Origin of the sequence: Oceanisphaera sp., from assembly GCF_052084945.1 — a bacterium.
Classification (GTDB): Bacteria; Pseudomonadota; Gammaproteobacteria; order Enterobacterales; family Aeromonadaceae; genus Oceanimonas.
Genome location: NZ_JBQDEX010000001.1, coordinates 1 through 57,671, shown reverse-complemented (window position 1 = coordinate 57,671; position 57,671 = coordinate 1). Strand labels below are relative to the sequence as shown.

The 57,671-nt window shown below is 47.1% G+C and carries 46 protein-coding genes (1 of these 46 running past the window's edge); 20 read left to right on the top strand and 26 right to left on the bottom strand.

The window, feature by feature from the left end; all coding sequences use genetic code 11:
- The 11 genes from ACTHY5_RS00230 to leuS form a co-directional block, all read right to left on the bottom strand.
- Positions 1 to 441: the start of a serine hydrolase gene (locus ACTHY5_RS00230; RefSeq protein WP_441874792.1), read on the bottom strand. 732 nt of this gene lie to the left of the window's left edge; 441 of the gene's 1,173 nt are visible here — the first part of the coding sequence; it begins with the start codon at positions 439 to 441; its stop codon lies off the left edge, out of view.
- Positions 442 to 499: 58 nt separating this feature from the next.
- Positions 500 to 1,420 (bottom strand): septal ring lytic transglycosylase RlpA family protein, encoded by a 921-nt coding sequence (locus tag ACTHY5_RS00225; protein ID WP_441874790.1) that lies wholly within the window; start codon positions 1,418 to 1,420, stop codon positions 500 to 502.
- Complete coding sequence (gene mltB, locus ACTHY5_RS00220) at positions 1,401 to 2,375, bottom strand: lytic murein transglycosylase B (RefSeq protein ID WP_441874789.1); 975 nt, start codon at positions 2,373 to 2,375, stop codon at positions 1,401 to 1,403. The genes ACTHY5_RS00225 and mltB overlap by 20 nt, the downstream gene beginning before the upstream one ends.
- A gap of 12 nt (positions 2,376 to 2,387) precedes the next feature.
- Positions 2,388 to 3,494: a rod shape-determining protein RodA gene (gene rodA / locus ACTHY5_RS00215; RefSeq protein WP_441874787.1), complete on the bottom strand. Its 1,107-nt coding sequence runs from the start codon at positions 3,492 to 3,494 to the stop codon at positions 2,388 to 2,390.
- Complete coding sequence (gene mrdA, locus ACTHY5_RS00210; protein ID WP_441874785.1) at positions 3,487 to 5,379, bottom strand: penicillin-binding protein 2; 1,893 nt, start codon at positions 5,377 to 5,379, stop codon at positions 3,487 to 3,489. The genes rodA and mrdA overlap by 8 nt, the downstream gene beginning before the upstream one ends.
- A gap of 2 nt (positions 5,380 to 5,381) precedes the next feature.
- Positions 5,382 to 5,852, bottom strand: coding sequence for a 23S rRNA (pseudouridine(1915)-N(3))-methyltransferase RlmH (gene rlmH / locus ACTHY5_RS00205; protein WP_441874783.1), 471 nt, complete (start codon positions 5,850 to 5,852; stop codon positions 5,382 to 5,384).
- Positions 5,852 to 6,193 (bottom strand): ribosome silencing factor, encoded by a 342-nt coding sequence (gene rsfS, locus ACTHY5_RS00200; protein ID WP_441874781.1) that lies wholly within the window; start codon positions 6,191 to 6,193, stop codon positions 5,852 to 5,854. Before rsfS ends, rlmH begins: the two co-directional genes overlap by 1 nt.
- Positions 6,194 to 6,227: 34 nt before the next feature.
- Positions 6,228 to 6,875 (bottom strand): nicotinate-nucleotide adenylyltransferase, encoded by a 648-nt coding sequence (nadD, locus tag ACTHY5_RS00195; protein WP_441874780.1) that lies wholly within the window; start codon positions 6,873 to 6,875, stop codon positions 6,228 to 6,230.
- Positions 6,876 to 7,107: 232 nt separating this feature from the next.
- A complete protein-coding gene (gene holA, locus ACTHY5_RS00190; protein WP_441874778.1) occupies positions 7,108 to 8,130 on the bottom strand; it encodes a DNA polymerase III subunit delta in 1,023 nt (340 codons plus the stop codon).
- Complete coding sequence (locus tag ACTHY5_RS00185) at positions 8,130 to 8,615, bottom strand: LPS-assembly lipoprotein LptE (protein WP_441874776.1); 486 nt, start codon at positions 8,613 to 8,615, stop codon at positions 8,130 to 8,132. Before ACTHY5_RS00185 ends, holA begins: the two co-directional genes overlap by 1 nt.
- Before the next feature lie 130 nt (positions 8,616 to 8,745).
- On the bottom strand, positions 8,746 to 11,340 hold the full coding sequence (gene leuS, locus ACTHY5_RS00180; RefSeq protein WP_441874774.1) for a leucine--tRNA ligase: 2,595 nt from the start codon (positions 11,338 to 11,340) through the stop codon (positions 8,746 to 8,748).
- 125 nt (positions 11,341 to 11,465) lie between these two features.
- Between leuS and ACTHY5_RS00175 the strand changes: the two genes are divergently transcribed.
- On the top strand, positions 11,466 to 11,951 hold the full coding sequence (locus ACTHY5_RS00175) for a zinc ribbon-containing protein (protein WP_441874772.1): 486 nt from the start codon (positions 11,466 to 11,468) through the stop codon (positions 11,949 to 11,951).
- Positions 11,952 to 12,078: 127 nt separating this feature from the next.
- Here the strand turns inward: ACTHY5_RS00175 and lnt are convergent, their stop codons facing one another.
- The 5 genes from lnt to miaB all read right to left on the bottom strand — a co-directional run bounded on the left by lnt (position 12,079) and on the right by miaB (position 17,592).
- On the bottom strand, positions 12,079 to 13,635 hold the full coding sequence (gene lnt / locus ACTHY5_RS00170) for an apolipoprotein N-acyltransferase (protein ID WP_441874770.1): 1,557 nt from the start codon (positions 13,633 to 13,635) through the stop codon (positions 12,079 to 12,081).
- Between the two features lie 2 nt (positions 13,636 to 13,637).
- Entirely contained in the window at positions 13,638 to 14,519 is an 882-nt protein-coding gene (gene corC, locus ACTHY5_RS00165) for a CNNM family magnesium/cobalt transport protein CorC (protein ID WP_441874768.1), read from the bottom strand.
- Between the two features lie 9 nt (positions 14,520 to 14,528).
- Positions 14,529 to 14,993, bottom strand: coding sequence for an rRNA maturation RNase YbeY (gene ybeY, locus ACTHY5_RS00160; RefSeq protein WP_441874766.1), 465 nt, complete (start codon positions 14,991 to 14,993; stop codon positions 14,529 to 14,531).
- A complete protein-coding gene (locus tag ACTHY5_RS00155) occupies positions 14,990 to 16,027 on the bottom strand; it encodes a PhoH family protein (protein ID WP_441874764.1) in 1,038 nt (345 codons plus the stop codon). The genes ybeY and ACTHY5_RS00155 overlap by 4 nt, the downstream gene beginning before the upstream one ends.
- A 134-nt stretch (positions 16,028 to 16,161) precedes the next feature.
- On the bottom strand, positions 16,162 to 17,592 hold the full coding sequence (gene miaB / locus ACTHY5_RS00150) for a tRNA (N6-isopentenyl adenosine(37)-C2)-methylthiotransferase MiaB (protein ID WP_441874762.1): 1,431 nt from the start codon (positions 17,590 to 17,592) through the stop codon (positions 16,162 to 16,164).
- A 282-nt stretch (positions 17,593 to 17,874) separates the two neighbouring features.
- On the opposite strand from miaB, the gene ACTHY5_RS00145 reads away from it, so the two are divergent.
- The 9 genes from ACTHY5_RS00145 to ACTHY5_RS00105 all read left to right on the top strand — a co-directional run bounded on the left by ACTHY5_RS00145 (position 17,875) and on the right by ACTHY5_RS00105 (position 28,250).
- On the top strand, positions 17,875 to 19,056 hold the full coding sequence (locus ACTHY5_RS00145; protein WP_441874760.1) for an FAD-dependent monooxygenase: 1,182 nt from the start codon (positions 17,875 to 17,877) through the stop codon (positions 19,054 to 19,056).
- 145 nt (positions 19,057 to 19,201) lie between these two features.
- On the top strand, positions 19,202 to 20,320 hold the full coding sequence (locus ACTHY5_RS00140) for a bifunctional tRNA (adenosine(37)-C2)-methyltransferase TrmG/ribosomal RNA large subunit methyltransferase RlmN (protein ID WP_441874758.1): 1,119 nt from the start codon (positions 19,202 to 19,204) through the stop codon (positions 20,318 to 20,320).
- Between the two features lie 271 nt (positions 20,321 to 20,591).
- Positions 20,592 to 21,542, top strand: coding sequence for a RodZ domain-containing protein (locus ACTHY5_RS00135; protein WP_441874756.1), 951 nt, complete (start codon positions 20,592 to 20,594; stop codon positions 21,540 to 21,542).
- A gap of 19 nt (positions 21,543 to 21,561) precedes the next feature.
- Entirely contained in the window at positions 21,562 to 22,680 is a 1,119-nt protein-coding gene (gene ispG, locus ACTHY5_RS00130; RefSeq protein ID WP_441874754.1) for a flavodoxin-dependent (E)-4-hydroxy-3-methylbut-2-enyl-diphosphate synthase, read from the top strand.
- Positions 22,681 to 22,759: 79 nt separating this feature from the next.
- Positions 22,760 to 24,034, top strand: coding sequence for a histidine--tRNA ligase (gene hisS / locus ACTHY5_RS00125; RefSeq protein ID WP_441874752.1), 1,275 nt, complete (start codon positions 22,760 to 22,762; stop codon positions 24,032 to 24,034).
- Positions 24,035 to 24,679 (top strand): YfgM family protein, encoded by a 645-nt coding sequence (locus ACTHY5_RS00120; protein ID WP_441874750.1) that lies wholly within the window; start codon positions 24,035 to 24,037, stop codon positions 24,677 to 24,679.
- Between the two features lie 2 nt (positions 24,680 to 24,681).
- Positions 24,682 to 25,851, top strand: a complete 1,170-nt coding sequence (bamB, locus tag ACTHY5_RS00115) for an outer membrane protein assembly factor BamB (protein ID WP_441874748.1) — start codon at positions 24,682 to 24,684, stop codon at positions 25,849 to 25,851.
- A gap of 72 nt (positions 25,852 to 25,923) precedes the next feature.
- The gene (gene der, locus ACTHY5_RS00110; RefSeq protein WP_441874746.1) at positions 25,924 to 27,459 is read left to right on the top strand and encodes a ribosome biogenesis GTPase Der; all 1,536 of its coding nucleotides are present in this window, start codon (positions 25,924 to 25,926) and stop codon (positions 27,457 to 27,459) included.
- Between the two features lie 350 nt (positions 27,460 to 27,809).
- Positions 27,810 to 28,250 carry a universal stress protein gene (locus ACTHY5_RS00105; RefSeq protein ID WP_441874744.1) on the top strand — a complete coding sequence of 147 codons (441 nt, stop codon included), beginning with the start codon at positions 27,810 to 27,812 and terminating at the stop codon, positions 28,248 to 28,250.
- A 182-nt stretch (positions 28,251 to 28,432) separates the two neighbouring features.
- Here ACTHY5_RS00105 and ACTHY5_RS00100 read toward each other — a convergent pair whose 3' ends face one another.
- A complete protein-coding gene (locus tag ACTHY5_RS00100) occupies positions 28,433 to 28,594 on the bottom strand; it encodes a hypothetical protein (protein ID WP_441874743.1) in 162 nt (53 codons plus the stop codon).
- Between the two features lie 105 nt (positions 28,595 to 28,699).
- Positions 28,700 to 30,118 (bottom strand): membrane-bound lytic murein transglycosylase MltF, encoded by a 1,419-nt coding sequence (mltF, locus tag ACTHY5_RS00095; protein WP_441874741.1) that lies wholly within the window; start codon positions 30,116 to 30,118, stop codon positions 28,700 to 28,702.
- 365 nt (positions 30,119 to 30,483) lie between these two features.
- Between mltF and purL the strand changes: the two genes are divergently transcribed.
- Entirely contained in the window at positions 30,484 to 34,374 is a 3,891-nt protein-coding gene (gene purL / locus ACTHY5_RS00090; RefSeq protein ID WP_441874739.1) for a phosphoribosylformylglycinamidine synthase, read from the top strand.
- A gap of 172 nt (positions 34,375 to 34,546) precedes the next feature.
- Complete coding sequence (locus ACTHY5_RS00085; protein WP_441874737.1) at positions 34,547 to 36,280, top strand: putative bifunctional diguanylate cyclase/phosphodiesterase; 1,734 nt, start codon at positions 34,547 to 34,549, stop codon at positions 36,278 to 36,280.
- Between the two features lie 23 nt (positions 36,281 to 36,303).
- Here the strand turns inward: ACTHY5_RS00085 and ACTHY5_RS00080 are convergent, their stop codons facing one another.
- The 5 genes from ACTHY5_RS00080 to ACTHY5_RS00060 all read right to left on the bottom strand — a co-directional run bounded on the left by ACTHY5_RS00080 (position 36,304) and on the right by ACTHY5_RS00060 (position 41,855).
- Positions 36,304 to 36,849 (bottom strand): DUF1439 domain-containing protein, encoded by a 546-nt coding sequence (locus ACTHY5_RS00080; RefSeq protein ID WP_441874735.1) that lies wholly within the window; start codon positions 36,847 to 36,849, stop codon positions 36,304 to 36,306.
- Between the two features lie 26 nt (positions 36,850 to 36,875).
- The gene (locus ACTHY5_RS00075) at positions 36,876 to 38,090 is read right to left on the bottom strand and encodes a pyridoxal phosphate-dependent aminotransferase (RefSeq protein WP_441874734.1); all 1,215 of its coding nucleotides are present in this window, start codon (positions 38,088 to 38,090) and stop codon (positions 36,876 to 36,878) included.
- A 182-nt stretch (positions 38,091 to 38,272) separates the two neighbouring features.
- Positions 38,273 to 38,539 (bottom strand): GrxA family glutaredoxin, encoded by a 267-nt coding sequence (locus tag ACTHY5_RS00070; protein ID WP_208004097.1) that lies wholly within the window; start codon positions 38,537 to 38,539, stop codon positions 38,273 to 38,275.
- Between the two features lie 118 nt (positions 38,540 to 38,657).
- Positions 38,658 to 40,097, bottom strand: a complete 1,440-nt coding sequence (dacB, locus tag ACTHY5_RS00065; RefSeq protein WP_441874732.1) for a D-alanyl-D-alanine carboxypeptidase/D-alanyl-D-alanine endopeptidase — start codon at positions 40,095 to 40,097, stop codon at positions 38,658 to 38,660.
- Between the two features lie 9 nt (positions 40,098 to 40,106).
- Positions 40,107 to 41,855 carry a DEAD/DEAH box helicase gene (locus tag ACTHY5_RS00060; RefSeq protein ID WP_441874730.1) on the bottom strand — a complete coding sequence of 583 codons (1,749 nt, stop codon included), beginning with the start codon at positions 41,853 to 41,855 and terminating at the stop codon, positions 40,107 to 40,109.
- A 268-nt stretch (positions 41,856 to 42,123) separates the two neighbouring features.
- Here ACTHY5_RS00060 and fabV point away from each other — a divergent pair, with 268 nt between their 5' ends.
- Entirely contained in the window at positions 42,124 to 43,323 is a 1,200-nt protein-coding gene (gene fabV / locus ACTHY5_RS00055) for an enoyl-ACP reductase FabV (protein WP_441874728.1), read from the top strand.
- Positions 43,324 to 43,529: 206 nt separating this feature from the next.
- On the opposite strand, the gene ACTHY5_RS00050 is transcribed toward fabV, so the two are convergent.
- Together ACTHY5_RS00050 and ACTHY5_RS00045 are read right to left on the bottom strand one after the other, a co-directional pair.
- Positions 43,530 to 44,510: a diguanylate cyclase gene (locus ACTHY5_RS00050; RefSeq protein WP_441874726.1), complete on the bottom strand. Its 981-nt coding sequence runs from the start codon at positions 44,508 to 44,510 to the stop codon at positions 43,530 to 43,532.
- Positions 44,511 to 44,513: 3 nt separating this feature from the next.
- Positions 44,514 to 45,518 (bottom strand): response regulator, encoded by a 1,005-nt coding sequence (locus tag ACTHY5_RS00045; RefSeq protein ID WP_441874724.1) that lies wholly within the window; start codon positions 45,516 to 45,518, stop codon positions 44,514 to 44,516.
- 273 nt (positions 45,519 to 45,791) lie between these two features.
- Here ACTHY5_RS00045 and ACTHY5_RS00040 point away from each other — a divergent pair, with 273 nt between their 5' ends.
- The 3 genes from ACTHY5_RS00040 to rluF all read left to right on the top strand — a co-directional run bounded on the left by ACTHY5_RS00040 (position 45,792) and on the right by rluF (position 49,214).
- Positions 45,792 to 47,552 (top strand): SulP family inorganic anion transporter, encoded by a 1,761-nt coding sequence (locus tag ACTHY5_RS00040; RefSeq protein ID WP_441874722.1) that lies wholly within the window; start codon positions 45,792 to 45,794, stop codon positions 47,550 to 47,552.
- Positions 47,553 to 47,554: 2 nt separating this feature from the next.
- Positions 47,555 to 48,037 (top strand): methyltransferase family protein, encoded by a 483-nt coding sequence (locus ACTHY5_RS00035; protein ID WP_441874720.1) that lies wholly within the window; start codon positions 47,555 to 47,557, stop codon positions 48,035 to 48,037.
- A gap of 187 nt (positions 48,038 to 48,224) precedes the next feature.
- Complete coding sequence (rluF, locus tag ACTHY5_RS00030) at positions 48,225 to 49,214, top strand: 23S rRNA pseudouridine(2604) synthase RluF (RefSeq protein ID WP_441874719.1); 990 nt, start codon at positions 48,225 to 48,227, stop codon at positions 49,212 to 49,214.
- A gap of 32 nt (positions 49,215 to 49,246) precedes the next feature.
- On the opposite strand, the gene tyrS is transcribed toward rluF, so the two are convergent.
- Positions 49,247 to 50,560: a tyrosine--tRNA ligase gene (gene tyrS, locus ACTHY5_RS00025; protein ID WP_441874717.1), complete on the bottom strand. Its 1,314-nt coding sequence runs from the start codon at positions 50,558 to 50,560 to the stop codon at positions 49,247 to 49,249.
- 187 nt (positions 50,561 to 50,747) lie between these two features.
- Here tyrS and ACTHY5_RS00020 point away from each other — a divergent pair, with 187 nt between their 5' ends.
- The 4 genes from ACTHY5_RS00020 (at position 50,748) to ACTHY5_RS00005 (ending at position 57,555) form a co-directional block, all read left to right on the top strand.
- Positions 50,748 to 51,590, top strand: coding sequence for a response regulator transcription factor (locus ACTHY5_RS00020; RefSeq protein ID WP_441874715.1), 843 nt, complete (start codon positions 50,748 to 50,750; stop codon positions 51,588 to 51,590).
- Between the two features lie 143 nt (positions 51,591 to 51,733).
- Positions 51,734 to 54,787, top strand: coding sequence for a D-2-hydroxyglutarate dehydrogenase YdiJ (ydiJ, locus tag ACTHY5_RS00015; RefSeq protein WP_441874713.1), 3,054 nt, complete (start codon positions 51,734 to 51,736; stop codon positions 54,785 to 54,787).
- A gap of 97 nt (positions 54,788 to 54,884) precedes the next feature.
- Complete coding sequence (locus ACTHY5_RS00010; protein ID WP_441874711.1) at positions 54,885 to 55,124, top strand: GlsB/YeaQ/YmgE family stress response membrane protein; 240 nt, start codon at positions 54,885 to 54,887, stop codon at positions 55,122 to 55,124.
- A 670-nt stretch (positions 55,125 to 55,794) separates the two neighbouring features.
- Positions 55,795 to 57,555 carry a DEAD/DEAH box helicase gene (locus ACTHY5_RS00005; protein WP_441874710.1) on the top strand — a complete coding sequence of 587 codons (1,761 nt, stop codon included), beginning with the start codon at positions 55,795 to 55,797 and terminating at the stop codon, positions 57,553 to 57,555.
- The last annotated feature ends 116 nt before the right edge of the window (positions 57,556 to 57,671 follow it).

Sequence of the window (57,671 nt, the reverse complement as noted above, 5' to 3'; positions counted from 1 at the left end):
AGCAAATGAATTAATACTACCAGCTAAATGCTCGGCAATGGCCACAGTGGCGTCGTTGCCCGACTGAATAATAATGCCGCGATTAAGCTGATCGATGCTCACTTCTTTGCCTACTTCAAGAAACATCACCGATGAGCCAGGAAAATTCTGGGCCCAGGCAGCTTCGCTAATAGTCACCATGTCGTCTTTTTGGACTTTACCTTCTTTTAGCGCTTGGGCCAAAATATACGAAGTCATCATTTTGGTTAAACTGGCGGGGGGTAATTTTTCGTCTGCCGCTTCAGAGACCAATATTTGACCGCTGTTATAATCCATTAACACATAAGACTTAGCCGCAATGGACGGCGCCTGAGGGATCATGGAGGTTAATACTTGCGCCTGGCTAGAAAAAGACACCGCGGCGGCAAGGAAAAAGGTTGGAAGAGTGGTAAGCATGCGCATAATGTCTGTTAAAACCTTGTCTATATAGGCAAATGTGCCCGTGATAAATAAAAGCGAATTAGTTAATAAAATAGGCCTGAGCATACCCTTCAGCGATCAGTCGCTTGAGGATAAGTTGTGTTTTGTTACTTGGAATGGGGCCCATTTGCAGGCGATACCATTCAGATTGGCGCTCAACACGCGCCGGAAAACCATACTCTTTACTCAATTGAGCGGCCAGCTGTTTTGCTTTATCGCTAGAGCGAGTGGCCAGCAATTGTATGTGCTTGCCTGGGAGAGGAGCTTGAGTTTGAATATGAAGGTCTCGCGCCTCACCAGAGGCAGGGGGTGGCGTTGCGACGGCCTGCTGTTGTGGGCTGTCCTTGTCGTTAGATAGCACTTTTATTAGTTCAACCTTAACAGCCGTAGTACCAGTATCTAGCATGCCAAGCTTATAAGCGGCAGCATAGGATAAATCAACCACTCGGCCTTCATGAAAAGGGCCGCGATCATTAACGCGAACGACCACTTGTTTGCCATTTTCTTTGTTGGTAACACGTAAAAAAGATGGCAAGGGCAGGTGCTTGTGGGCCGCCGTCATAGTGTACATATCATACACCTCACCATTAGAGGTATGGTAGCCATGAAACTTAGCGCCATACCAAGAGGCTAAGCCTTCATCTCGGTAGTTTTCTACATCTTGCCATACTTCATAGTTTTTACCCCACACCGTATAATTCTTATTTCCACCGCGGGTGTATGGCTCGTAACGTGGAACGGCATCTTTAATATGATCTAGGTTCGGTGGCGTTCCAGGTGGCTTATCTTGACGCAAGTGATAACGGCCACCAGCAGTTTCTTTTTCCCACTGTGCATCTCTTACTTCTTCTTGAGTCTCGTCAGATGAAGCTGGTGTTTGCTCAGAGTCAGGTTGGCTACTGCACGCCATAATAGCGAAGGCTGTTAGCGGTAGAAAAGATTTAAAGAGAGGTTTTATCATATTGCTGTTTCAGCTGCTCACTAAGTTGAAATACGGCCATGGCATAAAGCGGGCTGTGATTATAACGGGTTATAACATAAAAGTTATGCTGAACAACCCAATATTCTGGGCCTTGTGCGCCCTCTAAACGTAATAATTTAACGGGAGTTTCGGCCTCTAGTGCGTTAGGCAGTGTGACCCCTGCGGCCTCTAACTCGGCCCAAGTGTGCTTTAGCTTTAAATCATCACTGAGTAATGAGGCAACCGCATCAGTATCGGTCACTTGCGCGTGATGCGCGATGCCTTCGTTAGGGTGCCACTGGTGTTCATAAAAGTAATTGGCAACACTGCCAATGGCATCGTCCGCTAAAAATAGATTACGTTCACCATCAGAGTCGAAATCGACCGCATAATGGCGGTAGCTAGAGGAGATAAACTGGCCCATGCCCATGGCGCCAGCATAAGAGCCTTTAGGATCGTCTAGCGCCCAACCTTGTTCTTTGGCCAGTGCTAAATAGTGACCTAACTCGGAGCGAAAAAATGCACCACGTGCTGGGTAGTGAAAGCCTAAGGTGTACAGCGCATCTAATACCTTGTAATTGCCCATATGGGCACCATAAAAAGTTTCTACGCCAATAATAGCGGTGATAATTTCGGGGGGCACCTGTAATTGCTGCTCTGCACTGGTTAATAAGCGCTGGTGCTGTTGCCAGAACTCTACGCCTTTAGTGAGGCGCTTTTCTGTTAAAAAAATTGGCCGGTACTGGTGCCAGGGTTTTCCTTCGGCTGGGCGCGTCATGGCATCAATAATGGGTTGTTGATAATCTGCCTGAGTAAGTGCGTCGTTGAATTCACTAACCGGAACGTCGAATGTATCTGCAAGCTCGTCTAGCCAAACGGCTTGTTCGGGGTTTGGGGTAACGGCCAGAACAGAACTACTGATTAATAAGCTGACAGAAAGAAGAGCAAGACGCATTCAATTATCCTTTTATTTAGCTAACAGGCGTTTGTGAGTGTGCACAGACATCAAAATGCCAAAGCCTGCCATAAGTGTCACCATGGAGGTGCCGCCGTAACTGATCAAGGGCAGGGGCACGCCTACTACAGGAAGTAAGCCGCTAACCATGCCAATATTAACAAATACATACACAAAAAACGTTAGGGTCAGTGCGCCGCCTAACAAGCGAGGAAAAGCCCCGTGAGCCTGCATTGAAATATACAGACCTCGCCAAATGATAAATAAATAGAGTGCCATTAGCAGGCATACGCCAACTAAGCCAAACTCTTCACTTAATACCGCAAAAATAAAGTCAGTATGGCGTTCAGGTAAAAACTCCAGCTGCGACTGTGTGCCTTGTAACCAGCCTTTGCCCCATAAACCACCAGAGCCGATGGCTATTTTAGACTGAATAATATGATAGCCGGCTCCTAAAGGATCGCTTTCAGGGTTTAGCAGAGTCAATACTCGTCGCTTTTGGTAATCGTGCATCAGGAAAAACCATAATGCTGGTAAAAAGGCGGCCATGCTGATTAGCGCGGCCAAAATCAGGCGCCAAGACATACCTGCTAAAAAAATAACAAAAAGCCCCGATGCGGCTACCAGTAATGACGTACCTAAATCGGGCTGACTGGCAATCAATAAGGTAGGAATGATAACCATACATAATGCCAAAAATACCCTCAGCAAGCTGGGCGGCAATGGGTAACGACTAATGTAGGTGGCAATCATCATGGGCATTACCAGTTTCATAATTTCGGATGGTTGAAAACGTATTGCACCAAACTCCAGCCAGCGTTGTGCCCCTTTACCAATATCACCCACCAAGATCACCAGCACCAATAATATGCAGCCTAATATAAACACCGGCGGCCCCCAGCGGGCATAAAAGCTCGGTGATAATTGCGCAAGGGCAATCATCACTACGATGGAAACACCTATACGCATGGCTTGGCGTATGAGCGAGTCCATATTCTCTCCCGACGCTGAGTACAAAATAGCTAAACTTGCGCTTAATAAGGTGATGAGTGCCAGCAATAAAGGCCAATCTAGGTGTAGCATCTCCCATAGCGAGCGACGGTGGTGATGGTTACTCATCGGTTAGCTCCTGGGTGTTTGGTGCATCAATTATTTCAGGGATCATATAAAGATCCAGCAAGGCGCGAGCAACGGGAGCTGCTTGAGAACTTCCTCCACCGGCATTTTCTAATACCACTGACACTACCACCTCAGGGTTTTCATAAGGTGCAAAAGCGGTAAATAAGGCATTATCGCGCAGGTGCTCTTTAGTTTTTTCATGATCATATTGTTGGTTTTCAGCTAAGCTAAATACCTGCGCCGTACCTGATTTTCCCGCAGCAGTATAGGGCGTATTAGCAAAAGCGCGTCTTGCGGTACCTTCTTTACCATTAATTACGCGGTGCATACCGGTTAGGGAAACATCCCAAAAGCTTTCTTGTTTTAGTGTAATGGGCTGTCCTTTGCTTACCGGCATATCAATCATGCCCTCGGGAGTACCAATGCCGTGCAGTAATCTGGGGTGAATGGTTTCACCTTTATCAACCAAAATGCTGGTGGCGCGAGCCAGTTGTAGCGGTGTTGCGGTCCAGTAGCCTTGGCCAATTCCCACTGAAATAGTATCGCCTTGATACCAAGGTTGCTTGTGGCGTGCTTTTTTCCATTCGCGTGAGGGCAGGTTACCATTCGCTTCTTCATGCAAGTCTATACCGGAATATTCACCAAAACCAAAACGCCCCATATAGTCATTAATCCCGTCGATACCGACTTTATAAGCAAGATCATAGAAAAATGTATCAGCAGATATTTCAATGGCTCTATAAACGTCCATCCAACCATGGCCCCAGCGTCGCCAGTCGCGAAACTTGCGTTTAGTGTTGGGGATTTGAAAATAAGGGCCACCAAAAAAGCGTGTACTGGGCGTAAATGCTCCTTCATTTAGCCCCATAATGGCAAGCATGGGTTTAACGGTGGAGGCGGGGGCGTAAATGCCTTGGCTAGCACGGTTAATAAGTGGTCGGTCGGGGTTATTCAGTAAATGGCGGTATTCGGAGCCACTTATGCCGTGTACAAATAAGTTAGGATCATAGCTGGGGCTTGAAATAAGGCTCAGTATTTTTCCATCTTTTGGCGTCATAATCACGGCTGCACCACGGCGCTTGGCCATCAGCTCTTGTGCTTGTTGCTGTAATGCCACATCTAGGTTTAAGTAAATATCGCTGCCAGGTATAGGGGGTTGGTACTTAAGGGTACGAATGACACGACCTCGGTTATTGACCTCAACTTCTTGATATCCAGTTTGGCCATGTAAGGTGTCTTCGTAATAACGCTCTACGCCAAGCTTTCCAATATCGCGAGTAGAGGCATAGTTCGCCAACTTATTGTCTTCTTTTAATCGAGCGACGTCTTTATCATTAATTCGTGCGACATAGCCCACTGCGTGTGTAAAGGTATCGCGGTAAGGATAAAAACGCTTTAGGTAAGCTTCAATAGCCGCACCAGGGTACTTATGCTGGTTAATACTAAAACGTGCCACCTGTTGTTCGGTGAGCAGATTGACCAGTACGACGGGATTAAAACGGCGTTGGCGGCGAGCTTCTTTTAAAAAACGTGCTTTTATTTCAGGATCGAGTTCAAGCAAAGTGATCAGCTGATCAACGGTTTTATCTAAGTCTTGAACCTGCTCGGGTGTGATTTCTAGACTGTAAATAGGGCGGTTTTCAGCTAATAATATACCATTGCGATCATAAATAAGCCCCCGAGTAGGGGCAATGGGCACGACCTTAATACGGTTGTCGTTAGAGCGAGTCTGATAGCTTTGATGATCAGTAATCTGCAAGTGATAAAGGTTAGCAAGCAGGCCGCCCATTAGTGCAATGATACCAATAAAGGCGATCACGGCACGCCGCCAATATAAAGAGGATTCGGCGCCGTGGTCGCGCATCTTTATCCGAGACGAAGCCATCATTATTCCCGGTGGTAAGGGTGGTTATTATTAATGCTCCACGCCCGATACAGGCTTTCGGCGGCCACCACACGCACCAAAGGGTGGGGCAGTGTAAGCGGAGATAACGACCAAGACTGTTCGGCTGCGGCCTTGCAAGCAGGTGCTAATCCTTCTGGGCCACCAATTAAAATCGCCACATCACGGCCATCTAACTGCCAGCGGGTGAGCTCAGTTGCTAACTGGGGTGTGGTCCAAGGTCGTCCAGGAATATCAAGCGTAACAATGCGCGCCGATTTAGCAACCGCCGCCAGCATTTGCTCACCTTCACGCTGTAATATGCGCTCGATGTCGGCATTTTTCCCTCGTTTACCCGCTGATATTTCTATCAGTTCTAATGATAAGTCTCTGGGAAAACGGCGCTGATATTCCTGAAAGCCGGTAGTGACCCAATCGGGCATTTTTGTTCCTACCGCCACCAGTTGCAACTTCATTAGGCCGAAGCCCCTGTGGCGTTACCACCCCAGAGCTTTTCTAACTGATAAAAGTCACGGGTTTCTTCTTGCATTACGTGCACGATGACATCGCCTAAATCGACCAATACCCATTCACCGGCATCTTTGCCTTGCAAGCTTAAATAAGTAAGACCGGCTTGTTTAGCTTCCATCACCACATTTTCGGCAATGGCGTTAACATGACGGCTAGAGTTACCAGAGCAGACTATCATGCAGTCGGTAATGCTGGATTTACCAGTCACATCTAATATTTGTATGTCGTTGGCTTTGCTATCGTCGAGCTTGTCGGCGATAAAATCGTATAATTCTTGACCTTGCAAGGGGGCTTACTCCAAAAATAAAAATGACAGCAGATTATAACACGCTAGATTGATAGAGTCGCTGTTCTCGAATGTAGTTGGCAACAGCTTCTGGCAACAAATATTGCGGATTGTTCCCGTGGCGAATAAGGCGGCGAATTTGGGTTGATGAAATGTCTAGTTGGGCGTTATTGAACAGGTAAATATGGCCAGCCAAATGTTGCTGTAGTAAGCGGGGGTCTGTGGTGCTATGGGCGCGAAATAACGCCTGAATAGTGGGGTTAAAGTGGGACTGGAAACCGGGTCTATCACTCACAATAATGTGTACGTACTCCAGCAGCTCTTGCCAACGGTGCCAGTGATTTAGCCCACAAAACGAGTCCATGCCCATTAAAAAGCACAAGGGAGTATCGGGCTGCTCTTTGCGCAGTTCAATCAAGGTTTCTATTGTATAAGAAGGGCGATTATGTGCTAGTTCTCGTGCATCCACCACCAGTCCTGGCGTGTACTTAGTGGCCAGCTGCGCCATGGCTAACCTGTGCTCTGGCGCACTGTCGGGCGTTGTTTTGTGTGGGGGGATATAGTTGGGTAGCAGTCGTATTTGGGCTAAGTTGAGTTGTTCTTGCAGTTCAATGGCTGGGCGCAAGTGTCCGATATGAATGGGATCAAAGGTGCCCCCCAACAAGCCAATCGCTTTTTTCATTGCACAGTTCCTATGTGAAGGGTGAAGCGTAAAACAAGCGCTATGATAAAGATTAAACATGAACTCGCAACGCAAGCCACGGAACCCACGGAAAAATAAGGATGAGATCTGACAGGGGTAAAAATATATTTATTGGTAAAACAGAGCCAATAGTTAAAGCCGCGCTTATCTGTGGGTTCCACGTTCTTCCGTTGCAAAATATGTCTAATGTTGGTTTGTCTCTAGCTCGGTGCTAGGGGGTAATCACCAGCAGTCGTTCATCTAAAAAGCCGACGCAGATGCTGTGTAACCAGCGCCAAGCTTCATCGTCATCAAAGTGTGCCACCGCACGATCGGTGGCGGCAAGCATGGCTTGTAGCTGTTGTATTTTAGCCAGTGGCAGGCGTGCTAAAGCCGATTGCATTAACCCTTGACGACTTGACCACACATGTAAGTTAGCGGCCAACTGGCTAAATGACTGGCCACTGAGCAGCCCTAATTGTAACTGCTGCAAGGTGCTTAACTCTCTGGCTAATAAATGACACAGCATGCCCGCTTCTACGCCTTCACCGCGCAACTGTAACAAAATACGACAGGCGCGTTTTACCTTGCCTTGTAACAGTGGGTCGAATAGTTGAAACGGATTAAACTGATGTTGTGGTTGAACAAGGCTTTGTAATACAGGCAGTGTTAATGGCTGCGGCAGATTTTGTAGGGCCAGCTTTTCTATTTCTCCGTTAACGCCTAAAAGGTTACCCTCAAAGGCATAAGCAAGCCATTGTATGGCTTCTGTATCGGCTTGCAGATGATGTTGTTGCAAACGTTGTGTTAACCAGCGGCCAAAGTGGCGAGCATCGGGGGTAAATACGGGGATCACCGGGCCTGTGGCAGAAAGGGCTTTAAACCAAGCGCCTTTTTGCTGTTGCTGATTAAGCTTAGGGCCTGTGATTAACAGTAATAAATCGGGATGGCATTGCTTGAGCAATTCACGTAGCCGTTCTGAGGCCGTTTTATCGAGTTTATCAGGTAGATGTAACTCAATAATTTGTCGTTGGCTAAATAAGCTCATGCTTTGACTAGCAGAAAAAATCTCATCCCAATCTAGAGCAGGATCGGCATCAAACCGGCTGCGCTCATCAAACCCTAGGCTGCGAGCGGTGGCGCGCAAGGCATCAAGTGCTTCTTGCTTTAACAGCGGCTCGTCGCCATAAATAAAATAGCAGGGGGCGAGCCCTGCTTGTAAATGTTGTGCGAGCTGTTCAGGATACAAGCGCATTAGAACGACAAACGATTAAGCTGGCGTACAATTTGCTCGGCGGCTTCATGCTCCATCTGTTCGTGAAGCTGAAATTGCTCACGACTAGAAGCCAATGCTTGTGCTGATTTATCCAGAAAACTGCGGTTAAAGCTGATATTAAACACCTTACGTGTTTGATCTGGCATATCGAGGGTAAACCGAGTACCAAAGCGCGTAGCATATTCTAATGCATCGGCACGGCTGTCGACTGACGCCGCTGTATTACCTTGACCTAAGCCTGAGATACTTAGCACAGGAGTGAGAGCGTCGGGCGCAACGAGTTGGGCACCGGCGCGTTGTAAGCGGGCAGACACCAAGCGGTAAAATTGACTCTTATCATCACCGACTAATGCGATGCGATGTAACTCGGGCGCTAAATTATCGCCACCGCGCAGCTGAAAGCCACAGCCAACCAGTAGCAAGGTTAGTAAAACTAGAGCTGTAGCTTTAATGGATGTGAACATGATTAATCCTTTAAAAAAGCACCAAGCGCCATGCGCCCAGCACCAAGCTAAAACTAAACCGAGCGCCTTAATATGTGGGCGCCCGGTTTGTCTTACAGCGTATAGCTTAAAGCGTACCGCTGCTTTTTAATCAGTTAGCTACGATATTCAGTAGCTTGCCGGGGACGTAAATGACTTTGCGCAGGGTTTTACCTTCAAGGTGGCGAGCCACATTTTCATCAGCTTGTGCGGTGGCTTCTACTTGCTCTTTGCTGGCATCAGCGGGCACAGTAATTTTACTACGTACTTTACCATTGACCTGTACCACCACCAGTTTTTCATCTTCGATTAAGGCGGCTTGGTCTGCTATCGGCCAAGCAGCATGATCGATATCGCTATTACCCAGCCCTTGCCACAGCTCAACACCGGTATGGGGAATAATAGGGTGTAGCATCACAGTGATGGCTTCCAGTGCCTCTTGCAGCAAGGCACGATTTTGCGCATCACTCATATCGACCTTGGTGAGCTGATTCATCAGCTCCATGACTGCGGCAATGGCGGTGTTAAACGTCTGGCGGCGGCCAATATCGTCACTGACTTTATTGATGGTTTTATGTACATCACGACGTAGGGCTTTTTGCTCACGGCTTAAACTTGCTACATCCAGCGCGTCAACGGCGCCATAAGATTGATGTTCAAACACCAAGCGCCATAAGCGTTTAATAAAGCGCTGTGCGCCCTCAACACCTGAGTCTGACCATTCCAGCGTCATATCAGCGGGCGAGGCGAACATCATAAACAGGCGCACGGTATCGGCACCGTATTTGTCGATCATCACTTGTGGGTCGATACCGTTATTTTTTGACTTCGACATTTTTGTCATGCCGGTATGTACCAGCTCGTTGCCATCGTGATCTTTAACACTTTTAACGCGGCCTTTGTCGTCACGCTCTAAAGTCACGTCTAGCGGACTAACCCAAGTGCGAGCGCCTTTTTCATCGGTGTGATAAAAAGCATCGGCTAATACCATGCCTTGGCATAATAAGCGCTTAAAGGGTTCGTCAGATTCGACTAAACCGGTATCACGCAGTAGTTTATGGAAAAAGCGCGAATACAATAAATGCATGCAAGCATGTTCTATACCACCGATATACTGATCTACAGGTAACCAGTAGTTGGCTTTTTCGGGATCCAACATGCCTTGGTCGTAGTCTGGGCTGCAATAGCGAGCATAATACCAAGATGACTCCATAAAGGTGTCAAAGGTGTCGGTTTCACGCAGTGCAGGTTGGCCGTTATATGTGGTTTTAGCCCACTCAGGATCGGCTTTAATGGGGCTTTGAATACCGTCCATTACGACATCTTCGGGCAATACCACCGGCAGATCGGCCTCAGGGACGCCCACTACAGAGCCGTCTTCTAAGTTTAGCATCGGAATCGGCGCGCCCCAGTAACGTTGGCGGCTAACGCCCCAATCGCGCAAGCGGAAGTTAACGGTACGCTTACCGCATTTTTTCTCAATTAAGGTGTCGGCAATGGCATCAAAGGCGGCTTGAAAATCAAGACCATCAAATTCACCAGAGTTAAATAATACACCTTGTTCTGTATAGGCCTCAGCGCTGATATCCAGTTCGCTACCATCGGCAGGCTTGATAACAGGGGTAATATCAAGGCCATATTGAGTGGCAAATTCATAATCGCGCTGATCGTGGGCCGGCACCGACATCACAGCACCTGAACCATAATCCATTAACACGAAATTAGCCGCCCAAATGGGCACTTGTTTACCGGTTAGTGGGTGTATTGCATATAAGCCGGTAGCCACACCTTTTTTATCCATGGTGGCCATATCTGCTTCGGCAACATTGCTGTTGTGCTTACAGTCTTCGATAAACGCGGCCAGCGCGGGGTTATTTTTAGCAGCTTGTTCCGCCAACGGGTGCCCAGCGGCAATGCCTACATAAGTCACGCCCATTAGGGTGTCGGGGCGGGTGGTGTACACATCAAATGCTTGAAGGTGCTCAGGTGCTTGATCAGCTACGTTAAAGCTTAAGGTTACGCCTTCGCTGCGCCCAATCCAGTTACGTTGCATGGCTTTAACTTGCTCGGGCCATTCATCTAATGCATCTAAGTCGCTGAGCAACTCATCGGCATATTCGGTGATCTTAATAAACCACTGCGGTATTTCTTTGCGCTCAACTGGGGTGTCACAACGCCAGCAGCAGCCTTCGTTGACTTGTTCGTTTGCCAACACAGTTTCGTCGTGAGGGCACCAGTTAACGGAAGACGTTTTTTTATACACTAAGCCTTTTTCGTACAGCTTAGTGAAAAACCATTGTTCCCAGCGATAATACTCAGGAGTACAGGTAGCAAATTCACGATCCCAATCATAACCAAAGCCTAAACGCTTCAGCTGATCTTTCATATAATCGATGTTTTCATAGGTCCAAGGTGCCGGCGCTGTTTTATTATTAATGGCAGCATTCTCGGCAGGCAGGCCAAAGGCGTCCCAACCAATGGGTTGCAGCACATTTTTACCTTGCAAGCGTTGGTAGCGAGAGATAACGTCACCTATGGTGTAGTTACGTACATGCCCCATGTGCAGTCGACCTGACGGGTAAGGGAACATAGACAAGCAATAGAATTTTTCTTTACCGGGCTGCTCTGTGGCCTTAAAAGTCTGCTGCTCTGTCCACAAGCGTTGCGCTTTGGGCTCAATATCTTGGGGAATGTATTGCTCTTGCATGAATGATATCCGGATTTGTGAATTAGGTAATAAACCAAGGCTCTAAATAGCTATAGAATACCTTAGGGGAGGAAAGGCAACAATAGCCGAGCCCTGAGTGCTCACTATGATAGAGGAGATTGAGCATGGATAATCAAGATAAAAAAAAGAAAAGTGGCTATGAAGCCTTTGTTGATGATCTACATAAACGTTGGCAAGAAAGCGAGAATACCAGCATCAAGGAATTGGTGGAAACCACCCAAGCCTATATGGAAGCGGCCAGTGATTTGACCAAAGACGAACTGGCACTGATAGCACAGTATGTGAAGCGCGATTTGGTTGAGCTAGAAGAAAGTGGTGATGAATTTAGAGACAGCTTATTTTATCGCCGCATTAAAGAGACGGTCTGGGGTTGGATCTCTGATATTACTGATAAGAGTCAATTAGAATGGCAGGAACTGGCCACTGAGCTAACCAATAACGGTGAATATCAAGCCGGTGAAGTGGTGGGCCCTGGTCGTTACGACTGCACCCTTTGTGCTCACTCACATGAAGTGACTCACCCTGAAGTGCTCACCAGCTGTTTAGAGTGTAATCATACTTGCTTTATTCGCCGCCCACTGGCGGTGTAACTAACAGCCGTACCTGATACGCGGTACGATTTACGCTGCGTGTTAGGGCAATAAAAAACGCCACGTCTGCTGATGCGGCGTTTTGTTTTCCGTATAGCGTATGTCGTACAGCTTACGGCGTTAAACGTTAACTTCTGGCTTTTGCTCTTAGGTTTTCTTGAGCGGCTAATCGTTGTTGTTGGCCGCGGTACTGGCGTCGGCCTTGGCTGGCGCCGAGTATGCCGCTTATCAAGAACCAGGCTAACAAGGGTGTACTACCAAATCGGGCATAAGGAGTGAGGCCGGTTGTGCCTGTGACATCGGCATTAAGTACGCCATGCTCAAACTGAGGTAAACTGGCCACCAACTTACCTTTTTCATCGGTTACTAAAGTAACCCCATTATTAGTAGCACGAATTAACGGGCGCCCTAGCTCTAAAGAACGCATACGGGCAATTTGCTGATGCTGCCATGGGCCAATTGACTGGCCAAACCAAGTGTCGTTAGACAAGGTTAACAGGTAGTCGGTATCAGGCTTCATGTTATTGCGTACTAAACTTGGAAAAGCGACTTCATAGCAAATGGCCACACTCAGTTGTTGTCCGGCGGCACTTAAATCGGACTGATTTGCCTCGCCTTGTGCAAATGACGACATTGGTAAGTTAAATAAGGGCGCCAAAGGGCGCAATAAGTCACCAAAAGGAACAAACTCACCAATAGGCACTAAATGTTGTTTGTAATAGCGATTACTGTGCTCAGGTTGATAGGGGATGGCATTACGGCCTAAGGTGATCACCGAATTATACATATCTCCAGTATCAGTTTGTGATACTAAGCCGGTGATCAGGCTCTGGCCGCGCTCTCGCATTAGTTGGTCGACTTGTGCCAGCCAAGGTGCCAATCGCTGCTCAGTTTCGGGCAGTGCAGACTCAGGCCAGATCACCACATCGGCTTGACGCTCGGGTAAAGTGAGGTTTAGATAGCGTTCAATGCTGTGTTCAAGCTGGCCCGGCACCCATTTTAATGATTGCTCTATATTACCCTGGATCAGTGCAAAACGACTGCTTTGAGTCGGTGTCACCCATTGAATATATTGCGTGCCAATCGCGACTGCCCACAGTGCTAACGCTCCCAAACTTGGCCACCAACGCCACTGAGAGTGACGGCGAATACCCAACCACAGTGCGCCTGCTGAAAAGGTTAGCAACCAGCTAATACCTTGTACTCCAACAATAGGTGCTAACCCAGCTAAGGGGCCATCCAGTTGGCTGTAGCCAAACCATAACCAAGGAAAACCTGTTAATACCCAACCGCGCAGCCAGTCAGCAAGCATCAATAAGGCAGGTAAAACTAATAAGGCGCGCCAACGGGGTGTTGGTACTAAACGTTGAGCTAACCAAACCGCAGCAGCGGTATAAAGGCTAAGATATGCCGCTAGCAGTGCCACTAATAAAAAAGCGGCCCATAAGGGGAGGCCACCAAACAGGGTCATGCTGTTATGAATCCACCACAAGCCGACAAAATAAAAACCGATTGCCCAGATAAAGGCATGCTTAGCTGCCTGCTTAGGCGGCTGTGGTTGGGTAAATGCATAAAGGCCAAGCAAAGAGACCAGCGCAAATGGCCAATAGCCAAATGGACTAAAAGCCAATACACCTAGCGCCCCGCTAACCAGGGCTCCTAGAAGAGAAAGGTAATGACGCACGTTTATATGGTTTCCGAAGTAGAGGTATCCTGATTATCCGGTATCTTAACTTGCAACTGTAATAGACGTCGACGGTCGGCATGAGCCACTTTAAAGATAAAGCCATTAATTTCTAATTGCTCGCCTTTAGCGGGTAAGTGGCCAAAAGCGTGCATAACCAAGCCCCCCACGGTGTCTGCTTCTTCGTCACTAAAATCTGTTTGAAAAAAGTCGTTAAAATCATCAATGTCGGTTAACGCAGCCACCGTATAAACCCGCGACGTAACTTGGCGGATCTCGGCACTTTCTTCTGCGTCAAACTCATCCTCGATGTCGCCAACAATGAGCTCTAAAATATCTTCAATGGTTACTAAACCCGACACGCCGCCAAACTCATCTACCACAATGGCCATGTGATAGCGTTCTTGGCGAAACTCTTTTAGTAGTTTATCGAGTCGCTTACTTTCAGGAACCACCACGGCTGGGCGTAAAATATCATCAATAGCAAAATTGTCGTCGGTTAAGGCAAGGCCGTATTGCAGCAAATCCTTGGCTAGCAATATGCCCTCTATATGATCTTTATCTTCATTTACCACCGGAAAGCGTGAGTGCGTTGACTCGATGATCATAGGCAGAAAATGCGAGACAGGCTGAGACTTTTCTACCGTTACCATTTGTGATCGAGGGATCATAATATCCCGCACTCTTAACTCGCTAACATCTAGCACGCCTTCAATCATATCTTTAGTATCTTGATCGATCAGCTCCCGCTGACTGGCGTCCATGATCACTTCTACTAATTCTTCACGGTTCTTCGGCTCGCCCTGAAAAATCTGGCCGAGTTTTTCTAACCAATTTCTCTTAGTGGACGAACCGTAATCTGAGTTCGAGTTATCGTCGCTCATTGACCTAATTTAACCTTCATCATCGAGATAGGGATTGGCAATGCCAAGTGTTGCCAAAATGGCAATCTCCTTCGCTTCCATTATATCGGCTTCATCATCCTTAATATGATCGAAGCCGAGCAAATGCAAGCAACCATGTACCACCATGTGTGCCCAGTGAGCTTCAAGTGGCTTTTGTTGTTGCTGTGCCTCGTGTTCAACGACTTGGCGACAAATAACTAAATCACCTAATAGAGGTAAATCAATACCTGGCGGAGCTTCAAATGGAAATGATAATACATTGGTCGGTTTATCTTTACCGCGATAGTCGCGATTAAGCTCACGGCTTTCTGCTTCATCTACTAAGCGTACTGTGAGTTCGACTTCTTCACGCTCAAGGGGCAGCGTAGCCCGCAACCAGCTCTCCAATTGTTGTTCGTTTGGTAAGCCTGGCGCATTATCACAGGCGATTTGTACATCTAACCATAAAGTCATGATGGTGTCTCATTATTCGCAGAAGTACCGGTACTGGCTTGCTGAGAGTCAAACGCTTCGTACGCTCGTACAATACGAGCAACGACGGGGTGGCGCACAACATCTTCGGCATGAAAGAAGTCAAAAGATAACCCTTCTACGTCATGTAATACTTCAATGGCGTGGCGCAAGCCTGATTTGGCATGGCGGGGTAAGTCAATTTGGGTAATATCCCCAGTAATAACAGCGCGTGAATTAAAGCCGATACGGGTTAAAAACATTTTCATTTGTTCAACTGTGGTATTTTGGCTTTCATCAAGAATAATAAAGGCATCATTTAAGGTGCGCCCACGCATATAGGCCAGTGGAGCCACTTCAATGACATTACGCTCAATAAGCTTTTCTACCTGCTCAAAGCCCAACATTTCAAATAAGGCGTCATATAATGGGCGTAGATAAGGGTCTACTTTTTGGCTTAAATCTCCGGGCAAAAAGCCCAATTTTTCACCGGCCTCAACGGCGGGGCGCGTTAGCAGAATACGGCGAACGGCTTGGCGCTCTAAGGCATCCACTGCCGCCGCTACCGCGAGATATGTTTTACCGGTTCCGGCTGGGCCAATACCAAAGGTAATGTCGTGGCTAACTATGTGTGCCATATATTGTGCTTGGCTGGGCGAGCGAGGTTTAATTAAGCCGCGTTTGGTCTTAATCGTTACCTCGTTACCGTATTGATAGCTCTCGTTTGGGGTTGGGCTCTGCTCAAGAGCTTGGCTGCCTTTTATCGCCAAGTGCACTAATTCGGGAGTAATATCAGGAATACCTTGGCCGCTTAACGCTTGCGTTTCTATATATAAGTCTTGTAATACATCCGCCGCCGCGTTAATTAAGCGGTGTGGCCCAATTAGAGTGAACTCTTCATTGTGATAATTAATGTCTACCCCAAGACGGCGTTCTAGCTGCTTAATATTGTCATCAAGCGGGCCACATAAACTGGCCAGACGTTGGCCGTCGGCAGGTTGTAATTCAAGTTCTAATGTTGTGACAGCAGAGGTCAAATTAACTCCTGTTATTTAAAAAAAGCCATCAAACGAACGTAAGCTTTCAGCTATAAGCTAAGTTTCAAACACCGCGCTTATAAGCGAGTGCTTTTCTTAACTTATAGCTTCCAGCTTCTAGCTTATCGCTTTATTTAAGGGGTAAAGGTTGCAACACCGACTTCGTCGGGTATGCCATCAGGGCGGCGCCCTAAAATGCTCTGCGGTGAAGTTTGTACCCGCAGACCCATTTCATTTTCACCACGAATAAAGTTTCCGCGCAAGCTATTAGGTCTGGCTTCAATAATTTCTACATCAGCAAAGCCACCAATTAGTGAGTGAGCGCCTTCAAAGTTCACCACTCGATTATTTTCAGTACGCCCGCGCAGTTCCATCGGATTTAATTTTGATGGGCCCTCTACCAAAATACGCTGGGTGGTGCCCATCATTTGACGGCTGACTTGCTGTGCTTGGTTATTAATTAATGCTTGTAGGCGTGCAAGCCGTGCTTTTTTCTCATCTAACGGAACATCATCGGGCAAGTCTGCCGCTGGGGTACCTGGGCGCGCACTAAAGATAAAGCTGTAGCTGAGATCAAAGCCGATATCTTCAATCAGTTTCATGGTGCGCTCAAAGTCATCTTCACTTTCACCAGGAAAGCCGATAATAAAATCAGAACTCAGTGTAAGATCGGGACGGGCTGCGCGTAGTTTTCGAATCTTAGATTTGTACTCTAAAGCCGTATGTGCTCGCTTCATCAGCGTTAAAATGCGGTCTGAGCCACTTTGTACCGGCAGATGTAAAAAGCTAACCAACTCGGGAGTATCTTTGTACACATCAATTATATCGTCAGTAAACTCGATGGGATGACTGGTGGTATAACGGATACGATCGATACCATCAATTGAGGCCACTAAGCGTAATAACTCCGCAAAGCTACAAATATCACCCTCATGGGTATCACCACGATAACCATTGACGTTTTGCCCTAAAAGGTTGACTTCGCGCACCCCTTGATCGGCTAATTGCGCTATCTCATACAACACATCATCTAATGGGCGACTCACTTCTTCGCCACGGGTATAGGGTACGACACAAAAAGAACAATACTTAGAACACCCTTCCATAATGGAGACATAAGCGCTTGCGCCTTCTGCCTTTGGTTCGGGCAAGTTGTCGAATTTTTCTATTTCAGGAAAAGTCACATCAACCTGAGCGCCGTTACCTTCCATCACCGATTTGATCATGGCAGGCAAACGGTGCAGAGTTTGTGGGCCAAATACTAAGTCAACATAGTGGGCTCGAGCACGAATGGCAGCCCCTTCTTGAGACGCCACGCAGCCACCAACCCCAATAACTAATTTAGGGTTCGCCATTTTTAGAGGGCGCCAGCGGCCCAGCTGATGAAACACTTTTTCTTGCGCTTTTTCGCGAATAGAGCAGGTGTTTAGTAGTAACACATCGGCTTGTGCTGGATCATCAGTCAGCTCATAGCCGTGTGTGGCGTCTAGCAGAACGGCCATCTTAGATGAATCGTACTCGTTCATCTGACAGCCCCAGGTTTTAATATGCAGTTTTTTGCTCATGGCACTCTTTGAATTACGACCGCGTTAATAACGCTTAAGGGACATGGGATCAGACGGATAATTCTACTCTCTTAGAGCGCGACTGACCAGCCACTCTGTATGAAGACTCAAGAAGTCGTGCTTTTGAGCAAATGAGCATGGGGCACAGCGAAAAATACCGTTTTCAATTGGCACTAAATACTAAACATAAAGCAGACTAAACCACGCTGTGTTTAGATAAGGGACCATTAACGATAACTTTGCAGTTGCGCTAGAATAGCCTAAACATCATGAGGTGAGCACATGGATAAACAACAAGCACAGTGTGATATTGCTATTGTCGGGGGAGGCATGGTGGGCGCGTTAACCGCGGCTTTGCTTGCCCCTACAGGGCTAACCATTAGGGTTATAGAAGCGCGTGAGCCTAGCTTATTTACCCCTGAGCAGCCAGCCGACTTGCGCGTGTCAGCCATTAGCGCAACCTCGGTACGGTTATTAGAACAAGCTGGCGCTTGGGCTTCTATTATAGCGATGCGCGCTTGGCCTTATCAGTGCTTAGAAGCCGCTGAACTTGACGGTTTTTATACCCGTTTTAGTGCTGAGGCGCTCGAATGCGATTATTTAGGCTATATGGTCGAGAATCGGATTATTCAATTAGGGTTATGGCAGGTATTAGCCAAGCACCCCAATGTACAGCTCGATTGTCCCAATGGCTTAAACAACTTGCACCAAAACAATCACGGCGCAAAGCTTGAATTAACCGATGGCCAGCAGGTACAAGCTAAATTGGTATTAGCGTGTGACGGGGCAGAGTCGCTTACCCGCCAGTTGGCCGGTATCGGCGTAACTGCATGGGATTATCGCCAACACTGCATGCTGATTAGTATTGAAGCTGATGCGTTAGAATCTGATACCACTTGGCAGCAATTTAATGCCACTGGTCCTCGGGCATTTTTACCTATGGGTGAAAAGCGAGGCTCATTGGTCTGGTATGATGAAAAAGAGCGTATTAAGGCGCTATCGGCGCTGGATAATACAGCCTTAGCTGAGCAGATAAAGGCGCACTTTCCACCCAGAATGGGCAATATGACGGTACTTGATAAAGGCAGTTTTCCTCTGCGCCGCCGCCATGCCAATCAATATGTAAAAGGGGCTGTGGTGCTGTTAGGCGATGCGGCTCATACCATTAATCCATTAGCAGGCCAGGGGGTTAATTTAGGGTTTAAAGATGTGGCACTACTTAACCAGCTTATCCAGCAAGGGCTTGAGGCTAAGTTAGACTTTGCGTCCCCAGAGCGCTTAGCGCGCTATCAGCGTGGTCGTCGCCCCGATAACTTGCTAATGCAATCGGCGATGGATGTGTGTTATCACACCTTTAGTAATGACTTTTTACCATTAAAAGTGTTGCGCAATTTAGGACTAAAAGCGGCTGAACACAGCGGACCATTAAAGACGCGAGTAATGAAATATGCCATGGGATTATAGGGCCGCGCTAAACATCACGCATCGGATGCCAAAAATCAGGGGCGCTTTTATAAGGCTTATGGCGTAGCTCTAGTAAGTCTTTGCTAAATTCTGTACAATTTCGCGCCCCTGTGGGCACTGGTCAGTAAGCGATGAGGCAATCGAAATGAGTGATAATAAAATAAACCTGCTAGATCTGGATCGTAGTGGTATGCGCGCTTTCTTTGAAGAGATGGGCGAAAAACCGTTTCGGGCAGATCAAGTGATGAAATGGATTTATCACTACGGTTGTGATGACTTTGAACAAATGACCAACATCAATAAAGTGTTGCGCGCTAAGTTACAACAAAAAGCGGAAATTCGCGCCCCAGAAATCAGTGTCGAAAAAATATCTGAAGATGGCACTATTAAGTGGGCGATGCAGGTGGGCTCTCAAGAAGTAGAAACCGTCTATATCCCTGATGGTGATAGAGCCACTTTGTGTGTCTCTTCTCAAGTCGGCTGCGCCCTAGACTGTAAGTTTTGCTCTACCGCACAACAGGGGTTTAACCGAAACCTTAAGGTATCAGAAATTATTGGCCAGGTATGGCGCGCGGCCAGTCGAGTAGGTTTTGTGCGAGACAATGAGCGCAAACCCATTACCAATGTGGTGATGATGGGCATGGGTGAGCCTTTGCTTAACTTAAACAATGTGGTGCCCGCGATGAGTCTGATGCTGGAAGATTTTGGCTTTGGCTTATCGAAACGTCGGGTCACCTTATCAACTTCTGGCGTGGTACCGGCATTAGATAAGATGAGCGATATGATAGATGTGGCCCTTGCCGTATCATTACATGCGGCCAATGATGAATTGCGCTCACAAATTATGCCGATCAACGACAAGTACAACATTGCGACCTTGCTTGAAAGCGTGCGTAACTATGTTAGTAAATCTAATGCGAATCACGGTAAAGTGACCATTGAATATGTGCTGCTTGACCATGTGAATGACGGCACCGAACATGCGGAAGAATTGGCGGAATTGCTAAAAGATCTCCCCTGCAAGATCAATCTCATCCCCTTTAATCCCTTCCCAGGAAATGATTATGGCAAACCGAGCAACAGCCGTATTGATCGCTTTAATAAAGTATTGATGAAGTATGGCAACACGGTCACGATTCGTAAAACCCGAGGCGATGATATTGATGCCGCCTGTGGTCAGTTGGTTGGAGATGTAATTGACCGAACTAAGCGCACGGCAAAAAAACGGATGCAGGAGCAAGCTATATCCGTCACAATGGTTTAAGAAAGCCTTCCCCCCTGTCGTTTAGTGCTATTGTGTGGCAGGTGAGGTAAATTTAATAAGGTGTTTACATTGTTTATGGGAACATATTTAGTGCGCCGTGGTCATGTTTAACTAGGCGGCGGTGTTTCCTATCATAATGAACTCAGCCCACCACGTTTATAGTTAACAGCGCGTGTTGAATTGGCAGCAAAGTAGAGATGAAGAGCAGGTAAATTCTGCCCATCAAGACGCTTATTTCCAGACTCATAACAGGTTAGGCGATTGTTATTAAATGACGATAAATGAAACCGATACACAGCCACAGGCTGACACTCTAGAAACTGCTGGGCCTGGCCCTTTACTACGCAATGCTCGCGAGGCTAAAGGGTGGACACAGGCTGAGGTTGCTCGCCGACTGAACTTGCGATTGGCTGTGATTGAATCGATTGATAGCGATCAGCACAAAGCGGGTGTTGCACTCACTTTTTTACGTGGTTATGTTAAAGCTTACGCTAAAGTAGTTGGCGTTGATGAGCGTGATGTATTAGCGGCGTTTGATGCTGTCAATGCACAAGAGCCAGCTATTGAAGTCTCCATGAAAAGTTTTTCTAAAAAGACTCGTCAGCAAGCCAGTGATAAATGGCTAAAGCGTATTAGCTGGCTCGTTTTTTTAGGGTTGCTGGCCTCGTTAGTATACTGGTGGTGGCAAGAGGGCGGTGCAGAACAGATGGGGCGGAGCTTACCAGCGACCTCTGAACAAAACACCTCCACTGAAGATGTAGCTTCGCCTGGGCCGTCATTAGATGCCACTGAATCCGCCAACACCCCGTTATCGAGCGTTGAGCCGAGCAGCAATATACAAACGAGCTCTCGCGCTGAGGTGACTGAGCGCATCGCCAGTGAAGCGATGAATGCTGACTCTAAAACACATAATATTGAAGACAACCTTGAGTCGGCCAATGTGTCTGATGCTGCATCTCAAGCGGCCTTACAGCCTGACGCTAACCCTAAATTACTCAGCTTACGTTTTACCGATGATTGCTGGATTAAAATTACCGACAGCACTGGGGTTACCCTGAGTGAAGGGACTAAAAAAGCGCAGCAAAGCTTGACGTTAGAAGGCACTCCTCCCTTTAAGGTCGTGCTAGGCTTGCCTCACGCGGTTCATATTGAATATATGGATCAAGCAGTAGACTTATCCTCCTTTAGTGCCAGTCGGGCTGCCCGGCTGACGATCCCCTAGATTAAAGCAAGAGTAACTAATGTCTTTACATGACTCTCCCATTGTTCGACGTCAATCTAAACAAATTCGTGTCGGCTCGGTTTTAGTCGGTGGCGATGCCCCTATCAGTGTGCAAACCATGACGAACACCTTAACCACAGATGTTGAGGCGACATTGGCTCAAATTAAAGCGGTTGAAAAAGTGGGCGCCGATATGGTGCGCGTATCTGTGCCCACTATGGAAGCCGCAGAAGCTTTTAAAGTGATTCGGGCCGGGACGAATATGCCGCTGATTGCTGATATTCACTTTGATTATCGCATTGCCTTGCAAGTGGCTGAGTACGGTGCAGATTGTCTACGTATTAACCCAGGTAACATAGGCCGTGAAGATCGAGTGCGAGCCGTGGTTGATTGTGCTCGAGATAAAGGTATTCCGATTCGTATCGGCGTCAATGGCGGTTCGCTTGAAAAAGAAATTCAAGAGAAATACAAAGAGCCAACGCCTGCCGCCTTGGTTGAGTCGGCCATGCGTCATGTCGATATTCTTGACCGTCTTAACTTTGACCAGTTTAAAGTGAGTGTCAAAGCCTCAGATGTGTTTCTCGCCGTTGGCGCTTATCGCGAATTAGCGCGACAAATAGAGCAGCCTTTACACTTAGGGATCACCGAAGCCGGTGGTTTTCGTTCTGGTGCGGTTAAGTCTTCTGTTGGACTGGGTATGTTATTGGCCGAGGGCATTGGCGATACGCTGCGCATTTCATTGGCGGCGGATCCGGTTGAAGAAATTAAAGTAGGCTTTGATATATTAAAATCACTGCGCATTCGCTCACGAGGCATTAACTTTATCGCTTGCCCGTCATGCTCGCGCCAAGAATTTGATGTAATAAGTACCGTCAATGAGTTAGAAAACCGCCTTGAAGACATTATTACCCCCATGGATGTGTCCATTATTGGCTGTGTAGTTAACGGCCCAGGTGAAGCACTGATTTCAGACTTAGGCTTAGCCGGAGCGCAACGAAAAAGTGCTTTATATGATGATGGCGAGCGCATTGGCCGACTGGATAACCGCAGCTTAGTTGATACTTTAGAAAGTCGTATTCGTGCCAAAGTGGCTATGATGGACCCCAAAGCCCGCATTCCGGTACAAGATAAAAACTAATTCGAGCTAGGCTATGTTCCTAGGCACCAAGCCTATTTATAGGCATAGACTAGACACCATCAGAAACAGAGATATTTTTGTGGCTAAACAAATCCAAGCTATTCGTGGAATGAACGACTGCCTACCGGAGCAAACCCCCGCCTGGCAACAAGCAGAAACCGTATTACGCAACTTAATGGCCAGCTATGGCTACGCTGAAGTACGCATGCCCATTATGGAAAGCACCGGCTTATTTCGCCGCGCCATTGGTGAAGTCACCGACGTGGTAGAAAAAGAAATGTACAGCTTTGATGACCGCAATGGTGACAGCATGACGCTGCGTCCAGAGGGCACAGCAGGTTGTGTGCGTGCCGGTATTCAGCATGGCCTGTTATATAACCAAGAGCGCCGCATGTGGTACATGGGGCCAATGTTTCGCTATGAGCGCCCCCAAAAAGGTCGTTACCGCCAGTTTCATCAGTTTGGTGTGGAAGTATTTGGCTTACAAGGCCCTGATATTGACGCTGAACTGATAATGCTGACCGCTCGGTTATGGAAGCAGCTTGGGGTGAGTGAGCATTTAGTGCTGCAGCTTAATAGCCTTGGCCAGCCCGAAGAAAGAGCGGAATACCGCCAAGCGCTGATAACCTATTTAGAACAATATTACGAGCAGCTTGATGCCGACAGCCAGCGCCGTTTGCATACCAACCCCCTGCGAGTGTTAGACAGTAAAAATCCTCACGTACAGGCCTTGTTGCAAGATGCACCTATTTTAAGTGATTACTTTGGTGAAGCGACTCAAACCCACTTTGCAGGTTTAACTGCTTTGCTAAGTGCAGCAGGTATTGCCTTTGAAATAAACCCGCGTTTAGTACGAGGGCTTGATTATTATAACCTCACGGTGTTTGAGTGGGTCACTGAAAGCTTAGGTGCCCAAGGCACTGTATGCGGCGGAGGCCGTTATGACGGCTTAGTAGAACAGTTAGGGGGACAAGCCACGCCTGCTGTGGGGTTTGCCATGGGCATGGAGCGCCTGGTGTTACTGCTAGAAACGCTAGAAAAAGTGAATGCTCAGCCTGCACTTGCAGATGTCTATATCGCCATGATGGGGGAGTCGACTCGAGTCGCCGGCTTTGCTCTCGCTGAACAGCTACGTGATCATATCCCAAGTTTAAGTGTGATGAGCCATTGCGGGGGAGGCAACGTTAAGAAGCAACTCAAACGTGCTGATAGAAGCGGTGCCAGCATGGCCCTTATTTTAGGAGAAGACGAAGTTGCACGAGGTGAGGTGACTATTAAGTATTTACGTGGCCAAGGTGAACAACAGACCTTGACCGTTAACGACATTATTGAACAGCTGAAAAAGGTGGTCTAAGTGGATTTTAATAGCACGGAAGAGCAGCAAATAGAAACCCTCAAGCGCTGGTGGTCAGAGTATGGTAAGTCGATCATACTAGGAGCTGTTGTTGGTTTGGGGGGGCTATTTGGCTGGCGTTATTATCAAACTCATCAAATAGAAACCCGCGCTGCCGGTGCCGATAGCTTTGCCTATGTCAGTGGTGAGCTGGCCAATAAAGGCTCAGATGCATTTGATACAGCTGTAGAGTTTGTTGAGCAAAATCAAGGGAATAACTACGGTGAATTGGCCGCACTATTATTAGCCAGTGAAGCCATAAAAGCCAATCAACTCCCCCTAGCTCAGCAACAGCTGGAGCTTGCACTGGCTGGTACTCAAGATGACGCGCTAAATAATACTATCAGGTTGCGTCTTGCTCGTGTTTTATTAGCACAAGATAATATAGCTGATGCTCAAGCGGCATTAAATAATGTGACGGCAGAAGCATTTTCTGCCCAACGCAGCGAGGTGCAAGGTGATTTGTATATGGCGCAAGATAACCCCCAAGATGCCGGTGACGCATATCGCGCTGCCAGAGACGCGGGTGGCCTTGCGGATAACCCCAGCTTACGCCTTAAATTAGATAATTTAGGTGTATCTCATAAACCGGGTGAGGATGCATAATAATGCGCAAACATGTCTCGGTACTTTCCTTATTGCTGGCCATGGGGCTGAGTGCTTGTTCTAGTGACACCGATGTTATTCAAGTTAGTCCGTTGCCCGATATCAATAACACTCTAAACGCCAAGGCGAGCTGGTCAAGCTCGGTGGGCAATGGGGTGGGGGACTTTTATTCTCAGTTGGCCCCTGTAGTTGATGGTGAGCGCATTTTTGCTGCCTCACGAGAAGGAAAGTTAGCCGCCTTTGATCGCCATACCGGTAAGCGTCACTGGCAGCAGCGACTCGATAAGCTAGCCATTAACGACAAGCAACGCAGCCCACGCATTTCTGGTGGATTAATAGCCGCCTACGGTAACCTGTATTTTGGTTCGGAAAATGGAATTGTCTATGCAGTTGCACAGTCTGATGGCGAAGTGCTATGGACTCAAACTGTGCCGGGGGAAGTGCTCGCCGCGCCCGCGGTTGATGAGGGCAAAGTGGTGGTGCATACCAGTGCAGGTAACTTAGTCGCACTAGATTCAAGCACCGGCGAACAGCAATGGCAACTTCGTAATGAGCAGCCTAGCTTAACGTTGCGCAGCATGGCGACGCCGGTCAGTGTGGGCGGTGCCGTATTATATGGTCGTGCTGACGGTCGTTTAGGTGTGGCTTTGCTGGCTAATGGTCAGCCGGTACGCGATACCCGTATCGCCAGTCCCCGCGGCGCCACTGAGCTAGAGCGGATGGTGGATGTCGCCGCCAAACCGGTGATTTTAGGCGATCTTCTGTTCACAATCGCTTATAATGGCCAACTGACTGCTCATCAGTTGATTTCGGGGCAAGAATTGTGGAAGCGCCAGTATCAGGGCTCTCAGGATCTAAGCACCGACGGACGCCTACTTTATATTAGCGACAGCCGTAGCCATTTGTTTGCTGTGGATGCGCGCAGTGGTATGGAAGTATGGTCGAATACCGAGCTGGAAAACCGTCAGCTAACCGCATCAGCGGTGTTCGGTGATTATCTGGTGGCAGGTGATGCACAGGGCTATTTGTACTGGTTTAATCGCCAAACGGGCGAACTTGAATCTTTACAGCGCCTCGACAGCAAAGGGCTTTATATTGCGCCTTTAGTGGTTGATGACATGCTCTATGTGCAGAGCCGTAGTGGCGACTTGGTGGCCATAAGCCAACCGTAAACGTTGCACAAGTACACCACCGGCTCCTGATCCACGATCAGGAGCCGTTATTGTTTTTTGGAGACTGATTTTATGATGCCAGTAGTGGCTCTGGTGGGACGCCCTAACGTGGGCAAGTCCACATTATTCAACCGCTTAACTCGTACTCGAGATGCTTTAGTGGCCAACTTCCCTGGCCTCACTCGTGATCGTCAATATGGCCAAGCCAAAATTGGTGAGTTGGAATTTATCGTAGTAGATACCGGTGGTATTGATGGAACCGAACAGGGCATAGAGCTTGAAATGGCCGCCCAGTCATTGGCCGCCGTTGATGAAGCTGATGTTGTTTTATTTATGGTGGACGCCAGAGCAGGGCTGAGCTCGGCAGACGAAGGCATTGCTGCACACTTGCGCCGTTGCCAAAAAAAGACCTTATTAGTCGTCAATAAAACCGACGGTATAGATGCCGACTCTGCGGTGAGCGAGTTTTATCAATTAGGGCTCGGCGGCGTTTATCCCATTGCCGCAAGCCAAGGTCGTGGCGTATTAAGCTTAATTGAAACCGCATTAGCCCCGCAGTTAGCTGAGCTAGCCGCGTTGCAAGAGCAGGCTAGCAGCATGCAAGCTGAGGCAGATTTTGAGCTAGCAGACGATGCAGAGGAAGACTTCAACTTTAGTGATCTTGATGACGATCAAGTGCAAGACTTGCTTGCTGTTATCGATCAGAATAATGAAGAAGAAGCTCAACAGTTTGCTGACTTACCGATTAAATTAGCCATTGTTGGCCGGCCTAATGTGGGTAAATCAACACTCACTAACCGTATTCTAGGTGAAGAGCGGGTAGTGGTGTATGACCAACCAGGCACGACCCGTGATTCTGTCTACATCCCAATGCAGCGTGATGAGCAAGAATATATCTTGATTGATACCGCTGGTGTGCGTCGTCGTGGACGTGTACATGAAGCGGTTGAAAAGTTCTCGGTGATTAAAACCTTAAAGGCCATCGAAGATGCTAACGTGGTGTTATTGATAGTAGATGCCCGCGAAGGCATTTCTGATCAAGACTTAAGTTTGCTGGGATTTGTGCTCAATGCAGGCCGTAGTATTGTCTTAGCAGTAAATAAATGGGATGGCCTTGAAGATGATGTGCGTGACGATATTAAGCGTGAGTTAGATCGTCGCTTAGGCTTTATCGACTTTGCACGCCTACATTTTATTTCGGCCTTACATGGCAGCGGTGTGGGTAATCTTTTTGAGTCTATTCAAGAAGCTTACCAATCAGCGACTAAGCGGGTAAATACCTCTATGCTGACGCGGATCATGATGATGGCCCAAGACGATCATCAGCCGCCATTAGTTGGTGGGCGCCGTGTTAAGCTGAAATATGCCCACGCCGGTGGCTACAACCCGCCGCGCATTATTGTGCATGGCAATCAGGTAAAAACGCTGCCTGATTCTTATAAGCGTTATCTGGTGAACTACTTCCGTCGCTCGTTACAGATTATGGGAACGCCAATTAGGGTTGAGTTTCATGAGGGAATTAACCCTTATGAGGGCAAGAAAAATAAGTTAACTGAAAACCAAATGCGCAAACGAAAACGCTTGATGCGCTTTAATAAGAAAAAATAATCACCAAACGCCGGCGCTCTGCCGGCGTTTTATTTTAGAGCACAGCGCCCTTATATGGTGAGGGCTCCCCTACTAATAGTTGGGTGCTTGGCCCTTGCCCTATAAAGTCTTTTTCAGATCTTATCTCTATTGTTCCGTGTTCTTCCATGGGTTCCGTGGCGAAAAATTGTGATCAGTTAGTTTTACAGATTGATATAAGACACTAAAAAGCAAGGGATAAAATAAAGAGCCACCGTTAAACTTGAAGGTTTGCCGTGAGAAAGTGTCGTTTTTTTCTATGCGTTCATCCTCACTCATTATTATGGTCTATGATGAATAGCGAGATAGGTTGTTTATATTTGGAGGAAGATATGTACACATCGTTACTGGTTGCGGTTGATGGTTCTAAACAAAGTGAAAAAGCGCTGACCTTGGCCTGTTACTTGGCGCAGAGTAATCAAGCAAAAATACATATTGTGCATGCGCCTGAAGTATTACAGCATCCGGCAATAATGACGTGGGGCTTGGGGGCAGTATCGTTAGAGAGCAGCCGTAAAGAGTTAGAGACGATCAGCAGTAAGTTGGTAGAGCATGCGGTATCTGCTGCCAAAGAGCAGGGCATCAACCAAGTAGAAGGTCATATAGCACATGGTGAGCCAACGTTAGCGATTATTAAGCAAGCCGACAAGTTAGGCGTGGACGTTATTGTGATGGGGTGCCGAGGCCTAGGTAACTTGTCGGGGCTGGTTATGGGCAGCGTATCGCACAAAGTAAGCCACAGTGCCCAATGTGGCGTCATTACCATACGTTAATAAATAACAGCGAAGCGAGTGGTGATAAGCAGGCACCCTCTGCCTTCCCACTAGCACCGAGTTGTCTGAAGGTGTCGGTAAAGAAAGCCCTTTGTTCGCCAGTGATGCAGACCGAACCGACTAAATTACTTCTCTCATTTTTATTTATAATGCGAGCAAAAGATGTGACTAAGTGACAGGCTTTAAGCTGGCTGCTGGGTTTTTCGCTGTGCTTGTTCTTCTAAGAAGTAGGCATTATTGCGGCGTAATATATTACGCCGTACATCTTTCATCAGTATTTTTCGACGTGGTGAGCAGGTTTTATTGGCGCGCTGTTTTAGTAATAGGCGTCTGCGTTTTAGCATGGGGGCTCCTGTATGCTTAATATAATATCACAGCAGTAAGGCTGCTAGCCTACTGCTGTGGTGCATTAAATATCAGCTTTTGTGTTAGGTAAAGTGACATTTCTCTTAAATGTCGACTTCGACGGTAGGCATCGTGCGTTGCTCAGGTAAATTGGCATCAATTTGGCCATCATACTGCCACTGTAAGCTTTGGTAATATTGGCGAATATTATTCACAAACTGCTTTGTCTCACGCCCTCGAGCATAGCCATAACGGGTTTGGCGATACCATTTTGGCTGATGTAAAAGGGGGAGGTTTTCTTTCACTTGTGCCCAAGAATTGGGGTCTTGTTGACGAGACAGCGTGAGCCTACGAACATCTAACACATGACCTAAGACAATGTTATAAGCTGCTAAGGCAAACCAAATCCGCTCATCTTGAGGAATCGCATCGGGCAAGCGCGCTAAAATAGAGGTTAAATACTGGGCTCCGCCACGAATACTTTGTTCGGGATCTAAACGATTAGTTACGCCGACTTGCGCGGCTGTATCTTCGGTGAGCATCATCATGCCACGCACCCCAGTATAAGAGGTAGCTTTAGGATCCCAGTGTGACTCTTGATAACTAATGGCTGCCAGTAAGCGCCAGTCTAACTCGCCCGCGTAGCGTTGAAATAATGGCTGATATTGCGGTAGTCGACTCTCGGTGCGTTGTAAAAAGGTACGAGTATCAACATAGTCAAAGCTTTGCACATGACCAAAATACTTTTCATGTAATCGCGCTAACGTATCTTGGCTCGATTGTTGTTCAAAAAACGTCAGCATGGATGCTAAGAGACTGTCATCGTCACTGTTAGGCAACATCCAAGCAATTGCTTGCGGTTGACCTACCGTAAACGCGGCTTCAACACTGGGGTAATAGCGCTGAGTCCTGGCTAATAAAATGTCGTTGACGAGGGCATAATCCGCTTTGTCTTCTGCTACTTGACGCAATAAATCTTCGGCATCGGTATCGCGCTTAGTTTGCCATGGTAATTCGGGGTGTGTTTGTTGTTGTTGATGTAACCATTCTGCTTGGCTAGAGCCTGCCAGCACAATAACATCTTCTGTGAGATCGTGAATATCTTTGGGCCGAGTAAGGCCTTTACGATACGCTAATGTGTGTTCAATATGATAATAGCTGGGTCCAAAGCGATAAAGTTTGCGCCGCTGCTCGGTGTTGGTTAGACCGGCAGCGAGCATATCTACCTGTCCGTTATCTAATAGGCTAAATAACTCATTTAAGCTATAAGCAGGCACCATCTTTAGCGCGATCTGGTCGCCTAAAGAAGCAGAAAATTGTTGAGCGAGTTCAAAGTCGAGGCCTTCTTCTTGGCCATCCCGTAAAAAATAATACAGCGGGTGATAAAGTGTTCCTACTCGCAGGCTGCCCCGTTTTTGTATTTGTTCGACGCTATCGGTAAGTGGTGCTGGGTGATCACAGCCGCTTACTGTCAGCATAACCAACAGGAGTAAAGGGTTAAGTAGCAATACAAGTCGGTGCAAAGCAGCTCCTCACTATAAATAATGGCCATTTTATAACAGAAGTCACCGACTTCGTCTAAGGCCTTTGAACGGCGATAAGCGTTTAGCTTAAACAAATACGGGCACTTACTGGTCGACTAGCTCTTTGAGGTGCGAACGATGCGCGTCAGAAAGTCTTATCATTGATGTGAGCAACAGGCTTATTACGGACAGCGGACTCGCTTTTTATATGTGGCAGTTGAGCTTGTAGCAATGAGTGATGACAGAGGATTATGAGTCGCGGCTTTAGCTTTATTAAATGGGCGTCGACACAGCACAGGGGGGATCCTATAATAGCAGCCAACTTCTCAACCCCCCCATTCACTCACGCATTGAGAATCACCACTATGGAAATACTGAGAGGCTTAGCTGCCTTATCTGGTTTTAGAATTCAAGCCTTGGTACGCCAAGCCCAGCAGCAAAATTTGCCACTGACTGATATTACCACCGAATATGTTCACTTTGTTGCTCTTCATGCCAACCTCGAGGCACAAGAGCAGCACACATTAGCTCAACTACTTGATAGTCCAGCGCAAAGTGCGACTCCTGCACCTAATAGCAAAATGGTATTAGTGACGCCACGCCCAGGGACCTTATCGCCTTGGTCGACCAAAGCCACTGATATTGCGCATAACTGTGGTTTAAGCCAAGTTAAGCGTATTGAGCGTGGCATTAGCTATCATTTAAGTTTTGAGCGCCCCCCAAGTGAAACGGAACTAGCAGCCATAACCGGTTTATTATTTGACCCTATGACAGAGGTGGTGCTTAGCCAACTAGAAGCTGCTAACTGTCTTTTTGCGCAAGCAGATCCAGCTCCTGTTAGCACTGTTGATATACAAGGCGGTGGCCGAGAGGCACTGGTAGAGGCGAATTTAAGCTTAGGGCTGGCGTTGGCTGATGATGAAATTGACTATTTGTTAGCTGGCTTTACTGAGTTGGGGCGCAACCCAAATGACATTGAACTGTATATGTTTGCTCAGGCCAACTCAGAGCATTGCCGCCATAAAATTTTTAACGCCGACTGGACCATAGACGGTGTAGAGCAGTCTAAGTCGCTGTTTAAGATGATTAAGAACACTCATGAGCAAGTGCCAGAGCATGTGCTGTCTGCTTATAAAGACAACGCCGCTGTCATGAGTGGCTCGGTCGCAGGGCGCTTTTTTGCCAGTCCAGAGTCCGGTGAATACCGCTACCATCAAGAAGATATTCATATTTTAATGAAGGTAGAGACTCATAATCACCCTACCGCTATCTCGCCTTATGCTGGTGCGGCCACGGGATCCGGTGGTGAAATTCGTGATGAAGGTGCTACCGGTCGCGGCTCTAAGCCAAAAGCCGGTTTAGTTGGTTTTAGTGTCTCTAACTTAAACATTCCTACTTACCCTCGTCCGTGGGAACAAGATTTTGGTAAGCCAAACCGTATTGTTAGTGCGCTTAACATCATGCTGGATGGCCCTTTAGGTGGTGCGGCTTTTAATAATGAGTTTGGCCGTCCAGCCTTGTTAGGATATTTCCGTACTTTTGAAGAAAAAGTATCTAGCTTTAATGGCGAAGAAGTGCGTGGTTACCATAAGCCGATTATGTTGGCGGGTGGCCTTGGCAATATTCGTGACGAGCATGTACAAAAAGGGGAGATCACTGTTGGCGCTAAGCTGATTGTGCTGGGCGGTCCGGCCATGAACATTGGCTTGGGCGGCGGTGCGGCATCGAGTATGACCTCGGGCCAGTCTAGCGAAGACTTAGATTTTGCCTCAGTACAGCGTGATAACCCAGAAATGGAGCGTCGTTGCCAAGAAGTAATCGACCGTTGCTGGGCCATGGGCAATAATAATCCTATTCAATTTATTCACGATGTGGGAGCAGGCGGTTTATCTAATGCCATGCCTGAATTAGTGAGTGATGGTGGGCGCGGTGGACGCTTTGATCTGCGCAATATTCCTAATGATGAACCGGGCATGAGCCCATTACAAATTTGGTGTAATGAATCACAAGAGCGCTATGTGATGTCGGTTGCCAATGATCGTTTAGCTGAATTTGAGGCCATTTGTCACCGCGAGCGTGCGCCGTTTGCCGTGGTTGGCGAAGCGACGACTGAGCCGCATTTAAGCTTAACAGACAGCCACTTTGACAATCAGCCGATTGATATGCCACTCGATGTGTTATTGGGTAAAGCACCTAAAATGCAGCGTGACGGTCAAACAAAACAACACCAAAGCCCCGCCCTAGAGCTTGGTGGCATTACCCTAAAAGGGGCTGCGGCGCGTGTAATGACATTGCCTGCTGTGGCTGATAAAGGCTTTTTAATCACCATTGGTGATCGCAGTGTGACCGGGTTAGTGGCTCGCGATCAAATGGTGGGGCCTTGGCAGGTGCCCGTTGCTGACTGTGCGGTTACCGCGGCCTCTTACGACAGCTATGTGGGCGAGGCTATGTCGTTGGGTGAGCGTACCCCTGTGGCCTTGCTTGACTATGCCGCCTCTGCCCGATTGGCGGTAGCTGAGTCCATCACTAATATTGCTGCTACTGATATTGGTGAGTTAAAGCATATTAAACTGTCTGCTAACTGGATGGCCGCCGCCGGCCACCCTGGGGAAGATGCAGGCTTATATGAAGCTGTTAAAGCGGTAGGTGAAGAACTGTGCCCCGAGTTAGAGCTGACTATTCCTGTGGGCAAAGACTCAATGTCGATGAAAACCAGTTGGCAGGAAGCGGGCGAAGATAAATCAGTCACCTCGCCCTTATCATTGGTGATCACCGCCTTTGCTCGAGTAACAGATATTCGCAATACCGTCACTCCTTGGTTACGCACCGATCAGGGTGATACAAGCCTTATCTTGGTTGACTTAGGCAATGGCAAGAATCGCTTGGGGGCGTCGGCATTAGCGCAAGTATACCGGCAGTTAGGTGATACCCCAGCCGATCTTGACAGCCCTGCGTTATTGAAAAATTTCTTTTATGCCATGCAAGCCTTAGTGGCAGACAAGCAGTTATTGGCCTACCACGATAAAGGCGATGGGGGATTATTTGTCACCTTAGCTGAAATGGGGTTTGCGGGTAACACTGGTTTAGATATTGAACTTGACTTATTAGGCAGCGATAACCTTGCCGCTTTATTTAATGAAGAGTTAGGTGCGGTAATACAAGTGCGCCAAGCAGATAAAGAAGCCGTACTCACTTGTTTGGCTGGTCATGGTTTGGCCAGTTGTAGTCATGTGATTGGTGCTCCTAATCAAGATGATCAGTTGCGCTTCTTTTATGGCGGGCAAGAGGTTTATAGCGAATCTCGTCGTGAACTGCGTCGGTTATGGTCAGAAACTAGCTACCAGATGCAAGCGCTGCGTGATAACCCTGAAACCGCACAAGCTGAATATGACGCTAAACTGGCCGCTGACAACCCAGGCTTATCAGTTGAGCTTAGCTTTGATCCTAAACAAGACATTGCCGCACCTTATATTGCTAAAGGTGTGCAACCACGTATGGCTATTTTACGTGAACAAGGCGTTAACTCACACGTAGAAATGGCTGCGGCTTTTGATCGTGCCGGTTTTGCTGCAGTAGATGTACACATGAGCGACTTACAAAGTGGGCGCTATCGCTTAGATGAATTTTCTGGCATGGTTGCCTGTGGTGGTTTCTCTTATGGTGATGTGCTGGGCGCAGGCGGTGGCTGGGCTAAGTCGGTGCTGTTTAACGACGCACTGCGTGCTCAGTTTGGTGCATTTTTTGCGCGTGAAGACAGCTTCGCTTTAGGGGTATGTAATGGTTGCCAAATGCTCTCTCGCTTACGTGACCTCATTCCTGGGGCTGCGCATTGGCCGGATTTTGTACGCAACCAATCAGAGCGCTTTGAAGCCCGCTTTAGCTTAGTTGAAGTACAAGAATCGCCTAGCTTGTTCTTGTCGGGCATGGCGGGCTCTCGTTTGCCGATTGCCGTGTCTCATGGTGAAGGACGTATTCAAACTGTTAATGCAAATATGAGCGCTATTGAAGCCAGTGGCACAGTCGCGATGCGTTTTGTAAATAACCAAGGGCAAGCCACAGAGCAGTATCCGGCTAACCCCAATGGGTCTGCCAATGGTATTACTGGGCTGAGCAGTCAAGATGGCCGTGTGACTATTATGATGCCCCACCCTGAGCGGGTGTTTCGTACTGTCGCTAACTCTTGGCACCCAGATACATGGGGGGAAGATGGTGGCTGGATGCGTATTTTCCGTAATGCGCGGAAAAATATCGGCTAATATTGCGACTTGCCTCCCACTATAAAAAAAGCCCACGCAAAGTGGGCTTTTTATTTGCTGCGAGAGCCTATATGATTGATAGGTTAATTACCTTTTACTTGGCAATTAATCATTGGGCTAGCAATACCCCGTCATATTCGCATTTGCTTTACTCAACGAGTTAAATACCCTTATGGATAATGGTGAATTGTTGTGGACTGCCCCTACTGTTCTGCATAAGAACAATAGTGACAGTCTTAAAGAGTTGACAGCTACCTCTTTTAATTTAACCCGGCAAATTATGAACCACATACAAGAGGGGGTAGTGGTCATGGATGCTCGGGGGCGAGTACTGGAAGTGAACCAAGCTTTTTGTACGTTAAGTGAGTTAGATGACTCGCAGCTACGTGGCGTACATATCACCAACCTCAGCGGTAGCTTACATCGGCGACGTTATTATCGTGATATTTGGCAGCAGCTTCATCAGCAACAGCAATGGCAGGGGGAGGTGGCGCATTACAACCAGCAAGGGGTGCTTGTTACCCATCAATTAATGCTGCATTTAATTAAAGACAATCAAGGTCAAGTTGAGCATATTCTTGGCATTATTGATGATGTGAGCCAACTTAAAGCATCACAAAAACAGCTTAGCTTTTTAGCGCACCATGATGCACTAACTGGAACGGCTAACCGCACTTTTTTACTGAGCTGGTTTAGCCAACTCACCTGTAAACTGGCTAAACATGAATCGCTAGCCTTGTTGTTTATTGACCTTGACCGCTTTAAGCCGGTGAATGATAACTTTGGCCATGGGGTGGGTGATCAGGTACTTAAAGAGTTAGCTGCTCGACTACAAGATCAAATGGATAAGACGGGACTACTTGCCCGTATTGGTGGCGATGAATTTGTTATTGTGTTACGTGATACCCGTACTATTGCTCAGTTGCAGCATAAAGCCGAACAACTGCTAATGGAGCTTAAAGCTCCGGTTAAAGTAGGCGATTATGAGTTAAGTGTTGGTGCAAGTATGGGGGTGAGCTTTTACCCTGAACAGGGTAAAGACATTGATAGCCTGTTACGTTATGCAGATATGGCCATGTATCAGGCTAAGCGTAATAGCTGCAGTAAAATCTGCTTTTTTGATCAAAGCCAATATGCTCAATTACAAGATCAGCAACGCCTTACTGCTGATTTTCATCAAGCGATTAGCGATAATCAGTTTTTTTTACAATATCAACCAATATTGGCTACTGAAAACAAACAGCTACTTAGCCTAGAGGTATTATTGCGCTGGCAGCACCCTCAGCTTGGTGTACTCTACCCTGGACAATTTTTATCTGCCGCCGCCGCCGCTGGCTCTTTATACCGACTGGCAGAGTGGGTGTTTATTGAGGCTGCAGCGCAGTTGCGTCATTGGCGTGAGCATCTCGATTGGCAGGGCGGTATTAGTGTTAACTTAAGTGGGTTAGAGTTAGAGCAATTAAGGGTGGCGCCTTTAGTGGCTTTATTGCAACAACAAGGCGTAAACCCAGCCGACTTTACGTTAGAGCTTTGCAGTGACTACCTTATGCGCCGCAGTGAATCACTCAGCAAGACGTTGGCCCAACTAAGAGCGGTAGGCATGAGTATTTATTTAAATAAAGTAGGGGAGGGGCGCTTTAATTTTACTGTGCTTAATCAGCTTCCCATTGATGGAATTAAGCTTGACCGCGGTTTATTTAGCAAGTTTGAATGTACATTTTCGCAGTCAGTAATACGTTCATTATTATTATTATCTGAATCATTAAAGATGAAAGTGATTGCCTGTGGTGTTGAGACACAAGCCCAGTGGCAATTCCTACGCCATCACGGCTGTTATGGTGTGCAAGGGCGATTGTTAGCTCCCCCCCTGCATGCAAACGAGCTAGCAGACTACCTCAATACATAATTCAATAAAGCTGCAGTAAGCGCTTAATCAATGCCGTGTAATAATATTTTACCTGGGCTAATGGCAAGGCTCACCATGCTTTCTTTTAGCTGGCGCTGTAAAGGTACTTGCTCATCCAAAGTATACACAGGGTACTTTGATAAGTATCCGGTTAACCCTTGCAATAAAATAGGCAATATAAACCGCGCTTGTGATGCGCTTTCACCTTGATGAACACGATAATTAATCAGTTCAAACTCATCTAAAAATAGCGCGCCGGTTTCGTTGTTATAGCGAGGGCGAGCGCTAAAGTCACCCGTAACATGCCAATGGTATTGCTGCTGGCCTTGGTTAAGTGCAATAAGCGCGTCACCCATCACTCTGGCCTTATCGGGGCTTTGGCGCCCAAGAGTAACCTGCATATCTTGCATTTTTATCGATGCCGACAGCCACTGCCCTAAGCTAACAGGAAACGCTTTACCTAACTGTTGATTTAGTTCTGTATTCAGCTGATGCTCAGTTAGCGTAAGGGTTTGTGCCCCCGCCCCCATACTGATGCTGAGCATCATGAATAACAGTATTACTTTCATTATTCAGCCCCTGTTTTCTCGAGTTATTACTGTTGATAGTGTTTAAGAAAACGCGCCAGACGACCAATAGCATCTTCTAACACTTCAACCCGAGGTAGAGTGACTAAACGAAAGTGATCGGGGGTAGGCCAGTTAAAGCCGGTGCCTTGCACAATGAGTAACTTTTCTTGTAACAATAAGTCATAGACCATCTTTTGATCGTCTTTAATATTGTAAACTTTAGGATCTAGGCGCGGAAATAAATAAATAGCGCCTTTGGGCTTAACACAAGAGACGCCCGGAATATCGTTGAGCAATTGCCAAGCTAAATCACGTTGTTGGCGCAAGCGACCATTAGGCAGCACTAGCTCATTAATACTTTGATAACCGCCAAGGGCGGCTTGAATAGAGTGCTGCATGGGTACGTTGGCACACAGTCGCATAGACGACAACATTTCTAGGCCTTCTATATAGCCTTTCGCTTGATGCTTAGGCCCACTTATCATCATCCAGCCTTGGCGAAAGCCAGCTGCGCGATAGCTTTTAGACAAGCCGTTAAAAGTGGCCACTAGCACATCGTCACATAAGGAACATACTGAATGATGTGCTACATCATCATATAAAATCTTATCGTAAATTTCGTCAGCAAAAATAATAAGATTATGCTGACGTGCAACTTCAATCACCTCTAGTAAAAACTCGCTGCCATAAACAGCCCCAGTTGGATTATTGGGGTTGATAAGCACGATGCCTTTGGTGCGAGGGGTAATTTTAGCGCGAATATCATCTAAGTCAGGATACCAGTCGGCTTGCTCGTCACACTGATAATGCACCGCATTGCCACCAGATAAGGTAACTGCGGCGGTCCACAGTGGGTAATCTGGAGAGGGAACTAAAATCTCATCGCCATTATTTAGCAAGGCCTGCATGGCCATTACAATCAGCTCAGAGACGCCATTACCAATGTAGATGTCTTCTACATCAATGGTGCGCAACCCCTTTTGTTGATAATACTGCATAATCGCCTTACGGGCTGAAAATAAGCCTTTAGACTCACAATACCCTTGGCTGGTTGGCATATTAACAATGGCATCTTTAAGTAACTCTTCCGGGGCATCAAAACCAAACGTGGCGGGGTTACCTATGTTGAGCTTAAGAATGCGGTGGCCTTCATCTTCTAAGCGTCTTGCTTCTTTATGAACCGGACCACGTATGTCGTAACAGACGTTAGCTAATTTATGTGATTTATCTAGGGTGTACATGAATACAAACGGCCTCGGAAAAAGAAGTAGCGATACGCTTTAGCTTAACATTAAGGACAACACGCATAGTCAGCATCAGCTATAGCGAGCATGATGATAATACCTAACTGGCAATGCATCTGCGCTGGTTGTCGTCTCACTTTGTGCGTTGAGTGATAAAATCGCACATAATCACGGTGCTTTTACTCTTGAAACAAGCCTAAATTAGCCTTGGCATATGCTTCAAACTCGGTATAGCCGCCTACATGTTCTTGATCAACAAAAATTTGTGGTACCGTTTCTACCGGTTTTCCTACGGTTTTTTCTAGATCTTCCTTAGAGATGCCTTCGGCATGAATATCGATATAGCGAAAGTTAAAATCGTCACGCTCTTCGGTTAGCTTTTCTGCTAATTCTTTAGCGCGTACACAGAATGGGCAACCAGGGCGGCCAAAAATAACGGTAAACATATATTACTCCTCATTTATTTATATTACGCAGTTTAACAGGTCTAGGGGACAGCTGTCAGCCGTAAGCGTGACGCCTATTCGCAAAACATAATCCCCAAGGTCATACTAGGGATGTTATTCAGTTGGTTTGGTCGCTGTTCCCTAACACCTGCGCTTCTAGCCATTCGCGCTCAAAACGTCTGGCTGGCCATTCTCCTTGACCTGCTGCTATATTTTTTTCATGTTGCGGACTAATTGAAAGCCCATTTTGTAGTAATACAAAGGCTTTGCGCTGTCCTGTATGGGTATCAATAAAGCCGGCTAAATTTTGTACATGAGAAATAGTGCCAGTTTTGGCTGTTATTTTTCCTTTCAGCGTCGCGCTTTGTACGCTGCGTCTGTAGCGCAAAGTCCCACTTTCCCCACTTACGGGCAGTAGTCCCATAAGCCAGTTGGCTCGCGGGTCTTGTGTTATGGTCAGCAATACTGCTAATAAATCTTGGGCACGCACAATATTATGTGCAGATAACCCTGAGCCATCGGCAAGCCAGGCTGGGCCAAGGTCAATGTTGGCCTCTTGTTGTAATATGTCACGTACCGCTTGAGTACCATTACTAAAGCTGCCGGCTTGATTAAAGTGCTCTGCCCCTAAGGTACGGAGCAAGCTGTCGGCATATAAATTATCAGAGCGTTCTAAAATACGCCGACTTAATTCTTTTAGCGGTGGTGAATGATGATGTGCTAACACCGGCCAATCGCTGGCGGTAATATGGCTGGCCTTAATGCCACCTGATAGATGAATACCGTTCTGTTTTAGTGCCCAGCGCGTCAGATCAGTCCCCCAAGCATCAACATCTTGAATGGCAAAACGCAAAGGCCATGGCTCTTTGCGTGGACCAATACACCCTGTTAGGCGGTATTGATTAGGTGGGGTCATTTCTACTTCTAACGAACAAAATTGCCGCTTTTGTTCAGTACGATTTAATACATCAACCTTTGCGCTAATACTCACTGGTTGGTGAGCCGGTACTGTGGCTCGTGCTGCTTGGTTGGGGCGTGCATACAGTGCACCTTGCACACAGTTTCGGTCTAAAATTAATGCCGATACCGGTGAGGTATAGCACACGCTTAAATCATTCCACGACCACCCATTACCGCGATCATATCCACTAAAGCGCTGCTGATTAAGCAAAACATTGCCGTTAATGCGGCGAATGCCGGTGCGTTTTAAGAGCGCTTGTAATTGTTCACGGGTGAGTGATGGGTCACCTACAAAATCAATGAGTACGTCACCGACAAGCTGATCGTCTCGTAATTGACCGTTATAGCGCACTTGAGTTTTATAACGCCAATCAGGCCCTAAGGCTAAGGCGCCTGCTAAAGTGGTAAGTAACTTTTGCGTTGATGCCGGTTTTAATAATAGCTGTGCATTGTGGCTCGACTCCACCTCACCGGTCGTTGCATCGGCTAGTATCCAAGCTGTTTGACTGTTGGCTGGAGGGGCTGTGGTTACTGGCACGGTTGCGTTCACGCCAAAGTGAGCAATAAGGCCAATAAGCCCAATAAAATAGGATTTCATAAGTACTCTTTATAACGAATGGGCGGTGCGAAACCGTCCTTGGTAATCGAATAAGGTTTCTTTTATTTTCCAATGACGTTTGTGCTGGCGGGCAATCACAAAATCAGGGTGGCGAAACCTTTCGGCACAGGCTATTACCTCAGTCAGCGAGTTAAAACTGGGCTCTAATCCAGGAGCTGGCCAATGTGGTCGCACAAACTCCAAAAAAAATCGTCCTTGCTTCCCTTTGGTATCAAAAGCATACCATTGCTGTAATTCTGTGCCATCTTCATCGTAATAAGTGACCTGTAACGCAGGGCCAAACTTATTGCTGCTCTCTGTTAAGCTAATGCCGGCGCAGCGCAGCACCAACGCATCTTTAAGGGCGAGGGCTTCTTTTAGTTTTTTATCGGGATCCACTAGCAGCTGTCCACAGTCATGACATTGGCGAGCGGCAATATCATTTTCTGCCATGCATTGTGGGCACGATTTAAAGCGAAAACGATAGCCGCAAGGTTCGCCAAGCGTCTCATCATCGTCTGACTCGAAGAGCCCTTGGCAGCGGCGACCAAAGTGTTCCAATATGTGGCCTTGTTGATCAACTTTTCCCCAAAAAATATTGGCAAACCCACAGGCAGGGCACAATACCTGTACTTGTGTGGTGTCGGGGTGGGGGCGTGGCTCCCCCACATCGGGGGCAAACAGATCCATGTTGTTGGCGGCATAATCTAGTACTAAGCAGTCGCTTTTATTAGGGCTTAACCTGAGGCCGCGGCCAATTATTTGCTGGTATAAGGCCACCGATTGCGTAGGCCTCAGTAGGGCAATCACATCCACATGCGGAGCATCAAAGCCGGTGGTGAGTACTGACACATTTACTAGAAATTTAATTTCTCGGGCTTTAAAGCGGCCAATAATATCATCACGCTCGATACTGGGAGTATCGCCGGTGATCACTGCCGTTTGTGCCTTTGGTAGTAGGCTGGCCACTTCTTTGGCATGACGAACTGTACTGGCAAACACCATCACGCCCACTCTCTCTTGGGCATAATCTTGAATTTGCTGCACTATATGAGGAGTCACTCTAGGCTGGCGTGCCAGTTCTTTTTCAAGGTCATGCTCGCTAAATAGCCCCTGTTCATAAAGACGAGAAAAATCATAATGCACTATAGGAGCGTCAACGATATCTGGGGGGGTTAAATAACCTTGTTTTATCATCAGGCGCAGTGGCAATTCAAAAATACAGTGTTTAAAAAAACGCGGCCCACGGCTGCGTACCATGCCGTGATAATGCAGCTGATAAATCCACCCCATGCCGAGTCGATAGGGCGTAGCAGTCAGCCCCAGTACTTTTAATCGGGTGTTCGATTGGCGCAAATGCTGAATAACTTGTAAATATTGGCTGTTTTCATCATCTGAAACACGGTGGCATTCATCAATAACGACTAAGCTAAAGTTGGCAAACGCATCCAAATTACGCGCCACCGACTGTACTGAGCCAAACACCACCTGGGTATCGGCTTGCTTTTTGCCTAGGCCTGCTGAAAAAATCGCAGCTGCTTGACCATAGCTTTGATACTTACTGTGGTTTTGTTCGACCAGCTCTTTAACGTGGGCTAAAACCAATACCCGCCCTCGCGCAAGGCGAGCCAGCTCAGCTATCACTAAACTTTTTCCCGCCCCTGTCGGCAGCACCAATACCGCCGGATCGTCGTGGCGACGAAAATAGTTAAGAGTGCGATCAACAGCCTCTTGCTGGTAGGGGCGAAGGGTAAACATGACAGTCCTTGGGCATAGTCAGATAACAAAGTGCAGTGTGCTAACAAACGATACAAAAATCAAAGTATACGGGCAAAGCGGGAAGCCTAAAGCTGAGAGCGAGAAGTTAACTACCGATACCGTTATATTGTGCCTCAATAGTAGGTTGGCGGTGTGCTTTAAGCGTCTAGCTTGTGTCTTTACGCCCCCAACTTTGGTTGCTGCTCACTTTTGCTTTAGAATAAGGTATCTTAAGCACCTTTCTAAAATAACCGAGGCAAACAACGCTATGATCATCAAACCTAAGGTTCGAGGCTTTATTTGTACAACAACCCACCCTGTTGGCTGTGAGGCGAACGTGCGTGAGCAAATTGCCTACGTTAAAGCCAAAGGCCAGCTCAAAGAGGGGCCCAAAAAAGTATTGGTGATCGGTGCCTCCACCGGTTACGGCTTAGCGTCACGTATTAACGCCGCTTTTGGTAGCGATGCGGCCACCATTGGGGTGTTCTTTGAAAAGCCTGCTACTGAGCGTAAAACAGGCTCTGCAGGATGGTATAACTCGGCAGCCTTTGAAAAAGTTGCCAAAGAGCAAGGTCTATATGCCAAAAGCATTAATGGCGACGCGTTTTCTCATGCCTGTCGTGAGCAAGTGATTGAGCTAATTAAACAAGATTTGGGTCAAATTGACTTAGTGGTTTATTCATTGGCTTCACCTGTGCGTAAAATGCCAGACAGTGGTGAAGTCGTGCGCTCAGCACTTAAGCCCATAGGTGACGTTTATAAGTCGACCGCATTAGACACCAATAAAGATGTGTTAATTGAAGCCGAAGTGGAGCCAGCTAATGAGCAAGAAATTGCTGACACCATAGATGTAATGGGGGGGCAAGACTGGGAATTGTGGATGGATGCACTGAGCGATGCGGGTGTATTAGCCGATGGCGCTAAGTCGGTTGCTTATTCTTACATTGGCACTAGCCTAACTTGGCCCATTTATTGGCACGGCACCTTAGGTAAAGCCAAAGAAGATTTAGACCGCGCCGCCCACGCTATTGATGCCCAGTTAAAAGCCAAAGGCGGTAACGCCCATGTGGCAGTACTAAAATCAGTGGTGACCCAAGCCTCTGCGGCAATTCCTGTTATGCCTTTGTATATCTCCATGGCTTTTAAAGTGATGAAAGAGCAGGGCATTCACGAGGGGTGTATTGAGCAAATTCAGCGCTTGTTTACTGACCGCTTATACGGCCCAGAGGCAGCACCAGTGGATGAGCAAAACCGTCTACGCCTCGATGATTGGGAGTTACGCGACGAGGTACAAGATGCCTGTCGCGAGATTTGGGCACAGGTAAAAGACGATAATATTTATCAGTTAACTGATTACCAAGGCTATAAAGATGAATTTTTGCGTTTGTTTGGCTTTGGTTTAACCGGTGTTGATTATGACGAAGATGTGAGCCCAGAGGTCGATTTTGATGTGATAACACTAGCCTAATTGCGTGCCTAGCGAAAAGCCCGGTTAAATAGTTCAGCCGGGCTTTTTTGTGAGCTTGGTAGTTGATACCAATCACACTAAATATTTGTTCTATTTAAATACAGTATCAAGAGGAAGCTGAAGTAGCGCCTTTGTTCGGCATTTACTGAAAATAAAACTGACCACTTACTTAGTACTATTGGTATGAATATGCTGGTTGAGGTGAATTACAGTGTAAAGGCCGCTTTATTCTGTTTTGCACCCATCACTTGATTCTTTCCCGCGTGCTTAGCGGCATATAATGCGTTATCTGCGCTACGCAACCAAGCGTCTACATCAGAGGTCTCAGCAGTTAGGGGGGCAACGCCCAAGCTGACGGTATAATTCAATGTGAGGTTATGACTGTGCACCACTGCACTCTCAATACACTGGCGCAGTCTTTCAGCAATGACCTTTGCTCCCTCAAGCTCTGTTTCTGGCAAGATGATAGCAAACTCTTCCCCTCCATAACGACCGGGATGATCGGTATGCCGTAGGCTACTTCTTATACATTTAGCGAGGTGACGAATAACATCATCGCCTACTGGGTGACCGTATTGATCATTAACGGCTTTAAAGTTATCTATATCGAGCATAATTAAGCTTTGAGTCCCCCCATAACGGGCAAACCTCTCAAACTCATTATGAAGCTGCTTTTCCCACGCCCCTCTATTTAATAATCCAGTTAAGTTATCTGTTTGGCTTAAGTGTGCTAGTTGTTTATTTGCTTGCTCAAGCGCAATACGACCACAGGCAACATCGCTTACGTCATAGAGCATAAGGCACACCTGCTGCACATTACCATTGGGTTCGGCCAATGGACTTATGGTCATGTTTTGATACATATAAGGCGAGGTGCCGGTAATGGGCCGGCTATTACCAAAACGAAATAAATGCGGCCGTAGTTCCCAAGAAGTAAAGGCCCGGGTATTTAAAGTCACGGCTGTGTCTATTTTACGTTGTAGCCAAGTTTTTGGCAGTTCGGGAAATAACTGAAAAAGGTTTTTATTTCGTACTGCAGTAGAGGTCATCCCACTGTGGTTTTCCATAAAGCCATTCCACAGTTGTACGTTACAGTTTAAGTCCAAGACCACTAGACCAATCTCTACCGATTCCAACATATCAATTAAAAAGTGGAAGGCGTGTGCATCTTGGTGAGAAAGAGGCATTATTTACTCCGTTAAATAAATCAGTTGTTGCTCTAGCCGTTTAACCGAGTCTGCGGTGAGTAATACTAGCAAATGACAACTAATATGTTGTTGCTCTAGCTCATAAGGAATTTCAATACACATCAATTGCTCTGCTTGTTGCTTATGCTGCTTTAGCAGATCTTCTACCTGTTTATGCTGACCTAAAATGCTAGGTTGGCTAAGCCCAAACTTAATATCAAGTTGTTCTCCTAAACCTTTGATAAAGGCACCAAACAAAATATTGGCCATATCCAGTAATACTTCTATTTCTGGAGCTAAGCTATTGCTATCATTATAATTAAGCAGCTTAGCCATTTCTTCACTGCTGCTGTCTGAAAATAGTAATAACGCTTCGCCCGATACCCCTGCACCAACAAACCCTTGCGCCACGGTAGAGTAATGAGCATTGCCATCAATCGCACTAATAGCCATGTGTAGATCACAGCGTTCAATCAATGCTACTTTAGGAATAGGTTGATGAATAAATACTTCAAGCAATTGCGCAAGTAAATTTGATGCTTGCCCCATGGCAATATTGGCCATCTCTTGTAAATATTCAGACAAAGAAATGGGGTCGTTGGTGCCATTGTTAGATTCAGTTAATGTCTTTGCTTCTAGCGCCTGATAAAGGCCATATTCACTTAATAAACTGGCAAGTTCTGTGGAGTCTACGGGCTTATTGATAAAGCCAATAGCTCCTAAAGCGATGACCTTTTGTTGTGCTTGCTCTTGAATATCAGCGGAAATGACCACCGTCATAGTCGGCAAGTCTTCGGTTTGTATGGCGTTAAGTACTTCGTAGCCATCTAGCCCTGGCATATTGAGATCAAGAAATAGCAGATCAGCCCCAACCTGGCGCAGGTGCGCTAGCGCTTCTATGCCATTACAGGCAAACTGCGTTTGCGTTTTCCAGTCCTGGGGTAAAGCCCCAGCGACTTGTTTGCGTGCAAATGCTGAGTCATCACAAATTAAAATTTGGAGTGTCATGCCATAAAGCGCCTGTATCAACGTTCGCTAAGTGAAAGTGGGGTAATATGCTAGCGATAATGCGAACCTGTGCAATTCAACCACAACTTGTGTCCAGTTAACAGCAAACCGATAAGACTATTTTTAGTTATTGTGTATTGCTTTTATTTTTTTCATTACCTTATTAAAAACAATGTAATAATGAGGACATAAGTAGCCACTTTAAAGTGGCCTTAGCCAAGATAACCTGTACTTACCTGTCATAAACAGGGCTTAACAATAAGTGATGATAAATTGAATAATTTTTTCTCTTTGGCACGGTGGATGCCAGGTTTAGTGAGCTTATTAGGCTATCAGCGTGCTTGGTTGCTCCCCGATGTACGAGCGGGCATTTCCGTTGCCGCTGTCGCGTTACCTGTGGCCATTGCTTATGCTGAGTTAACAGGCGTTGGTGCAATTGTTGGCCTGTATTCATGCATTTTACCCATGATAGTGTATGCACTGTTTGGTTCGTCTCGTCAGCTTATTATGGGGCCCGATGCTGCAACTTGTGCCGTTATTGCAGCCGTGGTTACGCCACTGGCGGCTGGAGATGCTGCCCGCCATTGGCAGTTAGTGATGACCATGACTGCCATGACTGGATTTTGGTGCCTGGTGGCTAGCCGATTAAAGCTTGGTATTTTAGCGGATTTTTTATCTCGGCCTATCTTGATGGGGTTACTTAATGGGGTGGCGATTACCATTATGGTTGGCCAGCTTTCTAGTGTATTGGGTTTTACTTTTGCACAGTCTGGCTTAATTGAGCGCTTACTGGCAGTTCCAAGTTATGGGGCACAAGTACACTTAAGTACGTTAGGTATCAGTATCTTGACCTTAGTGATTATGTTGCTTAGTCGTTATTTTCGCCCGCAGTGGCCTAGCTCATTACTAGCATTGGCCATGGCGGCGCTGGTGCTTTGGTTCGTTGGCCCAGAGCGACTTAACGTGGCGGTGGTGGGGAGTTTAAGCAACGGCTTACCAAATTTTCAGCTTCCTGAGTTTCCACCTGGACTTATTCGTGAGCTAGTATTGCCAGCGCTTAACCTTGCGATGGTAAGCTTTGTATCTATGATGCTGACCGCCCGCAGTTTTGCGACTAAAAATGGCTACGATATAGATGCAGACAATGAATTTCGCGCGCTTGGGTTGGCAAATATTGCCTCGGCCTTTTCTCAGGGGTTTGCTATTAGCGGTGCCGACTCTCGTACAGCGGTAAATGATGCTAACGGGGGTAAAAGTCAACTAGTGTCGATTGTAGCGGCGCTCGTGATCGCCTTAGTGACTTTTTTTCTTACCGCTCCACTGCAATATATCCCCACTGCAGCTTTAGGTATCGTACTTATTTTAGCCTCTTTTTCTTTGACTGATTTTCGTGGCCTATGGGCGCTGTATAAATCGGATAGCTCAGCGTTTTGGTTAGCCTGGGTTACCTTTTTTAGTGTGCTACTGGTTGGGGTTATCCCAGGAATCGCCTTGGCTGTTTTATTAGGCTTATTTCAATTTTTGCGTAATGTGATGCGCCCTACCGAACATTTAATGGGCATGAATGACGAGGGCGTGGTGCACACCATGGGGCGCAATGAAGAAGTAAAAGCCATTACAGGGATACTTATTTATCGCTTTAATTCACCACTTACCTACTTTAATGCGGCCTATTTTAAACGCCGAGTATTGTTATTGTTAGCCAGTGAGCCACAGCCGGCAAAGTGTGTGATTATTGATGCAGTCGCTTGTTTTACCCACCAAGATATTAGCGTAATGACCATGGTTGGTGAACTACACAAAGCACTAAAACGACAAGGCGTGCACATGGTAATGGCGGGTCGGCGAGGGCAAATGACTCAGTGGTTAAAGCAGGCGGGTATTCGGGTAGGAGAAGAAGGCATTCTTGTGTACCCTGATTTATATCAGGCATTGCGTATGACACATCGCTATCAACAGCAACATTTAACGGACTCAAAAGAAGGCGTTATAGACACCAGTGACGTTGTTCGTAATCCGATCAATAGGAGCTAAAAATGAATGCTAACCCATGCCTACGTTACTGTATACCGCCTGTTATCGTTGCGTTTACGATGGGACTAATGTGGCTAAGCCAACGCTATGTTTTACACCATAATGTGTTGATGCTGGAGCTGTCGCGTCATACATTTTTGCCCTTGATAGTGAGCGTGGTCATCGCCGCATTTACCATAATGGGCGTTGCAGCTTGGCAGTTTCGCCAAGCGCGCACCACCTTACTACCTTTTGCGCCTGAACAAACTAGGCAATTGGTGACTAGAGGACTATTTCGCTATTCCCGTAATCCTATTTATGTGGGAGACGCGCTTATTATACTGGCATGGGGGTTGTGGTTAGGCAATGTGCTGACGTTAGTATGGTTAGTGCCGTTTATTCTTTATATGAGTAAGGTACAAATAGCGGCTGAAGAGCGTGCTTTGGTCACTAAATTTGGTCGTGATTATCAAGATTACTGCCAGCAAGTTCGCCGTTGGTTATAAGAGAGCAAAGAAAAAGGATCTATGTTGGCTAAGCAATAGGGTTGTGATTTTGGCATCGCCGTTGTATTTCATCATCTAGGGCTTGCGGCTAATAGCTGGGCTCTCTACACTTGCGGATTAATTATTAGGTTTGTACAGGCTTGTTTGTCCTGTACTGGCAAGACGGTTGAAAGAGAGATTGAGCAAAATGAACCAAGACAGCGCCACCACTCGGCTTAATAAGTTTATTAGCGAAACGGGAATTTGCTCACGACGAGAAGCCGATCGCTTAATTGAGCAAGGTCGAGTAAAGGTTAATGGTGATGTGGCTGGCATGGGGGTTAAGGTCAGCCAAGATGATAGCGTCTTGGTTAACGGCAAACCACTACGCGCCAAGCCTAAAGCTGTGTACTTGGTCTATAACAAGCCCATAGGCATTACCTGTACCACCGACAGTGCGGTACCTGAAAATATTGTGGATGCCGTTAATTATAAAGCCCGTATTTTTCCGATTGGTCGTTTAGATAAACCCTCAAGTGGTTTAATTTTGCTGACCAATGATGGCGATATTGTGAATAAGATCCTCAGAGCCGGTAATGCCCACGAAAAAGAATACATAGTGTCGATGGATAAACCCATTACCCCTGACTTTGTGGCGAAAATGGGGGCGGGTGTGCCTATTTTAGATACGGTTACTAAGCCCTGTAAGGTGAAAAAAATTGGCCCTAAAACAATTAATATTATTTTAACTCAAGGGTTAAATCGCCAAATTCGACGTATGGCGGAATACTTAGGCTTTAGCGTAACCAGTTTAAAACGAGTACGGATCATGAATATTGAGCTGGGAGAGTTAAAACCAGGCCAATGGCGATACGTATCACGCGCAGAGCTTTCGCTTATTAACAGTATGATAGGCGGCTCTAGTAGTACCGAAGAAGCCTCAGTACTAACACAGCCTAAAGCTGCCCGCCGAGGCCCCTTGGTAAGAAATGCCGCCACTTCAGTCTCGCTAACAGATCAACAGTCAACTTCTGAACGCAAAAAAGCCTCAGGCACTTACAAAGCTGCCAAACCAAACCCACGCCATGGTACGGGTAAAAGAAAAGCAGCCAGTCAAGATCCCCGTGGTAAAAAGGGCGCAAAGTCGAGCAAAGGATCACTTCCACAGAGCAATCGGAGCAAACGTAATAAAGCGTAATCCCCTAAGAATGCGAAGGCTGGAGGCGATTATTAAAGCTTGCTTATTTTAACCAAGTGAAAGTGCTTTTTACCTCGGCGCACGACTAGATACTGCTGGTGTAATGGTGTTATAGAATCAGTATCTAGCATAGTTTTAATGCCATTAGCGGTAATGGCGCCATTGGCCATTAACTCGCGGGCAATACGCCGAGAGCTGGCTAAACCGGCCTCGACGAGTAATTGACTCAGCATCGGATTGTCAGTGGCCTCTACCTGGGTTAGCGGAATGCCATCTTGCTCTAGCTGGGCAAATTCAGCCAAGCTCAACTGACTAAAATCCCCACTGAATAATGCCTGACTAATGCGCTTAACTCCGGCTAACGCAGCGCTACCATGTACCAACTCAGTCAGCTCTTCGGCCAATAACATTTGCGCTTGGGGTTTACCGTGGCGTGCTATATCAGCCGCTTCTATAGCGGCAATCTCGTCGAGTGAGCGAAAACTATAAAACCGTAAAAAACGGTAGACATCAGCATCGGCGGTATTAAGCCAAAATTGGTAAAAAGCATAAGGCGAGGTTTGTTGAGGATCCAGCCACACAGTGCCGGTTTCGGTTTTACCAAACTTAGTCCCATCGGCTTTAGTAATCAGGGGCAGGGTGAGGCCAAATACCTGTTGTTGATTCAAACGGCGAGTAAGATCAATGCCGCTGGTGATATTGCCCCACTGATCGTTGCCCCCAATTTGCACCGAACAATGATGCGCCTTATTAAGGTGTGCAAAGTCGTAAGACTGTAGTAGGGAATAGGCAAACTCAGTAAAAGAGAGCCCTTGATCTGGGCGTGCCAATCGCTGTTTTACGGAGTCTTTGGCAATCATGGCGTTAACAGAAAAGTGCTTGCCGATATCTCGTAAAAACGAAAACAGATCGAGCTTGCTCATCCAGTCGGCATTATTCAGTAAATGAACCTGCTGCCCATTGGGTGAGTCTTGCTCTGTGATCAATAAGGGCTGAATTTGTTGCTGTAAGTCATTAACCCAGCCATTAACGGTTGCGGTATCATTTAAACTGCGCTCACTGGCTTTAAAACTGGGGTCGCCAATCATGCCGGTGGCGCCACCCACCAAAGCCACCACGCTATGCCCTGCGGTCTTAAAGCGACGTAACATTAATAGCGGCACTAAGTGGCCAATATGCAAGCTGCCGGCGGTGGGGTCAAAGCCACAATAAATCACTCTGGGTTGCGCACTGAGATGCTCCCCAAGGGCGTTGGCATCCGATTGCTGGGCGATCAATCCACGCGCATTCAGCTCCTGTAATAAGGCGCTCGTCGCAGAAGAAGAGGGTGATGTTATATTAGGCATACTAAGCTCGCTTGGTTGTAATAACGCAGGTCTATTATCCTGACTGAGCGTCACTTTTCTTTATATGTCCTTTTTAGGACAGTTTGTAGTAAAATTGATGACCCCAAGCCTCGTTGGTAAAAGCGGGGTGTGAATAGATATAGTTAGCTTAATGTACACCGATAACATAATGATCTAGGCGGTAATCATGACGATACACAACCCAGATGACTATCAAGCCGCCTTAACTGATACCATTAGTGCCCTTGGCACCGTGGCTTTTGTGCGTCATTTAGCCGAGCTGGTCGCCACCCAAGTGAGCTGTGATTGCATCTTGGTGTTAAGTTATCGCAGCCATGGCACTGTGGTTTATTTGTACGATAACTTGCAGCACAGGCGCGACTTGTTATTTCAACAGTACTTAAATGGGGTATATGCCGAGGATCCTTTTTATCGGGCCTTAAGCCAAGGCTTAACCGACGGTGTTTACTCATTAAGTACCTTGGTTGCCCAGCAGGGCAGGGGGCCTGACTATATGCGCTCTTTTTATCAGGCAACCGCTTGGCAAGATGAACTAGGCATTGTGCTGTCGCTTGATAAAGGGCAATGGTTAACCTTATTTTTAGGGCGACTTAGCGCCACGGCTTTTACTCGCAAAGAGCAAGCAAGGCTACAAGCATTGCTACCGCTACTTAGTGCCTTATGTCGCCAACATTGGCCACTTGAGCATGAGACTATTGCTTTAGCCCCTAGCCCTAGTACGCCATTATCTGTTTCGCCAACCGCAACATTGCCTGCCAACACCATGCGCGAACAGGTGGAGCTGGCATTATCCAGCTTTGGCAAACCGCGCCTCACCCCTCGCGAGCAGCAAGTGGCGGTTTTATTACTACAAGGCCAAGACAATCACACCATTGCCCAGCAATTAGGCATTGGCGTGGGAACAGTTAAAAACCATCGTAAGCATCTGTACAGCAAACTCAACATCGACAGCCAAGCCGCGCTATTTGCCCATTTTATTAATCACTTAATCACACAAGAGAAGGCTTGAAGCAGGACGTTAACAATAAAAACGAAACATTAGGTTGGGTGTTGTGGTTCCCATTTTCCTTGCTAGGCGTTGAGCCCGATTTTTCTGTATACTAGTCACCATTCTGGGCGCACCTTAAATATAATGACAGGGAACAGGCCGTTATGATCCCCAAGATAGATCTGCAAGCGCAGATAACTCCTACCTATTTTGCATTTCTCAACGCCTTAGCCGACAGCGGCTTTAGTGGCGATATCGAACACAGCTATGCCAGTCGACTGGCCGTAGCCACTGATAACAGTGTCTATCAATCTTTACCCCAAGCGGTGGTGTTTCCGCGATCAACTCAAGACGTAAGCATAATGCTGACCTTGGCATGCCAAGATAATTATCACAGCATTAAGTTTTCGCCCAGAGGCGGCGGCACCGGCACCAATGGCCAGTCGTTAAACGATAATATAGTGGTCGATTTATCTCGCCACCTTAATCAGCTGTTGGACATTAACGCCGAACAGCGCCAAGTGCGCGTGCAAACCGGCATGGTCAAAGACCGCCTCAATCAACTTGTGGCCCCCCATAAGCTGTTTTTCTCGCCAGATTTATCCACCAGTAATCGCGCCACGCTTGGCGGTATGATTAATACCGATGCCTCGGGGCAGGGCTCTTTGGTATACGGTAAAACCTCTGATCATGTGCTGGGCGTGACTGCGGTATTGGTTGATGGCACTATTATTGAAACTGGCCCCCTTAGTGGCGAAGCCTTGGATGCCAAGCTTGCACAAGACAGTCGCGAAGCTGAGTTATACCGTTGTGTGTATCACAGTGTTAACGATACCCAAGATGAAATCGCCACGCGCTTTCCTAAACTTAATCGCTTTTTAACCGGTTACGATCTAAAGCATGTTTATGATCAAGCCAGCCATACTCTGGATCTCACTCGTATTTTGTGTGGATCTGAGGGATCGCTTGCTTTTATTACCGATGCTTTGCTTGATTTAACGCCCATTCCTAGCTATCGCACCTTAGTGAACGTCAAATACGACAGCTTTCAATCGGCATTGCGTAATGCTCCCTTAATGGTAGAAGCCAAAGCGCTGTCGGTTGAAACCGTGGACTCTAAAGTGCTGGGACTGGCGCGCGAAGATATTGTTTGGCACTCGGTGAGTCACCTTATTGAAGATGTACCAGGCAAGGTGATGGACGGCCTGAATATGGTCGAATATGCCGATCAGGATGCCGAAGCCCAGCAACATAAAGTAGCAGCACTGTGTAGCCAACTTGATGAACTGATTGCTAAAGGCGAAGCCGGTGTCATTGGTTATCAAGTGTGTGATGATTTGGCGTCATTGAATCGTATTTATGCCATGCGAAAAAAAGCCGTCGGGCTATTAGGCAATACTAAAGGTCGTAAAAAGCCGATTGCCTTTGTTGAAGATACTGCCGTCCCTCCAGAAAACTTAGCGGATTATATTGTGGAGTTTCGTGCTCTGCTCGATCAGCATCAATTGCAATATGGTATGTTTGGCCATGTGGATGCGGGGGTGTTACATGTGCGGCCGGCATTGGATATGACGGATCCTGAGCAAGAGGTGATGTTGCGTAAAATCTCCGATCAGGTGAATGCCCTCACGCTTAAATATGGTGGCTTAATGTGGGGTGAGCACGGTAAAGGCTATCGTTCTGAATATAGCCCAGCCTTTTTTGGTGACAGGCTATTTACCGAGCTGCGCCGCATTAAATCGGCTTTCGATCCCTTTAACCGACTCAACCCCGGTAAAATTTGTACCCCACTCGACAGTCTCGATCAATTGGTGTCCGTTGATGCCACCAAACGGGGATTTTATGATCGCCAAATTCCCGTGAATGTTCGCGACAGTTATACCCAACCTATGGACTGTAACGGCAATGGCTTGTGTTTTGACTTTGATGTTAACTCCCCCATGTGCCCTTCAATGAAGTTAACCGCAGATCGTCGTCATTCCCCTAAGGGGCGAGCGGGGCTGGTGCGCGAGTGGCTACGTCAATTATCTGCTCAAGGCTTTGATCCCATGGCAGAAGAGGCCGCCATAATGAGCCGCAGTGCCAGCGTAAAAGGCTTGGTTGAGCGGGTAAAGTACAGCTGGCAGAAACATCGCGGTGAGTATGATTTTTCTCATGAAGTAAAAGAGGCGATGGATGGCTGCTTAGCCTGTAAAGCTTGCTCAAGCCAGTGCCCAATAAAAGTGGATGTACCTACCTTTAGGGCGCGTTTCTTACAGCTCTACCATCAGCGCTATCAGCGCCCCCCCCAAGACTATTTAGTATCTTGGGTTGAGTCCTACACCCCTTGGATGGCCAAAGTTCCAGGCTTGGTTAACCCTGTGATGAATAATAAGTGGGTACAAGCGGGCACACGCTCTTTGCTTGGTATGGTAGATATGCCATCAGTGAGCAACCCAAGCTTAAGCAAACTATTAGCACAGGGCGCGGTTAACACCTTTAATATGGCGGAGCTTGAAGCGTTAAATGATGAGCAAAAAGCCAAAACATTGCTTATCGTCCAAGATCCCTTTACCTCGTTTTATGATGCCAATGTGGTATTCGACTTAGTGCAATTAGCCACTAAGCTTGGCTTTAACCCTGTGGTATTACCCTTTAAGCCCAATGGTAAACCGGCTCATGTAAAAGGATTTTTACGCCGCTTTGCCGGAATGGCGGCAGACAGCGCACAATTTTTAAATAAGCTGGCGCGATTAAATATTCCGTTAGTCGGGGTCGACCCTTCATTAGTGCTCTGTTATCGCGACGAATATAACAAGGTGCTGGGGGCTGCGCGGGGTGATTTTACAGTACTGCTACCGCAAGAGTGGCTGTTACAGCAACTCAAACAGTTACCTGAGCAGACGCCAACAGGTGAGCCTTGGTATTTATTTGCACATTGCACCGAAAAAACGGCCTTACCGACCACCCATCAAGATTGGGGGCGTATCTTTAGCCATTTAGGAGCCAAGCTTGAAGCCATCCCCGTGGGTTGTTGTGGTATGGCGGGGACCTATGGTCACGAAAGCCATCATGCCGAAGGTTCAAAGCAGCTTTATGCCATGAGCTGGGCAACCCCGATGGCGGAATTACCGCCAGAGCGGCGCATGGCAACCGGTTTTTCGTGTCGTAGCCAAGTTAAGCGTATCGAAGGGCAGGGGATTAAGCATCCAGTACAGGCGCTACTGGGCTTGTTGTAAAGCTTGTGGTAAGTGCAGGTACGTGTGTATTCGTGGCAAAAGTCAATTTAGTCTTGTGGGGGCGTTACATGCCCCCTTTAAGTAACAAGGAGCAACAATGGGATTAATATTAGGGTTAATCATTGGTGGGCTGGCCGGTTGGCTGGCAGGACAATTAATGAAAGGCCGCGGTTTTGGTGTGTTAGGTAATGTGCTACTTGGCTTAGTTGGGGGCTTTTTAGGGAGCATAGTGTTTCGTTTAGTTGGGCTTGCTGCCACCGGCATTATTGGCTCGCTTATTATGTCCACCCTAGGTGCGGTACTCTTGATATACTTGGTTCGAAAAATTAAACGCTAATAGCTACCAACCGCTGGGTTGAGTATGATGCTAGATAGTTTGAGCTTGCTTAAGCCGTAGCGGATGAGGAACTTGCTACGCTGTATTTGTGCTTTAAATCTGCTAGCAACATTAAAAAATGCTGGACATTACTCACCATTTAACACAGAATACGCCTTCAGCCCAGTTGGGCATGACCTTTTGTGATGTGGGTCTCGATAGACAAAGCGACTTAATGTTGGCTTTATATCGTTATAACCCGCCTATTCGGCATGCTACAGGGTGTAGTAACTTTAAATATAGTTAACACACCAAACCCTGGGTTTATATGTAGCTGCCAAAATACGTGCGTTGAAGCGGGTTATCATTGCGTTTGTTAGGAAAGTAACGCAAATCACGTCCGCGCCAAGCGATGTCTACCTTACATCATATATAAGGTAGGTACGTTCCCTCCATTTGGGCGCGACGACACCAAGTCTGGCAGATCGACATCCATGATGAGAAAAACGCACTGGTTCTTCGCCAGCACGTTCACCATGGCGGTGTTGAGACAAAAACGGCCAGATTAGCCTTGTGAATATGAGTGTGTTTACACTCTTAAAGGGAAGCCCTCACTCTTGTAGTGAGCATGGGCTGTCCCTGGCCCTTTACTGTATCAGTCCGCCGACATTTTATTTATTCGGAACTGTAAATGACAAATTCTACTCTTGTACTTGCTGAAAACGCTCCTGCCTTCACTGAATTAGGTTTAGCTCCTGAAGTTTTAAAAGCACTTGCCGATGCCGGCTATGTGACGCCTTCTGCTATTCAGGCTGCCGCTATCCCTACTTTACTGGAAGGTCGCGACGTTTTGGGCTTGGCACAAACCGGTACTGGTAAAACAGCCGCGTTCGCACTGCCGTTGTTAAGCACCATTACCGGAGGCAACGCCACGCCGCAAGTGTTGGTATTAGCCCCAACACGTGAGCTGGCGATTCAGGTTGCTGAATCCTTTGAAGGTTACGCCAAATACCGTAAAGACATTCGTATTACGTCTATCTATGGTGGCCAAGCATACGACACACAAATTCGTGCATTAAAGCGCGGTGTTGATATTGTAGTGGGCACCCCAGGTCGCGTCATGGATCACATGCGCCGCGGCACCTTAAAGCTAGATAATCTAAAAGCCTTAGTATTAGATGAAGCCGATGAAATGCTACGCATGGGCTTTATTGATGACGTTGAATGGATTTTGCAACAAACTCCAGAAACGCGTCAAATTGCTTTATTCTCAGCGACTATGCCACCTGTCATCCAGCGTGTTGCTCAAAAGTACCTGAAAAACCCGAAAGAAGTACGTATCGAAAACAAAACTCGTACCAACTCCAGCATTCGTCAGCGTTACTGGTTTGTACGAGGCATGAACAAGCACGAAGGTTTATGCCGTTTGGTTGAAACTGAAAACATGGATGCCATGTTGGTGTTTGTGCGTACCCGTAAAGACGCCGAAGACTTGGCTGATATGATGAGCCGTGAAGGCCATGCATGTGAAGCCTTGCACGGTGATATTCCACAAAAATTACGTGAAAAGGTGATTGAGCGTCTGAAAAATGGTCGCTTGAATATCTTGGTAGCAACAGACGTAGTGGCCCGTGGTTTAGACGTTGAGCGTATCAGTCATGTTGTTAACTTTGATATGCCACACGACAATGAGTCTTATGTACACCGTATTGGTCGTACCGGTCGTGCGGGTCGTGAAGGTGATGCAATTTTGTTTGTAACCGGTCGTGAAAAGCGCGGTTTGTACAATCTTGAGCGCCACACTCGCCAGCCGATTGAAGAAATGCAGATGCCGTCTGCTGATGCAATCAACAAAATTCGTGCTGAGCGCTTTAAGTCTCGCATTCGTAGCAGTGTAAAAGCAGACGAAAAAGCACTGGCACCTTTTGTAGAAATGGTTGAATCATTGCTAGAAGAAGGCCTAGACAGCGCTGAGTTAGCAGCAGGTTTGGCTCGCTTAGTACAAGGCGACCGTCCATTATTTATGGAAGATCGTCCACAAGCTGCTCGTCGCCCCGATGTGCGTGAGCGTAACGATCGCGGCAGTGATCGCAATGCTCGTGGCCCCCGTGGTCGTGACAGTGTCGCTATGGAAACCTTCCGCGTAGAAGTGGGTCGAGTGCACGGTGTTAAGCCAGGTCACTTAGTGGGTGCCATTGCTAACGAAGCCGATTTAGAGTCGCGCTTTATTGGTCAAATTCAAATCCACGATGATTTCTCTACCGTTGATTTGCCACAAGGTATGACGTCAGACGTACAAAAAGTACTTAAAAATGTACGAGTTTGTCAGCGTCCATTGAACTTGGCCAAATACGAAGGTGGTCCATTGCCACGTCGTAGCAGCTTCCGTCCTAACGACGATCGCAAGCCTCGCTCTCCACGTCGCAACAACGACAAGCGTTTAAACGGCTAATAACCACTTAGCGATATTATTGCGAAGTTAACAGGCCTGTCGAGCAATCGACAGGCCTTTTGTTTGTATTAAGTAAAAAACTAAGGACTATTTTTGCCACGCAAGACACGGAAAAA

What these genes read in the sequence shown, in the direction of transcription:
- ACTHY5_RS00145 (WP_441874760.1), top strand. Translation starts at nt 17,875, where the DNA reads ATGGATAAACAACAAGCACAGTGTGATATTGCTATTGTCGGGGGAGGC.
- ACTHY5_RS00105 (WP_441874744.1), top strand. Translation starts at nt 27,810, where the DNA reads ATGTACACATCGTTACTGGTTGCGGTTGATGGTTCTAAACAAAGTGAA.
- fabV (WP_441874728.1), top strand. Translation starts at nt 42,124, where the DNA reads ATGATCATCAAACCTAAGGTTCGAGGCTTTATTTGTACAACAACCCAC.
- ispG (WP_441874754.1), top strand. Translation starts at nt 21,562, where the DNA reads ATGTCTTTACATGACTCTCCCATTGTTCGACGTCAATCTAAACAAATT.
- ACTHY5_RS00100 (WP_441874743.1), bottom strand. Translation starts at nt 28,594, where the DNA reads ATGCTAAAACGCAGACGCCTATTACTAAAACAGCGCGCCAATAAAACC.
- ACTHY5_RS00225 (WP_441874790.1), bottom strand. Translation starts at nt 1,420, where the DNA reads ATGATAAAACCTCTCTTTAAATCTTTTCTACCGCTAACAGCCTTCGCT.
- ACTHY5_RS00175 (WP_441874772.1), top strand. Translation starts at nt 11,466, where the DNA reads ATGGATAATCAAGATAAAAAAAAGAAAAGTGGCTATGAAGCCTTTGTT.
- ACTHY5_RS00060 (WP_441874730.1), bottom strand. Translation starts at nt 41,855, where the DNA reads ATGTTTACCCTTCGCCCCTACCAGCAAGAGGCTGTTGATCGCACTCTT.
- ACTHY5_RS00010 (WP_441874711.1), top strand. Translation starts at nt 54,885, where the DNA reads ATGGGATTAATATTAGGGTTAATCATTGGTGGGCTGGCCGGTTGGCTG.
- ACTHY5_RS00045 (WP_441874724.1), bottom strand. Translation starts at nt 45,518, where the DNA reads ATGACACTCCAAATTTTAATTTGTGATGACTCAGCATTTGCACGCAAA.
- ACTHY5_RS00050 (WP_441874726.1), bottom strand. Translation starts at nt 44,510, where the DNA reads ATGCCTCTTTCTCACCAAGATGCACACGCCTTCCACTTTTTAATTGAT.
- holA (WP_441874778.1), bottom strand. Translation starts at nt 8,130, where the DNA reads ATGCGCTTGTATCCTGAACAGCTCGCACAACATTTACAAGCAGGGCTC.
- rlmH (WP_441874783.1), bottom strand. Translation starts at nt 5,852, where the DNA reads ATGAAGTTGCAACTGGTGGCGGTAGGAACAAAAATGCCCGATTGGGTC.
- leuS (WP_441874774.1), bottom strand. Translation starts at nt 11,340, where the DNA reads ATGCAAGAGCAATACATTCCCCAAGATATTGAGCCCAAAGCGCAACGC.
- ACTHY5_RS00020 (WP_441874715.1), top strand. Translation starts at nt 50,748, where the DNA reads ATGACGATACACAACCCAGATGACTATCAAGCCGCCTTAACTGATACC.
- ydiJ (WP_441874713.1), top strand. Translation starts at nt 51,734, where the DNA reads ATGATCCCCAAGATAGATCTGCAAGCGCAGATAACTCCTACCTATTTT.
- miaB (WP_441874762.1), bottom strand. Translation starts at nt 17,592, where the DNA reads ATGAGCAAAAAACTGCATATTAAAACCTGGGGCTGTCAGATGAACGAG.
- nadD (WP_441874780.1), bottom strand. Translation starts at nt 6,875, where the DNA reads ATGAAAAAAGCGATTGGCTTGTTGGGGGGCACCTTTGATCCCATTCAT.
- mrdA (WP_441874785.1), bottom strand. Translation starts at nt 5,379, where the DNA reads ATGGCTTCGTCTCGGATAAAGATGCGCGACCACGGCGCCGAATCCTCT.
- purL (WP_441874739.1), top strand. Translation starts at nt 30,484, where the DNA reads ATGGAAATACTGAGAGGCTTAGCTGCCTTATCTGGTTTTAGAATTCAA.
- ACTHY5_RS00070 (WP_208004097.1), bottom strand. Translation starts at nt 38,539, where the DNA reads ATGTTTACCGTTATTTTTGGCCGCCCTGGTTGCCCATTCTGTGTACGC.
- tyrS (WP_441874717.1), bottom strand. Translation starts at nt 50,560, where the DNA reads ATGCCTAATATAACATCACCCTCTTCTTCTGCGACGAGCGCCTTATTA.
- mltB (WP_441874789.1), bottom strand. Translation starts at nt 2,375, where the DNA reads ATGCGTCTTGCTCTTCTTTCTGTCAGCTTATTAATCAGTAGTTCTGTT.
- ACTHY5_RS00135 (WP_441874756.1), top strand. Translation starts at nt 20,592, where the DNA reads ATGACGATAAATGAAACCGATACACAGCCACAGGCTGACACTCTAGAA.
- ACTHY5_RS00080 (WP_441874735.1), bottom strand. Translation starts at nt 36,849, where the DNA reads ATGAAAGTAATACTGTTATTCATGATGCTCAGCATCAGTATGGGGGCG.
- ACTHY5_RS00035 (WP_441874720.1), top strand. Translation starts at nt 47,555, where the DNA reads ATGAATGCTAACCCATGCCTACGTTACTGTATACCGCCTGTTATCGTT.
- dacB (WP_441874732.1), bottom strand. Translation starts at nt 40,097, where the DNA reads ATGAAATCCTATTTTATTGGGCTTATTGGCCTTATTGCTCACTTTGGC.
- corC (WP_441874768.1), bottom strand. Translation starts at nt 14,519, where the DNA reads ATGAGCGACGATAACTCGAACTCAGATTACGGTTCGTCCACTAAGAGA.
- der (WP_441874746.1), top strand. Translation starts at nt 25,924, where the DNA reads ATGATGCCAGTAGTGGCTCTGGTGGGACGCCCTAACGTGGGCAAGTCC.
- bamB (WP_441874748.1), top strand. Translation starts at nt 24,682, where the DNA reads ATGCGCAAACATGTCTCGGTACTTTCCTTATTGCTGGCCATGGGGCTG.
- ACTHY5_RS00185 (WP_441874776.1), bottom strand. Translation starts at nt 8,615, where the DNA reads ATGTTCACATCCATTAAAGCTACAGCTCTAGTTTTACTAACCTTGCTA.
- ACTHY5_RS00075 (WP_441874734.1), bottom strand. Translation starts at nt 38,090, where the DNA reads ATGTACACCCTAGATAAATCACATAAATTAGCTAACGTCTGTTACGAC.
- rluF (WP_441874719.1), top strand. Translation starts at nt 48,225, where the DNA reads ATGAACCAAGACAGCGCCACCACTCGGCTTAATAAGTTTATTAGCGAA.
- ACTHY5_RS00005 (WP_441874710.1), top strand. Translation starts at nt 55,795, where the DNA reads ATGACAAATTCTACTCTTGTACTTGCTGAAAACGCTCCTGCCTTCACT.
- ACTHY5_RS00085 (WP_441874737.1), top strand. Translation starts at nt 34,547, where the DNA reads ATGGATAATGGTGAATTGTTGTGGACTGCCCCTACTGTTCTGCATAAG.
- ybeY (WP_441874766.1), bottom strand. Translation starts at nt 14,993, where the DNA reads ATGACTTTATGGTTAGATGTACAAATCGCCTGTGATAATGCGCCAGGC.
- rodA (WP_441874787.1), bottom strand. Translation starts at nt 3,494, where the DNA reads ATGAGTAACCATCACCACCGTCGCTCGCTATGGGAGATGCTACACCTA.
- ACTHY5_RS00140 (WP_441874758.1), top strand. Translation starts at nt 19,202, where the DNA reads ATGAGTGATAATAAAATAAACCTGCTAGATCTGGATCGTAGTGGTATG.